Raw genomic sequence first — 57671 nt, 5'->3', positions numbered from 1 at the left:
AAATACTTCTCCGGGCTCCCCGCCCGCAGATGCACGCGCCGTATCGGCCTCTCCAACCCCACCTGCGGCGTCCCCCTCCCCGGTCACTCCCACCAAAGCGCCTGCTGCGCCGGTTGAACCGGCTCCGCAACCCCCTCGTGTGGTCTCGGCCAAACCTGACACAACGGCTCCCGCAGTTGGCCCGTACCAGACCGATTCGATCCCGCCCGCCGCTTCTGCTTCGGAGACATCCGCCTCGCCCTTCAGACCCAATTTTCAGCGGGTAAAACCGACCCAACCTGCTGCTATACCGGTGGGTCCCCAGGCAATCCCTCCCGAGCGTCACGAGGAAATGATGCGTTATTTGGAAGACAAACCGCTGTCCCCACCGGAGTCGGGATCGAAACGAAAACTTGTTGTTGCATTGGTCATCACCGCTGTGGTGTTGATAGCGTTGATTTTTGGGTTGGCAACCACCCTGCGTACCGGGGCCTCAACCGGTAACCTTGAATCGGGCTTGACCGTAGCGTCGGTTGCAGCCCCAGCCAGCTCGCCAGTAGAGGAGGAAAACCTTGAGTCAGTCTGACCGGATTATCGGCGGGCGCTACGAAATTAGCCAGCTCATCGGACGCGGCGGTATGGCTGAAGTCCATATCGGTACTGACACGCGCCTGAACCGGATTGTAGCGATTAAGATTTTGCGTCAGGACTTGGCGCGCGACCCCGTCTTTCAGGCCCGTTTCCGCCGCGAAGCCCAATCGGCGGCAAACCTGAACCATCCCTCCATCGTGGCTGTTTATGACACGGGTGAAGAAACCATCACCGCTTCTGACGGCGCCGAGATAAAGGTGCCCTACATCGTTATGGAGTACGTGGAAGGTCACACGGTACGGGAGCTGCTGACGGACGGGAATCCGGTTCCGCTGGAGGAAGCGGTAGAAATCGTTTCCGGTGTCCTGGACGCGTTGGAGTATGCTCACCATCAAAACTTGGTGCACCGCGACATTAAGCCCGGCAATGTGATGATTACCACGACCGGGAAAATCAAGGTGATGGACTTTGGGATTGCTCGCGCCCTGTCTGATTCCCAAGCCACGATGACGCAAACCGATGCGGTGGTGGGCACCGCGCAGTATCTTTCTCCCGAACAGGCTCGCGGCGAACAGGTTGATGCCCGTTCTGACCTGTATTCCGCGGGGTGTTTGCTGTTCGAGCTGCTGACTGGCCAGCCCCCGTTCAAGGGCGATTCGGCTGTGGCGGTCGCGTTCCAGCACGTTTCCCAGCTGCCACCGCTGCCTTCCTCGATTGCCCCGGATATTCCGGAATCTTTGGATCGCGTGGTGATGAAAGCGTTAGCGAAAGACCGTGAAGATCGCTATCCCGATGCCGCTCATATGCGAGCTGACCTGCAGGCTTCTTTGCGTGGAGGAAGCGTGGCAGCTCCCGCTACGTCAACCTGGACGGCTCCTTTGGTTGGTGATACCGCCGGTGGTGCGACCACTGTCTTGCCCCCTGTAAACCAGGGGTACGCCTCTAGCTACGGAACCGCTAGGTCTAACGCAATGTTTGCCGCGGGACAGACCACCCAGACTTTGGAAGCCACAGATCCGACCCAGAACCATCGCGGTAAACCCAATAAGAAACCGCTGATTATTGTCATTGTGCTGCTGGCAATTTTGGCGGTTTTAGGCCTCGGATATTGGCTGGTTTTCAGTGGAGACAAGCCGAGTGACGAGATGGTAGAGATTCCCTCTCTGGACGGCATGAGCCAGGAAGAAGCCTCCACCACGATTACCGATGCGGGGCTGGTGTTCCGCCTGGGCCGCGGGGTCAGTTCCGAGGACATTCCGGAGGGTATTTTTGTTAAATCCGATCCGGCGGTGGGGACGAAGGTTGCCAAAGGTTCCAAGGTGTTTGTCTCGCTTTCTACCGGCCCGGGCGACGCCAGTGTTCCCTCGCTGGCCGGTCTGACCCAGGAACAGGCTCGGAAGGCTTTGGAGGCAGAAGGCTTAGAGATTGGTAGCATCACGACTGCTGATTCGGGCACGATAGACAAAGACAAAGTCATTAAATCCAACCCCGCGGAGGGCGAAGCGGTTAAAAAGGGCGACTCGGTCGACCTGGAAGTGGCCTCCGGTAATTTCCGGATTCCCCAAGACCTGGTGGGAGGCACCAAGGAGGCTCTGCAACAGTTTGTGGATGCCAACCGGGTGCGTTTGACGATTACCGAAAAGGAAGATGCTACAGCTGCTCCGGGCACGGTGTTGTCTTTGGACAAGGCAGGTCAGTTGGTTGGGCTGGATACGTCTATGACCGCCGTGGTGGCGATTGCCCCGGAGGAACCCACGACTAAGCCGGAAGTTCCGACGGATACCCCGACCACACCTACGGAACCTTCACACGCTCCGGAATCGCCCGGCACGTGAGGCAGGTTGCCGCTGATGAGAACGGATTGCCGCACCCAGGGAGGGCGTGATTTCGCTAGCGTCGATTAGTTGCCGGGCTGCGGTTGTTCCGCTGGTTCCCCAACCCAAGTCGTTTGGCCGGTTCCGGTAGCAGGGTCCAAAACGGTGCGGCAATAGAATTTATTGCCGTTGGCGTCAACTATCGTCTGGCCGACCTCGCAGGTCGCGCCGCCTTGCTGGGCACGCCGTTCCTGCTCCATCTGCTGCTGCTGACGCAGCATCTGTTCTTCGGATTCTTTCCGAGCATTTTCCAAGCGTTTATCATCGATAGCTTTCGTAACCGCGGTGATGTCCTCCTCCAGACGATCCACGGAGGCACGCATCGATTCGTTGAGACCGTCGACTTTATCGTCCGGCACGGTTGAAAGGGAGTTGACCTGGTTCAAAAGGCGTTTCGCGTCCTCAATCTGAGCCGCTAGAGAAGCTCGGGGTTCGGTATTAGCTTCGATGTCCGCAGCGGTTTGCGCCAGCTTTTCCGCCTGGGCAATCTTATCTGCCAAGGCTTTCTGGGCTACCGTCAGACTGTTGAGATTTTCAGCTTCTTGAATTTGTCCCAGCGCCGCCTCCAGCTCAGTTTGCTGCTTTTTCAACGCTTCAGCCTGAGCCATCATGGTGGTGGTCTTTTTGGCGACATCCTGACCGGTACATTCCAGAGGTTTCACTTCTTTACTGGCTTGCCGAACTTTCGCCTGAATGTCATCAAGCATCGCGGGGTCTTTGACTTGAGAGGAATCAACCGCAGCCAAAGTACTTTCCGCGTCGGACACTACTTGCTGCAGCGAAGTGTACTGTTTGGTTAAATCCTGGCTAGCTTTCGCGCAAGCCGAACGCGCTCCTTGGGAATCACCACCCAGCACCCACATCACGACCAGGCCGATAAGGAGCGCCGCCAAAATGACAGAAGTCACGATGATAGCGATGGTCCAGCGGTGACGTGCTTTGGCGATTTGTTCCGCGGGCAGATTCTGAGGATTGGGGCGCGCCCGGTTGGGGGTACGACCCTGCTGCGCAACGGGTTTTTGGGTATTGCCCACCATCACTCACCTCTCGCCGCCAAAACTAACAACCCTAGTCTAACCCGGTGAGTGTCCGGAATAATATCCCGGCCCCGGAATCGGGCTCTAACGCCAAAAATTATCCGGTTACTAAGGCCGGGAAACCCGGCACAGGTCCGTCAAGTCGGGCGTTGCCAGTGTTCCGGGAGGGCTTTCCTGCCTTCGGGTGCAGGATTCACACCCTTTGCATGGACAAACCTTAAGATTACCTTGGAAAACGCTAGGAATATGGATATAATGGGAGGTAATTTCCATTTGAAACGTTGAAACTGGTGTGCTCATGGAAGATTTAACCAAGGAACAACTTGAAGCTATCAATCCAGATACCCCTCTGGCTCGTCTGCAGACTATCGCGCAAGATGCTCCCGAGCTGGGTCCCCTGCTGGCTTTGAACCCCTCAACCTATCCCGACCTATTGGATTGGTTAGGTGAACTGCAAGATACACAGATTAATGCGGCCTTAGCGAAACGCGCCAAACTGGTGCAGCGAGGCGAACTGGAAAACTACGTGACGGAGTACATGGCCTCAACCAAGCCCGTCTCAAAACCGCCAGTCCACTCAGAGCCCCAAGTATCTCCACCAAGTAAACCGGCGACAGACCCGCAGCCCCAAGTATCTCCACCGAGCAAGCCGGCGACAGACCCGCAGCCCCAGGTATCTCCACCGAGCAAGCCGGCGACAGACCCGCAGCCCCAGGTATCTCCACCGAGCAAGCCGGCGACAGACCCGCAGCCCCATACTTCCCAGCCGAAGGAACCGCCAGTTTCTGAGGAACCTCAGCCCTCCGAAAAGCCAGCTGCGCCCGTCGGTAAAGACCCTCAGCCTACTGCTAATGAGCTGGAGTTATACCAGGAAGGTTCAACTTCAGCCGCCACGGCCGCGGCCGAAATGGCAGCGATAAACCGGGCACGAACCGCCACTCCTCGAGATTACCTGGCCAGCTACCCCGCAGCTCCGGCTCTCTCTACTACCGAAAAGATTGGTGCCCAGCTTCCCAGTCCTGCGATGACCGCCAGACGCCGGTTCAACCGGTTTTGGCTGTGGATGATTTTCGGGTTATTGATTTGGCTGGTCGTGATTATGCTGGTTGTCTGGGGGCTCACCAGCCAAGCTGAAAAACCAGTTTCACTCAGTGCCAACGCGGCCGAACCCACCCCGAGTGTCAGCGCGACTCCCCAAGAGCTGGTACAAACTAGCTTGCCGGAAGGCTACACCGGCCCCACCAAGATTATTGAGGTTCCGGGACCCCACCCCGGCCAGACCATAAAACAGGTTGTCCCTGATGACAGCGCGAGCGCCAGCGCCTCGCCTACACCCACACCCACACCCACGAATCCGTTGGCTCCCCCCGCAAATGCCAAGAAACTCAACAGTTTTACCACTACTGATGGCAATGTTCGCTGCATTTTCGGCAAGTCACAAGTACAGTGTTTCGCTAACTCCACGGATCCTTACTATTGTTCTGCGCAAGCCCCGAATTCGGGATACAGCGATGCGCTTTACGCCTCGCACAGCCGCAACCACGAGTATGCGTGTATCGAACCTATCGACACCGCCACGGAAGGGACTTTGGCTGCCAACGAAACGGTGACCAACGGGATTTTTGCCTGCCACGCCAGTAATTCCGGCAACCGCGTGGTGTGCTGGAACACCACTGCAGGCGACGGCATCGTGGTGGGCAGCGACTTGGCGGCACGCTTCGGAAAAGGCAAGTACATTCCTCCGCAGTGGGATAAGTAAGCAGCGTCTTGCAGTATCGTCCCGGGTTCACCTCAGAGGGGAGATATGCTTTACCCCCGGCGGAACCGGGGGTGACGTGCAGGTTTTAGCGGGGTTAATGTACTGCCCCGTGTCCGGCTGCAACCTGAGCCATATCTAAGTTCCGAACCTGGTGAAGCAGTTCGTCCAGCTGAGTGCCTTGGAGCAAACCGGCCTCACGGAACACCAGAACTGACTGGCGGAAAATCATCAGCGTCGGGATGGAGACAATGCCCGCCGCACTCACCAACGGCTTTTGTTCCTCGGTGTTGACGGTGCCAAAGAAAACGTCCTGGTTACGCAGGGAAGCTTGTTCAAAAACCGGAGTAAATAGGCGGCATGGACTGCACCACGGAGCCCAGAATTCGAGCACCACAATATCGTTCTCACTCATGGCCTGAGCCATGTTCTCTTGAGTGACAATATTTACTGCCATGAGTCGGTGCTCCTTCCTGCAATGAGTTTAGCACAGAGAGATAGGACTCTAAGTTTATTGTCTTCAAATATTTAACTTTATTCTAGAGGTCAGCGGCGACCAGTTCAGCCAGCTGCACCGCGTTGAGCGCCGCCCCTTTGCGCAGGTTATCGCCGCAGACCACCATGATTAAGCCCCGGTTATCCGCAACCGCCTGGTCTTGACGGATGCGACCTACCAGGGAGGGATCAATCCCGGCAGCATCGAGCGGGGTCGGCACATCTTGCAGCACCACTCCAGGGGCACCGTCTAATGCCTGTTTGGCCTGTTCAACAGTAATGGGGTGGGCAAATTCGGCGTGAATGGTGAGGGTGTGGGAGGTCAGCACCGGAACCCGCACACAAGTGCCCGACACCCGCAGGTCAGGGATGCCCAGAATGCGGCGCGATTCATTGCGCAGCTTTTGTTCCTCATCGGTTTCCAGACTCCCGTCGTCTACGTATTTACCAGCAAAAGGCACCACGTTAAAGCCGATGGGAGCCACGTAGGTTTCCGGGGCCGGCCAGGCAATGGCTTTGCCGTCGAGAACGAGTTTGTCCAGGTTGGAGACGTCCCCCACGGCTTTTACCATGCGTTCCAGTTCGCGCACGCCTTTCAGTCCCGATCCGGACACCGCCTGATAGCTCGAAATTGTCAACCGGGTCAACCCCGCCAGGTTGTGCAGTACTTTCAAAGGCGGCATGGCCGCCATGGTGGTGCAGTTCGGGTTGGCGATAATGCCCTTTGGCCGTTTTTTCAAGTCTTGGGGGTTGACCTCGCTGACGACCAAAGGGCATTCCGGGTCTTTGCGCCAGGCGCTGGAATTGTCAACCACGACAGCTCCTGCCTGAACAAATTTCGGAGCAAATTCGCGCGAGGCGGCGGCACCGGCACTAAAGATAGCGAGATCCACCCCGGAAAAGTCCGCTGTCGCGGTGTCCTCCACCACGACCTTCTGACCCCGAAAGTCAACCACAGTACCCGCCGATCGGGCTGAGGAAAAGAAACGAAAACGGGAGGCGGGGAAGTTTCGTTCCGTGAGTAAAGTCCGCATGACCCGACCCACCTGGCCGGTGGCGCCCACCACGGCTACGCAAAGATTATCCTGGCTCATCGTCCCGTACCTCCATAAACTACGGCTTCAACCTGTTCAGCATCGAGGTCGAACGCGCTGTGAACCACACGCACGGCTTCGTCCAGCTGATCCTCGCTGACCAGGACGCTCAAGCGGATTTCCGAAGTGGAAATCATGTCAATGTTGATTCCCGCCTTGGAAAGAGTTCCAAAAAGTTTTGCAGAAACACCCGGATTGGTTCGCATTCCGGCGCCCACGAGCGACAACTTTCCAACGTTGCCGGTGTGGACGACCTTTAGAAAACCTCCTTCCGCCTTCGCACCTTCTAGCGCCTTTACTGTGTCCGCAGCATCGGCGTGGGGCAGAGTGATTGTCAAGTCGGTAGCGCCTGGCTGCACCGTCGACACGTTTTGCACAATCATGTCGATGTTGGCGCCGGCCCTCGCAATAATCTCAAAAATGTGGGCGGCTCGACCCGGTTCGTCGGGCACTCCCACCAAAGTAATCTTGTCCTCGCTGCGGTCGTGCGCGAGGCCGGAAATAATCGGTTCCTCCACGGGGGTCTCCTTCATGAGCTGGGCTTCAGGGTCAAATGTCAAAGCACTGTCGGGCACCAATCCCTTTAGCTCGGGATGAGCCGGGCCATCGGAAATCCAGGTGCCTAATTTGTCCGAAAAGGAAGAACGCACGTGGAGAGGCACGTGGTAGCGCCGCGCAAACTCAACAGCCCGAAGATGCAGGATTTTTGCGCCGTGGGCAGCCATTTCCAAGGTTTCTTCGAAAGTTGTGGACGAAATTTGTTTTGCCTTAGAGACGATACGGGGGTCTGCCGTGAACATACCGTCCACATCGGTATAGATTTCACACACATCGGCGTGAAGGGAAGCCGCTAACGCCACCGCGGTGGTGTCTGAACCGCCACGGCCCAGTGTAGTCACGTCTTTACGTTCGTTCACGCCCTGGAATCCCGCCACAATCGCGATGTTGCCATCATGAATAGAGCGGGCTACCCGTTCTGGAACAATCGAAACGATATGTGCCTTGCCATAGTGATTGTCGGTCAGTACCCCGGCTTGCTGGCCTGTATAGGATATGGCGGTTTCACCGAGTTCGTTCACGGCCATCGCCAACAGAGACATCGAAATCCGTTCCCCGGCAGACAGCAGCATATCCATTTCCCGCTGAGGGGCTTTCTGCGTGACGGAACCGGCCAAATCCAGCAGGTCGTCGGTGGTGTCTCCCATCGCGGAAACCACTACCACAACTTTGTGACCTGCTCGTTTGGTGGCAACAATACGCTTAGCGACACGCTTCATGGCCGCTGCGTCCGATACAGACGAGCCGCCGTACTTTTGCACAACCAGCGCCATGAAAACCTCCCTTAAGCCGACACGCGGCAGTGAGGGCCGCGGCACCTTTACTGCTGACGTCTTGATTATAGCGATTATGCCCGAAACTCGTGAATTCGCCGCCGGGAGGCGAATCGGGTTTTCCCGACAAGCGGTTTGGAGCGGGTGGTTTTGCGGCGGGAGATTGTGGGTGGGCAGTTTTTGGGCAGACAGCTTGAGCGAATCGAGGGTTCTATAGGCGGCGCCGGCCTTCCAGGGCGCGCCCCAGTGTCACTTCGTCAGCATATTCCAGGTCGCCTCCGACCGGCAGGCCGGAGGCCAAGCGCGAGGCTGGGATTCCGATGGTAGCGAGCATTCGCGCCAGGTAAGCCGCGGTTGCTTCGCCTTCCGTATTGGGGTCGGTGGCGATAATGACTTCCTTGATGGCGGAATCCTGCAGGCGCGTCATCAGCCCGGCAATCCGCAGCTGATCGGGACCGACCCCGTTGATGGGATCCAAGGCGCCGCCCAGAACGTGATAAAGCCCGCGATACATCCGGGTACGTTCCAGAGAAACAATGTCGGTGGCTTGTTCCACCACGCAGATAAGCGACTGATCCCGGCGGGAATCCTGGCAAATCGCGCATACCGGGTGTTCGGTGATATTGCCGCAAACCTCGCAAAAGTGGACCTTTTCCTTAACGCTGGTCAGCGCCTCGGTGAGTCTCTTAATGTCGGCCTCATCCGCACTGAGTACCCAAAATGCGATACGTTGGGCGGATTTTGGCCCCACTCCGGGCATTTTCCCCAGCGCGTCGATGAGGTCTTGCAGAGCATCGGTGAAAATTTGGCTCATCACCGACCTGCCTTTGCCAACGGGGAACCGGGCGGGGTTTTCGGATCAATGATAGTTCCACCCAACATGGCTTGCGCGGTCTGGATTCCCGCTTTCATTTCCCCAGAAACTTGCGGGTCAGGCTGTTTACGTGGTTCACCAGATTGGTTCGAGTCACGAGGTGTGGTCGCGGTTGCAGGTGTGGGTTCCTCCGGGGGAACCGCAGGGGTGGGTGCCTCCGGTGCGGAGGCGGGCGGTTCTGGCTCAGCAACTGGCACAGGTGCGGGCTCAGCGAGCTGACTTTGAGCAGGCGGTTCGGGCCAGTCCTGCGGTACCTCTGGTTCAAAATTGGCCGGATCAGGCGGCTCTGGCTCAGAAACGGGCGGCTCCGGTGTGGGGGCGGACGGCTCCGGTTCAGCAACACGCGACTCCGGGGTGGGGACGGACTCAGCAGCGGGCGCCCCGAAACCAGCCACCACTCCGCGCACTTCCACGTTGAGGCCGGTAAATCCCTGAATGACCCCGGCCAGGGCGGAAGTGTGGCGTTCCCCGAAGGCCCGCACCAATCCGGGGTTCGGGAAAGCGATTTCCACCGTAGAGCCGCGCATTCCTTGCAGCTGGCCATGGGATTCCAACAGGTTCCCGGTCGCGGCGTGATTTTGCTTTAAACGAGCCATAATTTTGCCCCAGTTGGAGCGGATTTTTTCATAGTCTCCGTCTGTACCAGTGCCGGACTGGGCCGGCTGTGCGTCCTGGGCAGGGGCAGAAGTCGCGGTGGGAGCGAGGGCCGGGACAGGAGCGGGTTGGTCTGCCGGGGTATCGCGTCGAGTAGGTTTTTGGCCAGGCTGAGCGCTTGGGACTGGATTATCTGGCTGATTCGTACCGCCGGTGTTACCACCGGGAATGTCCCACGGGGTGGGCTTGAACTCCCATTTCTCCTCTCGGGTTGCCACAGTTGGCTCGGGCTGGGAAACGGTGTCCTTTCCGCGCTGTGGTGCGGAAACCGGCGCTGATTGAGACGCAGATGCGCCTGACCTCGCGGCCGGACCAGCCGAGCCCACAACGGCGCTGGTGGAAGTCCCTTGTGAAGGAGTCTCAGTGGGCGCGGGCGCCACCAGAGGAACAGGACCACCACTGTCCCGGGAGCCCGACCCGGTAGCTTTCGTCGCCGCCGGTGGGGTCGACCCCGAACCCTCCGTGGAGGTTGCCAACAGCAGTTTCGCCACCAACAGCTCCAAGGCCAGACGCGGGGAAGTGGCCCCCACCATCTCGGTTAGCCCCTCATCAACAAGTTCGGCACAGCGCGTCAGGGTGCGCGGGCTGAGAGCCGCCACTTGGGGACGCATCGCCGCCAGTTCGGCCTCGGGCAAATCCCCCAACACGGCCCCGGCTCCCGCCCCAGCGAGCTTCATCACCACCAGGTCACGCAAATATTGCAGCAGGTCCTCAACAAAACGCCGTGGTTCATGCCCAGTTTGAATCATCCGATCCACCACCGTGTAGGCCTCAGCACCGGAGCCGGACACCAAAGCGTCCACCATCCCGCTCAACAGAGCGGAATCGGTGTAGCCCAGCAGGGAAACGGCTCGGTCATAGTGCAACTTCGGCTCGGCCTCGCCGGCAATAAGCTGATCGAGGATGGACAAAGAATCGCGCACGGACCCGCCTCCGGCCCGCACCACCAGCCCCAGCACCCCGTCCTCGGCCGTGACGCCCTCAGAACGGCACAAATCCGCCATATAGTCGCGCAATACCTCCGGAGCAACCAGCCGGAACGGATAGTGATGGGTGCGGGAGCGAATCGTGGAAATGACCTTTTCTGGGTTCGTGGTAGCGAAAATGAACTTAATATGTTCCGGAGGCTCCTCTACCAGCTTTAACAGGGCGTTGAAGCCTTCCTTAGACACGTTGTGTGCCTCATCAATGATGAAAATCTTAAATCGGTCACGCGCCGGAGCATAGGCCGCCCGATCGCGCAGCTCCCGAGTGTCGTCCACCCCGCCGTGAGAGGCCGCGTCAATCTCGATGACGTCCAGGGAACCCGGCCCGCCCGTCGCCAAATCCCGACAGGAATCACAAGTCCCGCACGGGGTAGCGGTCGGTCCTTGGGCACAGTTCAGGCAGCGTGCCAAAATCCGAGCGCTGGTCGTTTTGCCGCAGCCCCGCGGCCCCGAAAACAGGTAAGCATGGTTGACCCGCCCGTTCGCTAAAGCCGCCTGCAGCGCCTTAGTTACGTGTTCTTGACCGATTACGTCCTCGAAAGTGTCGGGACGGTAGCGGCGATACAGGGCAGTCATCATGTCTCTACTCTACCTGAGCCCCGGTGGCGAAAATTTTTCAGTTCCGCACAGTTATTTCGGCCGAATCAAACCCAGCGCCAAACCCGCCCCCGCGATGCTGGCCAAAAGCGCCCCCCAGAGGAAATCCAAAGGAGTAAAACCGCCGGATTGAATCGCCAATATCAGAATGTAGGCCTGTAAAACAGCCCACGGAATAATCGTGGTAAATACCGCCACCACCACGAAAGGCCGCTCGGAATCCGGGTTCATCCGAGCCCGCAACAGATACAACGCGTACGCGCACACCACCAGACAGCGCAACAGATCCAAGGCTCCGTAGGCCACGGAATATCCACCCCACCCGGTCATCAACATTTCCGCCATGGCCGGGGATTTCATCACCAGGTAGGTTTGTGCACCCAGGGTGACCGCCCCCAGGAACAGCCCAATCAGGGCGTTGCGGGTGGGAAATTCGTTCGATACGGCGGTTTCTTCATAACTAATTTCCACGGTATGACCTCACCTTTTACCCTCTGAGACAGGTTCGACTGTACCAACCCCCGTCGCTTTCGCAGCTCCGCTAAGCGCCGCTTTGCCTTGTTCAGATTCAGGTTCTCCCGCAGGCTTTGCCGCAAAAATCACTCCCGGTTTCAATCCGAGTTCTGCAAAAGTTCCGGGTTGTGCCTCCAGTACGGAACTGGCTCGAAATCGTGGCCGACCAATGCGCCCGGGCGGATAGGTCACGATTTCTAAAATCCGGTTGTGTCGATCCATGTAAGCCACGTCAATCGTGAAACGCATGGCTATTGTGTGAATTCCATTGCATTTTGTGATCCACACAATCCCGGGAGTGCTGGCAGAGTACAGCAGCCCCTGGTTTCTGTCGCGACGATTCTTGGTTACATAGACAGGCACGAAACGCTCGGATTCCACCATAAAATCCGGTTTTTCGAGGTCGGCCCAAATGGGTCCCGGTCGGTTCACCATTTTGTTTCCTCGCTATCGTCTCTCCAAGTTACGCTGTCGGAGATTCTGTGGAAGAGCCGCTGGGTTGTTTGGTGTGACCAGACTGGTTCTTATGGGGTGTGGGCTTGTTAGAACCCTGAGGAGAGCCGGACGCCTCACCAGCCTGTTTCACCGGGACGTCGTTAATCCGGTAGCCGTACTTGACATGGTTGTATTCCTTGGAGGCGTCGATGGTAATGGTCTTGGTGTTAACCGGCGGATAGAGAACCGGAACAGTCCACTTTTCACCTGGTTTCAACAGCGGAATGGCGCCTAGGCTTCCGCCCGTCACCACCCCGTGTATATTTTTCCCGTTAACACCGATACGCGGATATTCCAACGGCACGGTACGCGCCGAACCTAGCAAAATATCAGGCCCGTAGAAAACAGAGCTGATATTGGTAGTCGTCTCTTCTGGACGATGAAAGCCGCCTAGGTTCAACTGCATGGAACCCACCTGGTCAACGGCTTTTACCGTAAAAGTCACCAGGGTGTAGTTCGGGTAGGCCACGGCCTCGGAGGTCGAGATTTGCACATACTGGGGCTTACTGGCATCACTGCGGCTGACATTGTAAAGCACTGCCTGGGGCCAATCAGATTCCTGTGCATACGGGGCGGGCATTGGTGCGCTGGCCGCCTGCAGTTCGAGGATTTCCTTTTTAACCGGGGTGTTTATGGAAACCTGCACCCGTCGGTTCTTTGCCCGCGAAGCATCGTCGGTGTTCGGCACGGCCGGTTGCGTCTCGCCTTTGCCCGAAGCACTAAAGGTGAACCCGGACAACTCCGATTTCCCTTCCAGCACGGCTTTTACTGCGTTCGCTCGATTTTCGCTCAACAACTGGTTACCCACGTTCGCATCCGGCACGTTATCGGTGTGACCCACGATAGTTACCTCACCCGGCTCGTGAGTCGCTAGTGTTTTCGCCAAGTCGCCCAAAGTCGCTGAAGCATCGGGCTTAATGTCCCATTTGCCGGAATCAAAGAATACGTCGGCGGCCAAAGTCACGTCCAGGCTCTTTGAACTCGAAGCCACGTCCATGCCTGGGACTATGGTGAAAGCCGAGTACTCCCCGTGGTTGTCTTTCGCGGCCTGGTCGGGCAGGCTATCCAAAGCTTTTTGCAACGACTTCGGGGCTTTGGTCGCATCTTGGACCGGAACATCGTAGGCGAAACCGATGAGGCCCAAATCCACCCCGACCGTGCCCGGATCATCACCGATGTCCCCGAAAGGTACCAGGACGCTTTCGGAAATTGGATCCCCCTCCTTGCCGCTGAAACTGCTGCTCCCCTTCTGGGTCCCATCCTGTTTGACGTAGGGAACGCGTTCTTCGTCGTCACGCCAGGGTTCAAAAACCTCGGTGTCCGTCAACAGATACATCCCCGAATATTCCTTTTGCGCGGGGTAATCCGGGGTGGTGAGAGCAGTACCGACATTGCCTCTCACCATGGCAGAGTTCACGTCATCGATGCCCACCGTAAGCGCCAGCGCCGAATTGCCGTTATCCAGCCGATACAGCGGGCCTACCTGAGCCCACATAGAACCGGCTTCGAAGTCTGCTTTCAGGTCGATGGCACCTGGCAGGCTCTGCGGCGCCGCTTTGCTCGACGAAACGTCCGGTTTGGCTGTTTTTGGCGCGTCTTTCCCTGCGTGCACACATCCCGTCAACGCCAGTGCCGCCACGAAGGTCGCCGCCACCAGCATCCACAAACCACGTTTCACCATGAATCGCCAGCTTTCCGTAGTAATCACACTCAATATTTGCAGATTAACAAGCTAGAGTAAAACCCCAGTTTTATCCCTGTTAAATTCAGGTAAAAGTATCCCCACCGATTGCCTCCAGAAACCCGGTTTTCCGCTGGGATTGCATTCCTTCCCCGGCAGTTAGACAGAAAGTCCCAGGAGCCAGACCGTCCAAGCCCCGACAATCATGTAGGGACCGTAGGCAATCATGGTGTCACGTTTGGCACGGCGGGTGACCAGCAATGCGATTGCCACGATTCCAGCGAGTATCCATCCCAGAATTACCCCATAGAATAACGCCGTCCAACTTTGCGATGCCAACATCATCCCCAACGGAAAAGCCAACTTAACATCCCCCAAACCGAGCCCGGTCTTGAGCAAGGTGAGGAGGAACATCACCGCGGAAAAGGCCAGAGCCCCCAGTAAAGCACGAATCCCCACGGCCACGCCGGAGTCGGGCACCGGGGATATCTCAGGGACGAGGTTCGCGGCGATGATGCCGGCAATCAGCGCAGCCAGCTCTGTGACAGTCACAAAACCCAAAATCTGATTAGGCAACAGATGCTTTTGCGCATCCGTAACGATTAAGGTGGGGGTTACCACAGCGAACACCAAAGCGACTACCACAGTGGGACCCGCCTCGTTGAAAAAACGTAGGGCAACGAGAGAGGCAAGGCCGGAAACTATGGCAGTGGAAACAACCAGGAAAACCGGCGAAGAAGGTCCGGCAGACTCATGAAAATAGTCGGGGAGTTTTCTGCGGAAGAATAACGCGACCGCGCCCCCCAAGATTGCCCCCAAGGGCAAGACAATCCACGACGATAAATCCAGGGTCATTGATTAACAAGTCTGGTGTGAATCGTTGTCTCTGGAGGGAACCCAGGGGGCGGGGGAGCTTTCGGATCCAAACCCGGGGGCATACTCATCCAGCACACACCCGACCAAAACAAACCGATTTGGCCACCACGCAGGCAAACTCCCTTGTCCTTAACCTTCAACACCGCATACGATTCAGCCCGCATTTTAACAGTGTCGGACTTTTCAATCGTGTCAAAGTTACGAACCTTCGCATAAGTCTTTGCCGGAGCCATAGTCAGATAAGACAACAACTCATTATTATTGGCTGCTGCAAAAGCATCTGCCGAAGCCGCAGAACCAACAGCAAAAGATGTCGCCGAATGCCCAGCGAAAGCCCAGAACGTCGCATTGGTGGGAGAAGCCAAATTCGCCTGATAAGAAACATTAATCGTATCCGCCCAATGACGCGCCCCACCCAGAGCCGCCGCATCCGCCGCAGTCGAGGAATTACGCTGGTCAGTTGTAGCCGACCCCAACATCAGGAAGACGATTGAGAAAGCCGCCAACGCCCCCAGAATAGCCACTGTCCCCAACAAGGAAACCGCACCGTCCTCGCTTTTCAGTCGTTTCAATATCCAATTCATGGACTTTCCTATCTAAAGAATCTTGATAGATTCAGCGACTTTATCCAGATTTGCCTGGTTCTGTTTTTCGAACATGGCAGCAATGGAAACCACCGTATTGTCGTCAATCTTGATAAACCAGGCACGGCTCGCTAAGTTTTGATCACTAATCGTGAAGTCCAAGGTGCGCACGTCATGTCCCTGCATTTTGATGTTTTCCACCCGACCTGGCTGTAGGTTGTACTCAAACCCGGTCGCTTGGGAAACGAAGGTACCTTCTGCCTGTGGAATTTCAGTTACGGTAGCGTCCTGATTACCGACCACGTAGTTATACAAGTTTTTTGAAGCGTGGATATTGCTCCAGTTAAAGAATTCACCATCCGTATTGTCATAATCCTTTGGATAGGCAAACTCAACTTTGCCAGCAACTGTGTCAGTCACCCAGCCGTCGGGTACTTTCGGCGCTGCCTCGCCGCCTCCGGCGCAACCAGTTAGAGAAACTGCACAGACCGCAAACATGGCCCAAATCGCTTTGTGTTTCATTTACAACCCTTTCTATCAACACGAACAAAACACCACTACTTATCCTACGGTTTAGGATTGTAAGTTTCTACATGCCTCTTTCCCGCCGAATCCGGCTCTGACAGGTAGTGGGTGGAGAGAGTTTTACGGTTATCAGTGGACCACTCGTTGTTGCTGTGTACCAGGATTAAGTCCATACCGGATTCACCTGAATTTTTATCTGTAGCGAAAGTCTGAGTGGTGGACACCCCATGCTGATATAGGGCTTTCGCGACCGGGTTATCCGCTCCCGGATCTGATTCATATATGCCCCCGTTGGCGATAATTTGAGCCGCGTGCACCGGGTTGGAACTGAGGGTATCACTGTTGATCTGCGCCTTCACTTTGGCACGTAACGCTGGATCTTTGATGTCTTTGAGTTTCAACGTTGTGGTGGTCGTCGCGGCAGAAGAGACGAAGTCGTGCTTACCACTTAGATTCGGGCCAAATTTAGACCTGCTGGGATCCGTTGCCCCTGACCGCTTGGACTTAACAGTGCCGGCAGTCATTGAGATACCAGCATTGGCATTCATGTCTCTAGTAGTGATGAGTTTGATGCCGAGAGGTTCTCCCTTTGCGTCACGTTCGGTGACGATTTGGAAAGCTCCTTTATATCCAGCACCGGCATAAAGAGAGGGAGACTTAAGGTCAAAAGTATTTTCGGTACCATTTTCCGTGCCCCACTTTGCCTTGGACTTGGTGCCCAGAGACGCCGCAGCCTTGGCGTCAAAAGTACCGCTCACGGTGTGTTTCTTGTTGCCAGTGACCGAGTCCTCAGCCCATTGCGCGTTTCCACTCAGGGAAACGGCTGCGCTGGCGTCAACCGAGGTAGCCGTGGAATTATCCCCTATTTTATTTCCAAACTTTGCTTTGCCGCTGGCAGATGCGTCAACTTGCCAATACTTCCAGTCCTCAGCGACAGTGAGCTGATTACCATTCTTGTCGGTGAGATGTTCTAATCCTTTGGCTTCGTGGGTGCGTTGCGCTTCATCAGCAATTTTCTTAAGCGCTTCAATACAGCCGCTTTGACCGGCTTGGCAGCGGTAAACCTGCGTTTCGCCCTTGGATCCGCCCAGTTCAGCATTCGCACTAAGTTCCGCCGTTACGCCATAACCCTTAGTGTCCAGATCTTTCCCGACAGAGCCGTTCAATGAGAGCCCATCACTATTCTCAACTACCAGTTCGTAACTACCATCGGAGTATTGTTTCAGCTGCATCTTTTGTTTTCCCTGGTAGTCACCCCCCACGTTAAAAATTTGTATAGGAAAGGAGCCGCCGATTTTGTTTACCGAATTCATCGAATTTTCAGCAGCCAGGACTTTGTCTGGGATTGCGGAATTAGCCGAAACGCTAGCGGAACATCCGGCGTTGCCGCCGCTGATTGCGCCGGAAATTTTGCACACCAAGGTGTCGCCCCACCCTTGTGCGGCCCCAATGATGACCGCAATCAGAATGCCCGCGGCCGCAATCATGCCCGCGTATTCCAAACTGGCCTGACCACGTTCAGAACTTTTCAGATACCTCAACCATTTGATCAACACGTTCCCACCCCATCGAAAAAATTTTTACCAACAAAAGTTGTGCCCCGCGCCCAGTGATACGGGCACGGGGCACAACCGCAACACAGGCTCGATTAGCCGCCAATCTTGGCAATAGCAGCGCTAATCTTGGCAACGAGTTCACTGCCCCAGCCGGATGCCGCAGCCACAATCGCGGCGATGATGATACCGGCCACAGCAATCATGCCGGCGTATTCGATAGAGTTCTGGCCTTCTTCGGTTTCGGTCAGCTTGGTCAACTTAACCTGAGCCGCAATCAAAGCGTTATCAATCTTGGATTGAATAGACATTTTGTTTCTCCTTTTGGTACTAGCGAGTCAACGGTCGTCAACTTCGTTTGCACTTTTATTCTGGCTACGAACCCGCCCCACCTTCTTGGGGCATTCGCCCCTAAAGCGCCCCAACTTCCAAACACGCCAAGTCCACAGAAAAAGCCCGGTCACGCCACACTATGGCGGCTTGATTACGATCATTGACCCCGATTTTTTTGTACGAGGCGTTCAAGTAGTTCTTTACCGTGCGTTCGGAAAGGAACAGTTCCTTAGCGATTTCTTTGTTGGACATTCCTTGGACCACAAAATCCAAAATCTCGGCTTCCCGTTGGCTGACTTCATCGCGGATATCGAAGTGTTCGCTCGCCGCTGCTTTTAGCCCGCGTCCAGCAGTTTTGCTCATCACCATGCCCCCGTTCAGGCAGGTTTTAATAACCCCCCCGATTTCTTCAGGAGTGATATCGCCCAGCACGAGGTAACCTGAAGCTCCCCCGCGCATGGCAGCTTGGATAATGGCGGGTTCTTCGGAATGGGTCACCATGATGATGGGCACTTCGGTGTCATTTTGTTCTAAAACCCCAAGCCCTGATAGTTTCGGCATCCGCACATCCAACAGTGCCAAATCCAGATTCTCACCGCGCAAAATTTCGAGAGCTTGTTCACCGTCTCCAGCTTCCAAAATCTCTATCTGCTGGCAGTATTGACGCAAAATCGAGATAATGCCAAACCGCATAATGGGGGCATCATCAGCTACTAGTACTTTCATGAAATCCTCCTCAATTACTCGTCAAGTGGAATTGCCAAAGTGATTTTTGTGCCGCCCCCACTGTGGGACATGATGTTGACCGACCCTCCCAAGGCGCGGACTCGTTCTTGCATCCCCACCAGACCGAAGTGACCACGCAAGGCGAGGTTGGCTAGCTTGTCGGTGGGCAGCCCGATACCGTTGTCGATAATGGTCAGGAACAAGGAGTCCTGGTTCTTAACGACTTCGACTCTGACTTCGGTCGCGTGGGAGTGTCTGCGCACGTTCTCCAGCAGTTCCTGCAGAACTTTCACGACCGCCCACTGGGCATCAGGGTTGATGGGAGGGAGTTTCAGCGGAATCGCGGTTTCCACCGAGATGGCATTATCAGCCCGAAACTGCTCGACAGCCAGAACCAAAGTTTCCCGAAAATCCTGCTGCGAGAGGGTGCGCAGACCGGTGAGCACCTCCCTGGCTTCCCGTGAGGACTGCCGGCAGGCATCGCGAATTGCCTCCATTTGCGGCAAAGCCGCCGAGTTTTCGGCACGTAAAGTTTGCAGGGTCGCCGCCGCAATCATCTCGGTGCCGTGAACGGTTTTGGCCAAAGAGTCGTGCAGTTCACGAGACATTTCCAGACGTTCAGATTGGATTAGGTTGACTTCACGTTCATGGGCGGAGCGTTCCATGGCGGCCGACAAGGTCGCGAAGTTGTGGCGAATCACCATCCCCAGCACTTGCCCGAACAATATCAGGGCATACTGCACCAGGACTTCTAGGGACACGGTCGCCCCCAACTGGTTAGTGACCAGGAAAATCACTACGATGAACGCCGGTCCCATGAGAAAAGGCAGCAAACCATCCGAGATCAACATATACAAACTGGCGGACACTGCGGCGTAAATGACCAGGTAGGCGCTCCAACCATCGTTTCCTTGGATAATACTCAAACCCATCAGGGTCAAAATCGCGTCGCAAACCTGCCAACGGCGCAAAGACTGAACCATCAGCCGATTGCGTCGGCTGCGCCACAACAGCACAAAATTTAGCCCGGCCAAAGCCAGGAAAGCCGCCCACACCTGTAGCGGTTTCGGCTCCGGGTTCGCCACCAGACAAATCCCTAGCAGCACCACTCGCACATCCAATGCAATCAAGATGGGACCGCGCAGCATAAGATTGCGCAGCTGCTCCTGCAGGTTGCCGTTGGTGCTAACCCAAGAAGGCATTGAAAGCACCGCTTTGCAAAATCGGCAGGAACAGGGAGGCAAACATCAGCACGACCGCACCAGGAACCACCAGGACGGTAGCAATTAATGACACTTTTGCGGTAGCCCGCCCGGCTTGACGCCGTACCTGCGCCGCATGATCACGACGAACCTCTACCGCGATGGATGTCAAGGCATCCGACAGCTGTACTCCCAGTTCCTCAGCTTGCAGGATTGCGGTCACGAAGGAATCCATCGAGTCGGAAGGAACCCGCTCCCGCATGGAACTGAAGGCTTGCCGCCGCGGGATTCCCACCCCCATTTCATAGAGAACGGTGGAGAGTTCTTCGGCCAGCGGCCCGTCATAGAACTGAGTGACGGTCTGGATGGATTTACGGAAAGACATCCCCGAAGACACCGTTACCCCCAGCACATCTAGGAAATCCGGCAAACTGGATTCAACTTCGGCACGCCGGTCCTTTGCCGAGAGCAAAATCCAAATCCACATCCACTCCGCCAAACCAATCCCAAAAATGGCCGCCATCAAAACGTTACCTTGGATCAAGAAAGGCACGGCGACCAGCACAGCGACCACGATGAAACCGGAGTGGCGCTGAATAAACAGCGAGGGAGTCAAGCCTTCAGGATGCCCGGCCGCATCGAGAGTACGAATCAACAGGCGACGGCGCGACGGAGGATACAGGAACCCCAACCCCCCTTGTGCGACTTTCCCAATCCGGTCGATGACCGCTTCAAAAGCACGAAACGCTTTCTTTTGAGCTGTAGGAGCGGCCTCCACCGACTGATCGACCTTGGTGACGGTGATGATACGCAAAGACCATGCGGCCAGCAAGAACAGCATCGAGGCCAGGACTGGGGCGAGGATGGGAAAGAATGTGAGCATCAAACTTTCACCTTCGCTAACTTGGACATCAGCCAGATTCCGGCGGCAATCATGGTTCCTCCGACCGCCGCCGCGATACGTCCCGTATCCGTATGCAGCAACTCATCAATGGAAGAACCGGAGGCTGAGGCGATGGCGATGGGTGCCAGGATACCGATAGCAGCGACCATGTAGCCGGAGAACCTGGCCCCGGAAGTCGCGGTCAGGGCTTCTCGCGCCAACTCTTTGCGGTCCTCCAATGTGGCAGCAATATCGGTCAGGGCGGAAACCAGCTTGCCCCCGACTCTCGATTGAATCACCACGGTTTGAATCAGAACCGACACCTCCCGAGAGGGGTTGCGGTCGCGCAGTTCCGTCAAGGCTTGCTGCAGGGTCACGCCCATTTCTAAAGAATGCACGGCTTGGGCAAACTCCTCGGAAGCCGGCTTGGACATTTCGGTGGAAACCATCTGCATCCCCCGCTGAATGGACAACCCCGAAGACGTCGCATTCGCGAGGATCCGTGCCACCTGCGGAAGCTGGCCGATGAGGCGAGCCAGGCGTTTCTCGTGCTGATTGGACAGCCATGACTTGAACCCGAAAGGAATCAGGAACAGAACCACCGCCCCGGCCACCATTCCGGCCAGACGAAACGCCAGGTAAGATGCCAGTAATGTGACTGCTACCAGGGCGAGGACGACACTGAGCGCAGAAAGGCTGATGTTGGTGGCGCGAAGGTAAACCCCCAGTCGCGTTCCCGGGCGAGACGCCGCAAAACCTTTTTCCAGTCGAGTCCATAGGCCGTTGCGGGTTCCCCCCTTGTCGGCATTCAGCAGGTCGGTGAGTTCCGCGTTGCGCAGACGGTAGTTGCGCCAGTAGGTCAGTGTTAGTGTCAAGAGGATGCAAAAACACAGCGCGAACAGCTCAACTAGCGAAGAACTCGACATCACTTTTTCCTCTGCAAGAACTCTGTGGGGACGCTGAGGCCCTTGACACGGATGGCCTCCACGTAGCTTTCCGGGAGGGGGAAATATTCAAAGTGACCCGGTTCATCACCCACCGGATCGGCGTCATAGACGTATTTGGCGATGGTTGAAACCTGATAGTTTTCCCGGTGTTTTGACAACAGAGCGGAAATCTCGGCGACGTGACGGTAGCCCTGAACCGAGCGCGTCAACTGCACGATGATGTTCAGAGCCGTATTAATTTGGTCACGCAGGGTGTCAACCGGCAACTCCAGCTCGCTCATCGAGGCCAAAGTTTCCAGACGCACCAACGCATCCTCCGCACTGTTGGCGTGGACGGTGGTCAGGGAGCCTTCGTGGCCCGTGTTCATCGCCTGGAGCATATCCATCGCCTCGGCACCACGAACCTCACCTACGACAATTCGGTCGGGGCGCATCCGCAGGGCGTTTTTCACCAGGTCACGAATGGTGACCTCACCTTCCCCCTCGATGTTGGCGGGGCGGGACTCCAGCCGCACCACGTGGGCCTGCTGGAGGGATAGTTCCGCATCGTCCTCAATGGTGATGATGCGTTCAGTTTCGGGGATAGCCCCGGACAAGGCGTTGAGGAAGGTGGTTTTTCCCGTGCCGGTACCGCCGGACACCAGCACGGACAGGCGGGCTTCGACCAGTACTTTCAACAGTTCCATGATGGGCTTATTGATGGATTTTTTCGTCACTAAGTCCGGCAGTCGGAAGGGCCGGGGGAAACGCCGGATAGTCACCGTAGGTCCGTCCAAAGCCAAGGGGGGAATGATGATGTTGACACGTTCCCCACCTTCCAACCGGGCGTCGACCATTGGGGAAGATTCGTCGATACGACGGTTTACCGAAGACACAATCCGGTCGATGACCTGGTATAACTGGTCTTCGTTGCGGAACACAGAAGGGGCACGTTCCAGACGTCCTCGGCGTTCAACAAACACGTCGTTGATTCCGTTGACCATGATTTCGGTAATGCTTCCATCAGCCAGCAGGGGTTCCAATACCCCCAAACCCACCGCTTCATCGATGATGCGCCGAATCAGGCTGGCACGTTCCCGGCTGGAAATAACCGGACCTTCAGCCGTTATCAAACGCAGCAGGACTTTCTCAAGGCGGGCTCGACGCTTGGAGTTATCCAGCTTAAAAATCGTCTCCAAATCGATTTCTTCCAGCAGTCGCTGGCGAAAATGCTCCGCGAGCTGAGCGTCACGATCGAGACGCTTCTCATCACTGAAAACACGAGTTGTCAGGGGCATAGTTACCGGGGTTCTTTCGGGAAAATAGCTCGCTGGGTGATTTGGGTGTGGGCAAAAGTCAGGCTCGGTAACCCCACCGGCACCGATGTCGTGACTTCCGCGCAGGTGCCCAGACATCCCGGCACGGAACCCCCGGTAGATAGGTTCACGATACGCAACCAATCCGGTGTGGATTCTTGGGCTGCCATGCTGGCAGACTGGCCGAGCATCTGCGCCCGGGCAGCATCACGAGCGGCCTGCTGCGTGGCACCCACTGCGGAACCGATGTAGAGGCCTTCCGCCAACAGTGCCGTAAAGAAAATCACCACAATCGAAATGCCCACCAGCTCCACCGAGTTGGAGCCTCGTTCGTTTTTCATCCACTGCATCAGGGCTTTCATAGCGTGTCCTCCCCTACAACCTGGGCCGTGTAGCTCACGTCATCCAACAAGTTCGCAGCCGGGCCCGGGGTCCGCAGAGACACCGTCACCGTGTCCGAACCCCACGAGGCTCGCGGAGCAGCGTCCCAAAAGCTCGGCACCCACTGGTCAATCTTTGCGTTGACCTGGGCCACGCTGGCGCCGCGGGCATGCAACCGGGCGCCTTCTTCCGCAGCGGTATAAGCAATGTAGTGGGAAACTCCCCAGAGCAACATTTGTGCACACACCACCAGCAGTCCCAACAGGACCACGATGGCCATCGTGCCTTCCACGGTCGCTTGACCGCTTTCTTTCACGAGTTTTCTTTCCACAATCTCCCCCTTAATCATTGTTTTTTCTCTTTTTCTTTCGTGCCAAATTTCTTTAAAGCCCGCCTCCCGTGGCTTTTATTCGCCCCATCTTCCTTGACTTCCTGAGGATTCTTCGCGAGCCTCGTTTGCTTGCGTCGTTCCCTCCGGGAGCTCAGCTCGGTGAGAATTCGTTGGGATTCCCACATTCCGCGATAGATAGAGTCCCATCCGCTGGTTTTGGCTTCCAACAGGTTCGAGGTGTTGAGGTAAGTCTCAATGTTGCCCGACTCGTTGGTGACAGAAACCGTATTCAGGCCAGTCATTTTGCTGCCCAGTTCGGGCTGGATTTCCGCCTTCTTAGTAGCCCGGTTGAACAGCAGCCGGGGAGCCGCCGACCCCAAACTCAACTCCAGACGCTCAAAATCGTTGAGTGTATTGCGCACATTCCGCACCGCCGCCAGCTCCGGGCTGGTCACGAGGGTGACTTCATCAGCGGTTTCGATAGCTACCGCGACCAAATCCCACAACCGCGAGCCGCAATCCACCACCACCAGGTCATAGTTGAAACGCAGCGCAGAGAGAATCAGCTGCAAGTCACGTTCGTCAATGTTTTCGACTTGTTCGACATCCTTGGGAGCGGCAATCAGGTCAATGCCACATTCCAGTTTGTGCACCACTTCGGCAATGCTCCGTCCGGACAATTCTTCCGAAATTTCCGCCAAATCAACGATGCTGCGCCGGGGCAGAGCCGCGCAGTAGGCCGCCAAATCGCCCTTGTACAGGTCCAAATCCACCAGGCAAGTGCGCACGTGGGCGGCCCAAAACCGAGCGAACAACGTGGCGTGCAAACTGGTTCCCACCCCGCCTTTGGCTCCAAAGAACACTTCCAAATGTCCTGCCGTCTCGGTTTTCATTTCGGTGGGTTCCAGGCGCCGATTGAGGGTGTTGAGCCGACTGATGACCCGCTCCAGTTTGGCTACGTATTCTTCCAGGCTGGGGTTGGCCGAGACGACTTCCGACAACCCCGCGGTCATTGCATCGTTTACCGTGATGGATTCTTGGTCGTCAGTAATCAACACCACCGGGGAAAGCGCGTCCTCGTGGTGAACTTCCTTTACGCCTTCAATCCAGGTGAAGCCCTCCAATCGGGTGGAAACAAGTACGACCTTTACGCTGGAGTCGCGTTTACGTAATCGGCGATAGTCGCCCAGAGTCGTGCTGTAGCTCACCTCTTCAAACAATCCGGTTTCCACCAAAGTGGCCTGAATCTGGGTAATTTCCTCTAAATTTGAGCTGATAATGTGAGCGTCGCTCATTTTCCTTCTCCTGACTGCGCTGGAGCAGGTCCCCCAGAGGGTTTTCCAGCAGCGTTAGGGAACTGCAGCGGATTGGATTGGCCTTGGTCGCCGCGGCCGCGCAACGCTAACCGGACTTCTTCACCGAAACTTTCCGCATAAGCCAGAGCCAACGACTGGTCCACGGGAAGAGCGAACGTCACCGGGACTTTATCGTTTTTCGCGAAGCCTTGCTCGTCTTCTTTCTTTACCGTGGTGGGTACTCCCACCTCAACTACCAGCGCGTTTTCGACCCAAACTTTGGATTGGCGGTTCACCCCGTTCTGTTCTTGAGTGGTGGCGATGATGTCCACCCGGTCTCCGGAGCGAATCTTGCCGGCCACACCGGTTTCCGCATCCACCATCATGGCGATTTCGCGGTAATCCGGTTCTACCGTGGGGGCTTTGATGACCATGCCCTCCTGCAGGGTGGTTCCTTTCGCGTAGTCTCCGGAGGCAACCATGCCCTGTACTTGGCTTTTACTCAGCAGGGTACTGGCAGAAATCCATTTCTTCGGGCGTTTTTCGATTTTCACATCCCCCGGGGTGATGGGCGCCAGTTCTTTGATGTCTTTCGCCAGCACCACCACGTCCACTTCCGGCCCCACTCGGGAATCAATTTCTTTGACATACAGAAAGATGGACACGAAAAGCGCGATGGCCGCCACAATGGTGGCCAACAGCAGGATGACACCGCGTCTTTGTCTGGAATTCATAAAGCCTCCAAGCTTTGCTTCGTCTCATCGGGTTCAGGGCTGGATTCACCGGCAAATCCGCAGTTTGCACAGATGTTGCCCACCACGTATTGTTCGCAACGCTGGCATTGTCGGGGTTTGATGTTGTTTTTGAGGGCCTTGCGGATGGCGTCAACCGATTCGTTGGTCCAGCTCGCCTCCACCCAGTGTTTGCCTTGGCGTTGACCCCAGGCGGAATCCTTCGGTACGGCTTGTAAGGTGAAGTGGGTGTGTGCGGGGAACATTTCTAAGGGAACGTTATCTTCCGGGTTCCAGGTTCGCGCTTCTATGCTGATTCCGTCGGGGTGGGCGCTCCACTTGGCGGCAGTAATTTTTTCCACGCTCCCCGCATTCACGTCTGCCTCGAAAACGCTGCTTTTCGCGAGGGATTGCAGCATCTGCGACAGTGAGGGTCGAGGCTGGTTCAGGGAAAAAACCGAACTCAGGAGGAAACGAGTCTCGATAAATGGGTCAATTACGTCAACTATTGCTTGCCCTAAACCGTGAAAACGCAGCTCCACAAGTGAGTTAATCAGGTACATGGTCAGGGCGCGGCGCGTGGTGGGGCCGGTGAGGACCACAATCTCAAAAGGTACCTGCAGGACGGTACGCACCCAGGCGGCTTGCCGGGCAGCTTTGACATCAGGAACAAAAACGCTGCAAGGTTGCGGGTTTTGCGATAATGTTTCGAGGTTGTCGAACAGTTCCACCAGGCTATCAGTGTGTCGCACCCCCAGGGAAGGATTTTCGTTCCCCCAAGTCTCCAACACCTGCAGCATCGTCTCGACCTCACCCTTACCGAACTTCGTCACCGTTTCCGGCACACCTGCAACAGGGCAAAACGTAGCAAGCCTTCGAAAATTTATTGACAGCTACAGGTTAAAGAAAAGTAAGCAATATCAGACGAACCTCAAAACACGAGGTCAAATGCCTATTTGCGAGGAGGATTTGTTTCGAAGGGTGAACACTGACGGAGCCAGAGCTCCGGCCCGGTGCCGGGAAAATAAACGTTCCCCGCGCACCCGACAGGGAGCCCTTATCCTTGCTGTCTTCCGACCCTGGGGAGGTTCAGACTATGCCGTCACGCGGGGAACGAGACTATTCTACTTGGCGGCCGCCAGAATTAGGAATTCTCCAGCCACAATCATTCCGGGGCGGGGACGTCCCGCAATGTCGCCTTCAGCCACGCACACGCTGAGGGGGAATCCCGCCGCAACCTCCAACACCCAGAAGTTTTGTCCCGTCAGGGTGTTGGAATGCATCTCGGCGGCGGTAACTTTCGCAGCCAGCACGCCTCCGGCGTGTGCGCCCTGCTTTTGCAAAACGGAAACAGCTCCGGTCGAGATGAAGGTCGGCAGGGTTTCTTCCGGGGCGCGCTGCGGGCCGTCCAGAGCCGCGCCGAAAATTTTGGCGGTCTGGCTCGCCGCGTAACTTGCCACGTTTTCGTACAGTTCGACCCGCTGCGCTAGGGCGGAAATCCCCAGTTTACCGGCGTCGGCACGTCCGGGCTCGTGCCCCAGCCCGGCTCGCATCGCCACGCAAGCCTTACCTACGGAACGCTCCGTCCCCCCTTGTGCATCAACTATGTCAACCAAAGCAAAACGGTCTGCCATCTCCATCCAGCGGGCGTCAACCGCGGCGCTGGCGTTGAAATCCTGGTGAATATCCGTAATCTTTTCCGCAACGACATCAAACACGGCGACCGCGCCGGAACGATCCACGTACTGGAAAGTGCCGTTTTCCATGTCCCCCACCACCGGGGTGCATTGGTCAGCCGCCTGGGCCAAGATTTCGTCGGCTCGTTGCTCGGTGGTCATCTCAAAGCCCACAGCCCGCCAGGTCGGTCCGATGGTAAAGACTTTCGTGCCGCCCTCACCGCTGGACAGGCCCAAAGCGTTTTCACTCGCCACACTCATGGTTCGCTCCTCATCAGCTGCTCACGGTTTTCCCCGGTTTGCCCTTGGGATTCTCTAGATTTCAAGTCTAAACCACAAGCGGGGGCGAAGCCGGTAAATCCACACTGATTTTCAAGCTATAATAAGCCTTGGTCGCGCAGTGCCGGACGTCCCGTTCCGGCGCGGACTTACCGCCCGCCCAACGATTTTCTGCGACACTGCTGAGGGACCGCAACAGATTAAGGAAGTTGTTACTATGGCAAGAGTTGTCGTCTTGGGTGCGGGTATTTCCGGTCATACCGCCGCCATGCACCTGCGTCGCAAGTTGTCGCGGCGCAATCACGAGGTCGTGGTCATTTCCCCGCGTGCCAACTGGAACTGGGTTCCCTCCAACATTTGGGTAGGTACCGGAAAGATGCAGAAGAAGGAAGTGGTGTTCCCCCTCGCTCCTCTCTATAGGCGCAAGGGGGTCATTTTTCATCAGGCGGCCGCGAAAGTTATCTATCCCGAGGGTCGCGGCGATGATGCGCAGCCCCAGGTCGAGATGGAGTTTACGGGAGGCAAAAATAAAGGTAGGCGGGCTTTGGTGCATTATGACTACCTCATCAACGCGACCGGCCCGAAGCTGAACTTTGCCGCCACTCCGGGTTTGGGCCCGGATTGTGGCAACACGTATTCGGTTTGCACTCCTGACCACGCCGAACAGGCCGGGATCGAGTTTCAAAAAATCGTCCAAGAGATTAAAGAGACCGGGACGCCCAAGCGGTTCGTGATTGGGACCGGCAACGGCGGGTGTACCTGCCAAGGCGCCGCTTTTGAGTACTGTTTCAACACTGAATATGACCTGCGTCAAGCGGGGGTTCGGGACCAGACCGAGGTCGTTTACCTCACCAACGAGGAAAAGCTCGGCGACTTTGGGATGGCCGGCATGCGGTTTAAGGACAACGGCTACTCTACCGACTCCCAGTTGTGGACGGAATCGCTGTTTCGGGAACGCGGGGTGAAAGCCATCACCGGCGCGGGGGTTCGCGAAGTGCGCCCACACGCTCTGACTTACGAGGATTATGACGGCAATATGCACGAGTTGTCCTTTGATTTCGCCATGCTGCTCCCGCCGTTTACCGGGGTCGCGCTGGAGGCCAAGAAACCTGACGGGACGTTGATTCCCGAAATGTTCAACCCGGCTGGATTCATGAAGGTGGACGCGGACTATTCGAAGAAGAGCTCCGCGCAGTGGTCCCACGAGGATTGGCCCAAGACTTACCAGTCCCCGCTGTATAAAAACATTTTTGCCGCCGGGATTGCTTTTGCGCCCCCGCACGGGATTTCGAAACCGCACCAGACTCCCAACGGCACCAACATCACCCCGGCACCGCCACGTACCGGGATGCCTTCGGGCTCCATCGGCAAGGAAGTCGCCATGAGCATAGTTGACCTCATTAACCAAGGCCCCGAGGCGAAACTGCACGAAGCCTCGATGGCGGTGTTGGGGGCGGCTTGCGTAGCCTCAACCGGCACCGGCTTTAAGAAAGGCTCCGCGGCCGCGATGGTGATGTTCCCCATCGTGCCCAACTACGACAAGTACCCGGATAATGCTGGGCGCCACCCTAAACTGAGTTTCGGACGCATCGGCCTGTTCGGGCATTGGACCAAGTTCCTGCTCCACGTGGGCTTTATCTATAAAGCGAAGTGGAAGCCGTTTTGGTGGATTATCCCCGAGTAACCCCCAACCCACGTAGAGAGGATTTTCATAATGACTGACTTTAGCGCGTCTCCCACGATTGAGGAGCTCAGCCCGGCCACCGCCGAACGGATTGCGGCGGCCCCGAACCCCTCCCCGGCGACTTTGCGTCACCGCCAAAACCCGTTCCTCCAGCTGTTTTCCTTTACGAGCTTTAACTGGCGGATTTTGCGCCTGGTGACGATCGCCAAGTTCGGTCCCCAGGACTGAGGTCACCAGGCGTTCAAAAGGCTGGGGCGGTTCCGGCCGCTGTTCGGTGGGGTCCTCAGGTCTTCACAAGGCGTGGGGTCGGCATTGCGGTCGGGCTCGGCGTCGCGGTTTCCTGAGTTTTCCCTGGGCGCCGCCCAGCATTTTCCCAGGTTTTTTCGGCTTTTTTCCGCGAAATTCAGGGATTCATCCGTAATTGCGGAAAATATCGTGTGCTATGTTCTTGCATTTTGAGCAAACGTTCAGCTAATCTTAATACTGTCACAAGGTGGCACCAAAAATATCAACAAACGTTGTTGACCGATCCGAAAGGAATAAATTATGTGGAGCAACATTCTTCCTATCTTGCAGACTGTTGTCGAATGGTTGGCTAAGATTTTCAACTTCCTCGCCGGCCTGTTCTAAACAGACACTTTTGTAAAGAAAAGCCGCTGCCCCGTCGATGATTCGGCGGGGCATGCTTTTCGCCGGTGTTTTGGTTGACTGGCGCCGCTGTCTCCGTGGCGGTACAGCCTGAGTTTTCAAGATAAAATTCTTCCGTGTTGCAAAAACTTTCCCCCGTTAGCGCCCTAGACGACGCTATCGTTTCGGCGCGCGACTTGGTGCGCATCTATGGGAAGGGAGATGCGCAGGTCAGGGCGTTGGATCACGTGGACATTGACTTGGCCCGCGGCGAGTTCACGGCCATTATGGGACCTTCCGGTTCCGGTAAATCCACCCTGATGCACTGTTTGGCGGGTTTGGACACGGTGACTTCCGGCTCGATTTTGATTGGCGGCGTTGAGATAGCCGGCCTGAAGCAGCGCGAGATTACCGCGATTCGCCGGGATAAAATCGGTTTCATTTTCCAGGCTTTCAACCTGATTCCGGTCATGGATGCCCGGCAAAACATTGAACTGCCAGCGATTATTGCCGGGAAGCGGCTAAACCGGAAACAGGTCGAGGCCTTGGCCGCGCAAGTGGGGCTTTCCGAGCGGCTGCGCCACCGGCCGACTGAAATGTCTGGTGGCCAGCAGCAACGCTTGGCGGTGGCGCGAGCTTTGGCGAATAATCCGCAAATTATTTTCGCTGACGAGCCCACCGGGAACTTAGACTCCACCGCGACCCTGCAGGTCCTGCGTCTGCTGCGAGACACGGTTGATCGGGATAATCACACGATTTGTATGGTTACGCACGAGGCCGGGGCGGCGGCTTGGGCGGATCGTGTGCTGTTCTTGCGCGACGGCAAAATAATCGGCCAGCTGTTGCACCCTTCCGAGGCGGAAATTTTTGCCGCTATGACCGAGATTTCTGGCGATGGCGACGAGGCGAGCTCACCCCCGACCGTGCCCACACCCGCAATACCCCCGACCGTGCAGGTGCCCGATATGCCCCCGCCGCCTCCCGCGACACCACTGTTCCTCCCCGATTTAGCCCCGGTTACCCGGCCTGCCCCGGTGACAGTGAGCCGGCGGGAACGGCGCCAGCACCGGGAAAACCTCCCCACTTCCACACGGTCTGACCCGAACGCACTAACCAGTGACGCACTGGTGGTGCGACCCCAACCCGAACCAAACCCCTTCACCCGCACCGCACAGCCACAGCCGACCGCGACCAGCACCCTGAAAGTGCCCCCTCTCGAAGCCACACCCTGGGCCAGCCGCACGCCGAAATCCCTCGTGAGCCCCGCGCTTGAGACCACTGTCCCGCACCAGACACCGCGGTTACGCCACGCGGCACACCGGGCGGGCCCGCTTAAGGTGGATTGGAACTTCCCCGGCAGCTCAACCGCCACCACCCCATCCTTACCGCCACCTCCGACGGACGTACCCGCGTCACCGCACGTTTCTGGAAGCTAAGATGCGCAGATACGTCTGGCTGGATTTTAAGGCGCATTGGCGCAAGTACCTGATGACGCTGTTGGCGGTGGCGCTGGGCACGGCTTTTCTGTCCGGGACCCTGACTTTCAACCGGATTTTGTCCGACACCATGACGGCGCTGATTAACTCCGGCACCCACGGGGATGCTTTTGTCAGTGCCCCCAGCATTTCCGGCGATGATTCCGGACTGAAAAATGTGCCCCGCCCGGTCACCTGGGACGAACTCGACGCTATCAAAGCCATAGACGGGGTGAAATCGGCTGAACCGCAGCTCTATCTGGTGGCGACCCTGCTGGATCAGGATAATGAAACGATTGGGTCCAATCCGACGGTCGCAATTCAAAGCGCACGCCCGGACGCCAAGTATGTGACCGGCTCTGCCCCGAAGGCCCCCACCCAGCCCCTCACCGCGACAACCACGACAACCGAGTCAACCACTACAGACGGTGCCGCCAGTGAAAAGTCATCGACTATCGGTGAAATTTCGGCTGAAAAATCGTTTGCACAAACCAATGACTTGCACACCGGGGATCGAATCTATGCCATCATCGGTGGTCAAAAGTACGCCTACCGGCTCAGCGGCCTGTTTGATTACGGCGTGCCGCTGTTGGGAACGGGAATGCTGCAGCTTCCCGGGGAAGTCATGCGTCAGATGGCCACCACCCCCGAAGGTTTCACCGCAGAAATCGCGGTGAGCGCCAAACCCGGTGTGGAGCCAAACCGCCTGGTACAAAACCTAAAAACCGGTCTGAAAGGGGCTTTCCCGAACGATTACAAACGCTGGAAGGTCAAAAGCGCTGCGGACTACGCCGCGGAACAATCCGACCTGATGGCTCCCGTGTTGGGGTTCGTCTCGAATATCTTGCTGGTCTTTGTTTGTGTCGCCCTGTTCATCTCGACTTTCATCGTCTCTAACACGTTCACCGCCACGGTGCGCAGTCAAACACGTCAACTCGCGATGATGCGGGCGGTTGGGGCTAAGCCGCGCCAAATTTTTGCCATCATTCTGGGTGAGGGTTTCGTGGCGGGCCTGATTGGTTCCCTCCTCGGGGCTGTGCTGGGCTGGGGACTGGTGGCGCTGATTATGCGGATTTTGCGCCTGCGGGGCATGAACTTTTTGACCTCCGGGATTGTTTCCGGCTCGACCCTGGCGCTCACGGTTTTAGCCGGTTTGGCGGTCGTTCTGGTTTCCGTGCTACGCCCGGCCCGGCGTGCCGCGGCGACCCCACCCGTCCAAGCTATGTCCACGGCGCTAAGCGGTGGGGACCTGCGCTGGGGGTGGCGCCTGCTGGTGGTAATCATCACTATTTCCCTCGGCCTATCGGCCGCCATCTGTGCCGTTAATTCCGTCTTTACCACGACGCAAAAGGGCCGGTCCATCCTTTACGGTGGCGGCGTGTTTTTCGTGGTGGTAGGCATTTTGGCGGCGGCGCCGTTGCTGGTCAGCGCTTTTGCGGCGCTGCTGGGAAGGCTCGCTAAACATCTGTGGCGTCCGGTGGGTGAGTTGGCTGTCGGTAACCTTGGGCGCAACCCCAAACGCACCGCCACCACGGCGGGAGCCCTGTTGATTGGCGTCATGCTGGTCGCAGCCGGATCTTCGCTGGTGACCTCCCTGCAGGCCTCCTTTACCAGGACGGCCGGCGCGGAGCTGACCGCCAGTTTCCTGATTCAGCCCAGTCTCGCCATAGCCGGACACAGTATTCCGGACGAACTGGTTTCCAGCTGGGAAAACACCCCGGGAGTGACGGCGGTCCAGACTTTCGCGCAAGCCCCCCTGACCTTGCGAACTAACGACAAAACGACCGGAAGACCTGGTGATTCCCACAATGTCACCGTCACCGCCCTTCCCGACACCAAACCCGGAGTGACCCTGAAAACAGTGGCGGGCCGCGCTGTCAGCGCTCCGGGCAAACTGCTGGTTGAAGACAAAACCGCCCGCAAGTTGGGGTTGAAGCTCGGTGATTCCGCGACCTTAACCCCCCTGACGTCAACCACTTCGGAACAGGCAACCCTAAAGGTAGGCGGCTTATTCAGCGCCTCTAACTTGGTTGACGCGACCCTGGTGGTGCATCCTCGCGATTTGGAATCGCTGCACCCGGCAGGTCAGATTGCAAACACCGGCGTGATTTTTACAAACCGCACGGACCTGAAAGCTCTCGGCGACACACTAAAATCCCAGGTCGCCGCCATTGCTCCGGGTACGGTCACCGTGGCGTCCCGAGCTGATTTGAACACTCAGCTCAATAAGTCTTTTGACATGATTTTGGCGATTATTTACGGGCTGTTGGCGCTGTCGCTGATTATTGCGCTGGTGGGGATTATGAACACGCTGGCTATGTCGGTTGGAGAACGCTTGAGCGAAATCGGTATGTTGAAAGCGCTGGGGCTGTCGGGGCCGAAAATGGTCGCGATGATAGTCGGCGAAGCCCTGTTGACCGCCATTTTTGCGCTGGTGGTGGGGATCCTCACCGGCCTGGGCGCCACGTTTGGACTGCAACGCATCATGGCTGCTCGTGGTATCAGCAGTATGGTGGTCAGCTCTGAGCACTTGCTCATCTTGGTGGTATTGACCCTGGTCGCCACCGTTTTGGCCAGCCTCGGTCCGGCGCTGCGGGCGGTGCGTACCCCGACCCTTGCCGCCATCGCCACTACCGATTAGCGCAGGGGTTTACCGCCAGGTTCAACCGCGGTGCCTGGCTCCAGGCGAATCTCCGACTCGCACTCCTGGGCGGCACTTCGGGCGAGAGCACCCCAACTCTGGGCGGGCGCACCCCGCTCATCAGACACTCGGATAAGCAAACGCGCGAACGGCACTCCTGTGCGGCACTCTTGGCGGCACCCCGAGCCAACGGAGTCACCACGCCACCCAAGTCACCACGCCTTCCGCGCTACCCACGCCAGCGGGTCGCCGCCCACAAAAGCGCTTCAGCCGGCGTAGCCGTTCGGGTTCTGCGACTGCCAATTCCACGAATCTCGGCACATATCGTCCAAACCTAGGCGGGCCTCCCAGCCCAGCAGTTCCCGCGCCAAACTCGCGTCGGCGTAAACCGTGTCGATGTCTCCTGGCCGGCGTCCGTCGATAACGTAAGGAATGGGTTTGCCGCAGGCTCGCTCCATCGCGTGCAGCAACTCCAGCACTGAATACCCCTGCGAGGTACCCAGGTTTATCGCCTTCGCGCCCCGATGTTTCAGCCCGTAATCAATGGCGGCCACGTGCCCGCGCCCGAGGTCCATGACGTGAATGTAGTCGCGTACCCCGGTTCCGTCCGGGGTGTCGTAGTCGTCGCCAAAGACGTGCAGTTTTTCGAGCTTACCGACGGCGACCTGGGTGATGTAGGGCATGACATTGTTCGGGATGCCCTTGGGATCCTCGCCAATCCGGCCGGAGGGATGCGCCCCAATGGGGTTAAAATAGCGCAGCAGCACGGCGGAAAACTCGGGGTCGGCATGGCACACGTCGCGCAGCATGATTTCGTTCATCAGCTTGGACCAGCCGTAGGGGTTCGTAGCGGTGCCGGTCGGCAAGGTCTCTTTCAGCGGAGACACCCCATCGGCCCCGTACACGGTGGCGGAGGAGGAAAAAATCATCAGGTGACAGTCGTGATCCCGCATGGCTCGCACCAGGCACAGTGTCGCGTTGAGGTTGTTGTCGTAGTATTCCACCGGCTTGGCCACCGATTCCCCCACGGCCTTAAGCCCGGCAAAGTTAATGACCCCGTCAATCTGGTGAGCCGCAAAAATCCGTTGCAAAGCGTCAAGGTCACGCACGTCTTGCTGGTAGAACGGGATGGTCTCGCCCACGATTTCTGAGACGCGCGTCATGGCTTCCGCGCTGGAGTTATACAGGTTATCGACGCAGACCGCACGGTATCCCGCCTCGTAGAGGCAAATCAGCGTGTGTGTGCCGATATATCCGGCTCCCCCGGCCACCAGAATGGTTTTATTGCTCATTTTTTCCTTTCGTTTTTCACAAGGGTCCCCGCTGTGTTGGCGGGTTGAGGCCCTAGTTCACGGTGTTCGGGTTGAGGTTGAAAGTCTCTACCGCCCAGGGGAATCCCCACTGGAACAGCGCGGCCACCACCGCCAGCACCAAAATCGCCATCTCGATGCAGCGCAGCCACTTCGGGCCGGGCATCACGGCAAACAGCCATTTGTACATCCTGGTTTCCTCTCTGTCTACCCGGCCAAGCCCTCAGCCGGCGCGGGGCTGGCATCGCCGGGCTTGGCAGTCGCGTTCGGGTCGCTCGCCGGCGCGTTAGTTCCATCCTGCGGCCCCTCCGGAGCGGTGCCCTGACCGGCCTGTTTCATTGCATCCAACCCTTTGAGCGCGAAAGGCCGGCCTTGCGTGCGCGGCACCCAGTAGGAAAACTTGGAATACACGATGAATCGCTGGGTGTTGCCGTATTCGGGGTGGCAAGTCGTGAGGGTCATCAGCCGTTCATGCGGGACGGTGTCTTTCGCTTCGTGAGGTACCGGGTAAATCACGTCTCCTTGCGACGGCAGGACTATCTCGGTGGATCTGACCTGGTAAACCAGCCAGGCTTGGGAGGTTTCGACCACCAGCGGGTCGCCGATCTGCAGCTCGTGGACGCGGCGGAACGAGTTTCCGTACGAGCGCCGGTGGGCGGCCAAGGCGAAGTTGCCGAGCTCTCCCGGCCCTTGCGTGTCCGTGTAGTGTCCGGCATAGCCCGTGTCCAGCACGGCTTCGTTCGTGCCCTGCATGATGGGGATAACCATCGATTCCCAACGCGGCACGTGCAGGGTGGCGAAAGTTTGGCCCACCGCGGGAATGGTGACGCCAGGAGGCGGGTCGGTGCGCTGTACTTCGGTCGTAGCGGTCGCGTCGTTCGCGGTGGAGCTTTGGAAAGACTGCACCGCGGCCGCCGTAGCGCCCTGCACCTGCCAGGTCGTCACATAGAGCTGCCACACGACGAACAGTCCCAGGACGACCCCGACCGTCAGCATGGTTTGTCCAATCCCGCTCATGACCAGGACCGATACGGGGGTGCGCCGGCGTTTTGCCGGGGCGGTTGTTTCGTCTGACTCGGTGGGTTCGGCGGGCTCGGTTGTCGCGGTGCCCTGTTCCGGGGAGCGGGTCGAGGTTTGCAGCCGGGTTTGTGGTTTTGCAGGGGGTTCACCAGGGGTGAGCGCGGGGTTTGCGGGTCGTGTCGCGGCCGCCTGGGGGCGCGAAGGCGCGGGGGCAAAAGTGGGGACCGCCGGGTTTGCCGCGCCGGGAACCTGGTGATTTGCTAGGCCTGGAACCGGGGGATTCGCTAAGCCTGGAACCGGCGGGTTTGCCGCGTTGCGCGCCGGTACGCCGGGAGGAACCGGACGGTTAGGGTGGGGCAACGCGGGTCGAGCCGCGCCCGAAGTATCGGCCGGAGATTGGAAACCTGCAGGTGGAACCGCCCTTGTGACCCCTTGTACAGAAACCTGGGGCGGTCGGACAGACGGCTGCGAGGACGGCTGCGCCCCGTAAGGAGGGACCCCGGACGGCTGGGGAGGCTGAACCGCGGGAGGCTGGCCCGGAGCGGGCGACAGTGACTCAGGCGACAGTGGCGCGGGTGACAGCGGTGCGGCAGACGGTTCCTGAGACTCGCGGCGCTGACGGCGCGAGGGAAACCGCTGTGGTACGGGACGCTCTTCACTCATTCCAACCCCTTGACGCGCGAATAAACCAACGTCCAAATTTTACCAATTTCCAAAGGTTTTGGCTTACGGTTATCATTAACCTGTTAAGCAATCTTTTGTCACAAGGAGTCATTGTGCCCGAATCCAAAAAGCGCAAGCGCGCCTCGAAAGTAGTTAAGTCTGACAGCGAGTTGCGTCCCTCGTGGACTGAGGATATGAAACGCTCCCCCAGCTGGTACGCTCCGGCGGCCCTGATTATCATGGGCGTGGGTCTGCTGTGGATTGTGTTGCACTATATCCTGGCGCAAACTGCGGGGATTAACCTGTTGGGGCTGGGTAACTGGAACATCGCGGTGGGATTCGGCGTCATCATGGTCGGTTTCATCATGTTGATGTGGTGGAAATAGGGCTTTTTTCTGCTTAATTTTTTATTGCTCGCCAACTCGGGGAGACCCGCGCGAGACCTAGGGGGGTCACGAACCCCCCTCACTTTTCGTTGCGTTTGCAACGAAAAGCACACCCCCTAGTCTCGTGCTTGGGCTCCGCCCCTTCGTTTTCCGAGCAACAACAATAACAGCGAAAGCAAAGCCGGGGGGAATGCTAAAAAACCGACCGGCAGCGTCAGCCGGTCGGTTTTTTGAAGTTTGTTTTTACTTGTCGTCGGCGACAACGACCAAGTCATCGTCGTCGATGTCCTCCCAGGATTCCTCAGCCCAGGGATCCTCGACAGGACGGGTGCGACTGTACAAAATAAACCCAGCCACCGCGGCGGCTCCGGTCAACAGAATAGTCGCCAACCAGGGGTGACGAATCGGGCACTTCTTTTTGGGGTTCATAGCTGACTTGACTCCTTCACTCGCTTTGGAAACTTTTTCGGCAATAGTGCCGTCACCGGCAACTGCCTTCGACACTGCCTCGTTTACGGCTTGCGCCCGCGGCAGGAGGTCTGTTCTCACCTTAGTGCCGAAGTCCCCGACGGCTCCGCGAGCCTTCCCAGCAACCTCGGCAGCATTCAGTGCCATGTCTTCCCCGGCTCGCTTCATGCAGTCCATATCGATGCATTTCGACAAGTTATCCAGCATTGGATCCTTCTTTCACTCACACCGAGCCGAATGGACACGGTTGGTACTATTTTGCCTCTTATTTTGAATTTTTGCAGGAAATAGGCCTGTTCATTTTTCCTGACCGGCCCACAGCGGGGCCTCGCCGCTAGCGTTGAGGGTGCCTAAAATTGCTTTGCGCCCGGGCCGCGTGCATGAAAAGATAGAACTATGCAAGCAACAATTCACACTTCTGCAGGCGACATCAGCCTGGAACTTTATCCGCAATCCGCGCCGGTCACAGTAAAGAACTTTACCGACCTGGCGACCGGTGCGCGTCAATGGACTCACCCGATTACCGGGGAAACCTCCACGGACCCGCTTTACAACGGCACGGTGTTTCACCGGGTCATCTCTGGTTTCATGATTCAAGGAGGGGATCCCATCGGCACCGGCACCGGCGGCCCGGGCTACGTCTTTGACGACGAAATCGACCCGGCTTTGGGATTCACCGAACCTTACCTGCTGGCGATGGCCAACGCCGGCACGCGCGGCGGCCAGGGCACCAACGGTTCCCAGTTCTTTATCACGGTCGCCCCGACCACTTGGCTCAACGGCAAGCACACGATTTTTGGCCGCGTCCTGGACGATGCGTCCCGCGCTGTCGTGGACAAAATCGCCGCGACCCAAACGGACCGCTCGGATCGTCCCCTGGAGGACGTCATGATTGAGTCCATCGACATCACGGAGTAAACCCGTTTGACCCCGACACTCCGGCGGTTTTGAATGTACTGTTAAGTCATGAAAAACACCGCAACAGCCCCTAAGCCTTACGTGACTTGGGGGCTTTGTATTGCCTTAATCATCGTCTGGGTTGCCGAACTGTTTATCCCCGGAGTCATCCAGAACTTCGCTTTCCTGCCGCTCCTGGGCCTGTTTGAGCCGTGGCGTTTCATCACCGCGGCGTTCCTGCACGCGGTGCCGACACCGTTCCACCTGGCGTTTAACACCTGGGCTTTGCTGGTGGTCGGCAGGGCGCTAGAACCGGTCGTGGGCCACGTGAAACTGGCTCTAGCGTTTGTCATCAGCGCTTTCGGGGCGCTCATGGCGCAATGCCTGACCGTTTTTGTCGACCCGAACGCCTGGATTACCCCCACGGTGGGCGCGTCCGGGGCGGTCTTTGGGTTCTTTGGTATGGTCCTGGCGATTCAAAAGGTGCTGCGCCTGCCCTGGACGGAAATGGCGACCTTAATCGGGCTGAACTTTGTCATTGGGTTCATGGTTCCTAACGTCGCCTGGGTGGCCCATCTGGGGGGCTTAGCGGTGGGTCTGGTGCTGGGAGCCTACACCGGCTGGGTACTGCGTCACGCGACCTACGTAGCAGTTCCGGGCACGGGCTCGGACGACACTCACTTTGCGGCCAACGCGCCCGAGCCACTGCAGAATCCAGACCCCGCTACCTCGAACGCACCGGACACGCTGAATGCTTCGAAGGCGCCAGAAATTTCCGATGCAAGGGTTCCTGACGGGGCGGATTCCCCAGCCGCTTCGGCCACTCCCGTGGTTCGCCGAGTCACCAATACCACCACACGGCTGCGTGACCTCGCGGTTTACGGCGGAGTTTTTGCCGTGCTGCTAGTGAGTAACTGGGCTTTTTACCATTTCAACTACGAGACTATCTACAGTTTCTTTAAATAATTCCCCAGAAGCGGACTTATAAGGGGAGAATAGCCGGGTAGCTGCCATTATTGGCAGCTACCCGGCTATTCTCCACCTTTAGGAACACTCAAGCAGGTATGGTGCTGATTTAAAGGCGCGCATAAGCTGAAACGGCGAGGTCGTGAGACCTCGCCGTTTCAGTAGCCTAGGGCTTATGCCGCTTACTGCGCGTCAGACTGGCGCTTGCGCCGTGCCGCCAGCAGGCCAATCCCTGCACCTGCCGCAATCATCAGGATGGACAAGCCACCAAAGATTGCTGCTTGCGCACCGGTCCGAGCCAATGTTGGCGGAACCTTCGGGTGCATCGGAGGCAGGGTGGTTGCCGGGGCAACCGGGATGCTCGGCGGGTTACTCGGCGGGTTCGTCGTCTCGGACTTCACCGGAGGAGCCGGAGGAGTCGTGGTCTTAGACTCGACTGGAGGCGTTCCAGGCGTGTACGGAGTACCAGGCGTTCCAGGCGTGTGCGGCGGTTCAGTCGGCTTCACCACGTTCACGGTCTGCGAAGCATCCTCGAGATCTTCGTGAGCCAGAACCGGGGTGTAGGTGCCGGTCGGAGCCGTACCAGCCTTGGGCAGGTTACCAGCGTAGGCCTTCTCAAAGACGACCAGCTTCTCGCCATCAGCCAAGCCTGCCGTGTCCTTCGCGGTCAGCGGAATCGACATCTTCCAGCTGCCGGAGCCGTCAGCCTCGGCCTTCAAGCCGGCCACGGTCACAGGCGAACCAACGATGGAGCCGTCGGACTTCTTGACCAAGGTACCAACCAAGGTGTAGTCAGCACCAGCCTTCAAGCCGTTGTAGGTCACCGTATCGTTCACGGTCGCGCCCTCACCAGCGGTAATCGCCTTGCCGCCGGACAGGTCAGCCGTGGTCTGGAGGTCCAGAGCCGGACGACGAGTGATGATCTGTTTCGGATCAGCGTTGTCGCGGTGTTCCACAATCGGCTTGTCGTTGGCCTTGGGCTCTGCGCCGTCCTTCGTCATCTCGTAGAGAGATTCGAAGAATACCACGTCAGCATCCGGGTTAGCGTCGGCAGGAACCACCATCGGCTTGTCCTTGTCAACGACCCACTCGCTGTTGTCGGTTTCAGCCGTGACCTTCGTCCACTTCACCAGCGGGTTGCCATCGGCACCCAGCACCGGCTTGTTGTCGTTCGGGTCAGCCGTGTCATCGACGTAAACCAGTTCGGTCTTGAGCCAGTAGTCGCGTCCTTGCACCAGGTTGGTGTAGGTGACGGTATCGACCACAGCCGTGTCCTCGCTCGGCTTGAGCATCTTGCCATCGTCCGCGGTGCGAGCCACGGTCGCCAAGGTCGGCGTAACCAAGCTGAACTCGTTGAGAGCGGTGACGCTCACAGTGGCAGCCGGGGTGATGGTGAAGGTCTTGGTGGTACCTTCGGCACCATCAGTCCAGCCTTCAGACTTCCACGTAACCTTCCACTTTGCCTGAGTCGGAATCTGCGCCTTGGCGTCGGTTTCCGTAATGGTTATCTCAGTACCAGTCGGGAAGCCGTCGAACCGCGGACTGACAGCCTTGCTCGGATCCTTCGGGTCAACCGTCAGGTTGAAGCTACCCTTCAGAGCGGTTCCTTGCTTGGCGGTCTTACCATTCGGCACTTTAGCCTCGTAGGTAAAGCTCCAAGTCGTTGGAATCTTAGCCACCACGTCAGCGGGCAGATCCGCAGCCGTCTTGATTACCTTGGTGACCTGGAATCCACCGAAGTGGGTGGAAACTTCGAGCCACTGAGTGCCCTTACCCGAAGCGAGATTCTCTTCATGGTGGAAGGCAATCAAGCCTGCAGCAGTCTTGCCGGTCGGCAACTTGGACAACTGCGTCTCGAAAGCATCCCTATCCTTCGGCATCCGATACAGGTCTTCCCACAAGACGACCGTCTTATGTTCCTGAATCAGCTCGGTCGGAACCTTCACATCGATAGTCCAAGTACCGCTGTGACCACCCACAGCGTAGCCGTTCTCAACAGTGACTTCGCGCACCTCAGAGGGGACGTAGTCAATCTTTTGAGCCTGGCCCGCCTTGTCGTATTCGACGAAGTAGGTGTGCAGCAGGTACTTGCCGCCCTGCAAGTTCTGGTACTTCACCAGGTCGGTAATCGTGTCGCCATTGCTGGCCTTCTTATCGAACTTACCAGTGGTGTGCGTACCGATGGTGACTTCGTTGGTGAACACGTTTTCAGCAGTCACTGTCACGTTCGCAACGCGGTCTTTACCGTTCGGCGTGCCGCCGACGATCACTGTACCCTCGCCGTTCTTCGTGGACTCAACGGTGACGCCGTTGGCCTCGGTGAACTTCACGGTGTCCTTCAGTCCGGCTTGCTCTTCAGCATTCTGGACATTCTCGCTGATGGTGCACTTGTCACCCACGGGAATACCGTCGATGGTCGCGGATTGACCTTCGTGCAGGGTAATCGTGTCAGTCGAACCCTTTTCGGTACAGGTAACCGTGAACACGTACTTCGCGTTGGTGCGTTCGACATTCGCGGTGTTCTCATCCCATCCGGTGACAGCCTTGGTCAGGGTCAAGGACCCGAACTCAGGCCGGTTCACGGTGATGGACTGAGAGTCGGCAGTAATGTCGTTGTGCGTAGCCACCGGCTTGTTGTCACCCTTCGGTGTCACCTTGCCGCCGTCAGCATTTTCATACGTGCCTTCCGCCCACAGCTGCTCGAACACGACCAGGTTATCGCCATCGGACTTAATGTCCGCAGCCTTGACGGTGATGTCCATGGTCGTTTGGTAAACCTTGACATCCTTACCGTACTTGGCGATTTCCTCAGCGTTCGGATCCACAGCCATGCTCGCGGTGACCTTTACGGTCTTCGCGTTAGTAGCCAAGGAACCAGTGTTGCCCGCATCGTAGGCGGTCTTGCTGTAAACCTGACCGTCCAGAGCGTAGGTCTTGCCTTCCTCGACGTTCGCCATGCGGATTACGTCGTGAATCGTGTAGGTTTCGGGAGCCTTCTTGCCTTCCTTGTTGACGCCTTCCCAAACCGTCAGGTTTGACTTGTTGTCGTCAACACTGGCAAGGGTGCCCACGCCAGGATGCTTGACCTTCACAATCTGGTTCTCATCCTTCGGATCCTTGTGATCCGCGACGAGCTTGCCCTTCAGCTGCAGCGATTCGAAAGCCACCAACTTATCGTTAGCCTTCAAGACGCTCAACGGTACTGTGAACTCGACAGTAGCGGCTGTCTTGTTCTCGATAGTCCCGCTCACGCGAGTAGCGCCGTTCGTTGCCTTCGGGGTGTGGAACGTGCCCGTACCAACCACACCGGTGTCACTGACCGTACCGTCAGCCGCGATACCCTTGAGTTCACCGCTGAGGGTGTAATCGGTATCAGGCAGCAGGTTGAAGAACTCAACGTAGTCCGTCAGCTTGACGTTATCGCCTTCCCAAACAACCTTCTGGCCTTCGTATTCCAGCTTGGTGCCGATATGCGGCACGTCCACAACCGTCACGGTCTGGCGACCGTCATTCGGTTCTGCGTGCGTCTTATCCCACGTGATGGTGGCAACGTTAGCCTTGATGGTAGCGTCGTCGCCAGTCACAAGCGAGGCGCGCGTCAGGTATTCGTACGCCACCAGCTTCAACTCGGTGCCAGCATCCTTGGCCGCTTCCATCGGAGCCTTCAGCTTATCAGCCGTCACGTTGAACTTGATGTCCTTGGTCATGTCCACGCTATCCGCGGTGAACCTCTCTAGGCCATCTGCCAAAACTGTTTCGTTAGGCTGACCGGCGTTGTACACCAGGCGGGAAACCAGCACATACTTCTCACCCTTGATGAGACCCTTCATCTGCACCTTATCCTGCAGATCCAGCGCCGCATCGGTCGCGATGACCTGGGTGCCGTCCTGAGCCAAGTCGGTTTCAATACTCGGGTTGTAGGAGGTCTCTACCGTCTGGTCGGAATCCTTCGGATCCTCGTGCTTCAGCGGAGGTTCGTTCGGCTTGTCGGTGCGAATCAGCTGTTCGTAAGCCACGTACTTGTAACCGGGCTTCAGCGTACCCGCCGGGATGGCATTGTAGCTAACCTGCTGAGTGCCACTGGACGCGGTCGGGGTGAAGGTGGCGGTGCCGGTGATACCGGTGTCGCTGACCTTACCGTCCGGTCCGATTTCCATCAGGGTCGCATTCAAGGTGTACTTGACACTCGAAGTCAAACCAACGTAGCTGACCGTATCAACCAGCTGCTTCGAGTCGACCGGAATGGGGTCAATAGTCGTACCAGCCGCACGGTTACCATCCACGCTCAGCACCGTCTTAATGTCGGGCTTTACGCCGGAGCCAACAGTCTGTGCCGGGTCGTCCTTGTCTTGGTGAGTAGACTCAGCCGGACCGTCTGCCTTCTCGCCGAGGTACAGGGTCTCAAACACGACCAGCTCGTCGTTCTCGGCCACAGTACCGGCCGGAATCTCGAAGGTCATGAAGTCGTCCTTGGTAAAGGTCGCTTCGGTCGCCTTGAAGGATTTCGAGGTCACCTTGATACCGGTGGACTTGTTTTGAGTCTTGTTCCACAGTTCGCCAACGACCACGTAGGTTTCGTCAACCTTCATACCGGTGAAGGTCACGGTGTCCTTGACCGTCGACTTAGCGTCGGCAATGACCAGACCACGTTCGCCCTCAGCGCTGGCCTTAGTGGCGAGCTTCGGAGCCCAGACAGTCTGCGAGTCGTCGTTGATGTCGTGGTGGATCAGGTATTCCTTGCCCTCTTGGTACACGGTCTCGAAGACCACGACCGGCTTGCCCAGAATCAAGTTCGCCGGAACCTCGAACTCCAGGAGCTCAAAGCCAGTACCGGAGGTAATAACCTTCTCGACCGGACGGTCTGCCTGACCATCCGCACGGTAAACCGAGTTTGCCGGGCCGATGACTCGCTCCACCGGAGCCAATCCAGGCACAGGCTGCTTGGTTTCCTTATCCATCAACTGACCGGACAGCAGGTAGGCCTTGGGCGTGCCATCGGCGTACTTGGCATCCAGATCCAAACCGGAGTAGTCAACCTTGTCAACAATGGTGACTGCCTTGGTGTTGTCCGCGACTTGGTCGCCGTCAGCCTTATCGGTAGCGGTAGTCTCCAGAGAGCCAACCCTTACGGTCTGCTCAGAGGATGCCATCTCCTTGTGCTCCGCGACGACTTCGCCCTTGGCGTCCACGAGTTCCTCAAAGACCACGAACTTCGCGCCGGCCTTGACCTTGTCAGCCGGAATCGTGAAGGTCACATCCTTGTCAGTCGTGCCCTTAGTGACTTCGACGTTCGGGACATCGCTGGTCGCGATGACGGTCTTGCCGTCCTCAGCCATCAGCTTACCCTTCAGGGTGTAGGTACCCGGAGCGGCGTTCGTGATAGTCACCTTGTCGTCAACAGTAACGTCCTTCTGATCCTTCTGGAGTTGAACCAGCTTGGCACCATTCACGGTTGCGACGGTAGCCAAGGACGGGTTGTAAACGACCTGTGAGTCATCGTTGATTTCATGGTGGGTAGCAACAACGGCGTCACCATCCATGAGGTCTTCGAACACAACCACCGGGGCGGTCGCCAGAGCGGCCTTATCCACCTCGAACTTCACGATGGCCTTCACAGCATCCTTGTCCTTCGAGGACGGAGTCTTAGCCACGAACTTCGCGGGCGTGACCGTGACGAACTGGTCGGCAATCGGGTCTCCAGCGTGAACCACAGTTCCGCCGGCCAAAGTGGCGTCAGCCTGGTAGTGCAGGGTACCGGTAACGGTGTATTCCTTGCCTACCTGCAGACCCTCGTAATCCACCAGGTCGTAAATCACGACCTTGGCATGGGAATTGTCGAGGTTCTTATCGCTCTTATCCGAACCCTTACCATCCTTGCCGCCATCATAAGCGGTGGTGGTAATGGAGTTCTTCACCACGTTGACGGTCTGCGCCGGGTCGTTCGGGTTGGTGTGCTTGACCACAACCTTGCCAGTGGCGTCGCCATCGTGCAAGGTCTCAAAGACCACCAGGTCCTTGCCCTCTACGATGCTGTCAGCAGGAACCGTGAACTTCATGGTCTGCTCGCCAATGACGCCCTTCGCGTCAGAGGTAACCTTCACCGGCTGCACAGTCACACCCGGCACCTTGCCGGCGTCAGACTTGGCACCCTTGTCGGTGGTGACGTAGTGCAACTCACCAACCAGGGTGTAGTTGTGGTTCGGCTCGAACTTGCCGGTGAACGTCACGGTATCGGTGATGACCGCGTTCTTTTGACCAGGAATCATAGTCTGGTTCCCGTCGGAGTCCTTCGCGGAAGTTTGCATCCCGCCGGAGTGAACCGTCTGAGCCTCATCGGTGATGTCGTGGTGGATAGCCACGGGCTTGCCGTTCAGCTTCAGGTTTTCAAAGACCACCAGATCCTTGCCCGTCGGGGTGGGCTGGCCGTTTTCGTCAACCCACAGACCCAGCTCCTTGGCCTTGTCCACGCTCATCTCGAAAGTGAGGTCCTTCTGGAACTTGCCATTCGCGTCGGCAACAACCTTGACGTCTCCGTCATTGTTGAACACACCGGTGTGAACCGGATTGCCGTCCGCGTCGGCCATCATCAACTCGCCGTCAATGGTGTATTCCTTGCCCGGAATCAGGCCGGAACCGGTGACGGTATCAATGATCTTGATGGGTTGGGTCGGATCGACGTACTTGTCGCCGTCGCCGTCCTTCGCGTCAGTAGTGACGCCGGGGACGTAAACGGTCTGAGCTTCGTCCTTCGGGTTAGCGTGTTCAGCAACGGTAGCCTCCGGGTTGGTGGGCTTTCCGGCCGTCTGGTCGAAGTCGCTCGCCTTGTAGAGTTTCTCGAACACTACGTACTTCTCACCACTCACGACCTTCACACCTGGGAAGGTGAGTTTCATCGTGCCGTTGGCGGGAGCATCCTTGGCGATGTTCAGCGGCTCAAACGTGGTCTGAACCTGCGTGGTGTTATTGCCGTTAATCTTCATCAGCTGGCCGTACATGATGTACTCGCCCGGAGCGATGGAGTTGTAGGCAACCTTATCGTTCACGACTACGCCGGAGAGTTCCTTAGTCTTGGAATCCTTTACCGGCTTGGCGTTAGTCATGTCAACGGTTGCGGCACGAGCACCCTCAGCCTCAGCAGCACCGCCCTCGACGCTCGCGGTTGTGCCGATTGACGGGCTGTAAACCGTCTGATCCTCATCGGTGATATCGGAGTGAGTCGCTACGACTACATCGCCATCCTTGACTTCCTCAAAGGCCACAACTGTTTGGGTCTTTAGGGACTTAGCCTTGACGGTAAAGGTCAGTTCGACCTCACCCTCTTTGACAAGGGCATCGCGCGGACCGTCGACCGTGAAGGTCTTGGTTGCGGTTGCGCCCGGATCGTTGAGCGCACCAGCATCGTTTCCGTAAGCATCCTTGACATGCAAGGTACCGGTCAGGGTGTAGGTCCGACCTCCGGCGAGGTTGGTCCACTTGACCACATCCTTGACAGTAACCGTCGCGTCGTCCGCAACGGCCGGCGTCACAGGCTTGTCAATCGAAGCGGTCGTCTTTAACTTCGGCGTGTACAGCTTCTGGCAGATGTCCTTTACATCCGCGTGGAAGGGCAGGTTTGCTGCCTTAGACATATCCTGCAGTTCAGCCGGGGTCTTGCCCGCGAGGCTGTTAGTATCCGTATCCTTCGGCAACATATATTCGAACATCACATATGTGGCACCGGGAGTCAGGTTAGCGGTCTGCAGGGTGAACTCGTTATCTACACGATTCTTGCCAAAGAATTTCTGTCCACCCGGAACAGTAATCGTCTTGGCATTGTCCACTACAGACTTGCTGGTATCATCCGTCTGCACCAAGCGGCCATACAGGACGTAATCACCTGCAGGAACCCTGGTGTACGTGAGATTATCAGTCAGATTCTGTTTCTGTGTCGGTACAGTCTCTTTGTTCGTAGACAAGACGCGCGAATTGGTCGTCCTGTCGAAGGCGATAGTCCACATATCCGGTGACCACCGCGGGATGATGGATTGAGCCTTCGGTAGCGTCAGCTCAGAACCATAGGCCAAGCACCTTGTGCACTGATTCAGCTGCATCGGGTTTCCACCGTTGAACACCATAATGCCAGCGGCGATACCTTCGGGGTGTTCCTTCAGTAATTCAACCGGAATCGTGAAGGAAATTTCCTTAGTGAAATCAGTTGCCCCTGAGGGAACAGTCACTTCCTCAGCGTAATAATCCCAATTGGCTCCATTTTCGCTCTTCCAAGGGAGGTACCCGTCATAGAAGAGACCCGTTTGTCCGGCCTGGCTGGTGGAGTACAAACGCTCCACAATCGTGTAAGTCTTGCCCGGAGTGACATTCTTCAAGGTAACTTTATCGGTCAGTTTAACCCGATCTTGACCAGGCTTAACATCGATTACCTTGATGCCGTCTTGGAAGATGCGGTGACCGTCAGCAGTAGCCTGTTGGTCAGGAGCATCCAAGTCAGTTTCAATGCTGGCGTAGCAATCCCACCGGTTGAGCATCTTCACGGAGACGTTGGCTTCGGAAGTGACATCGAAGGTGATAGCGGCCTTTTCTCCATCAGGCTGCAACATATCAAAGGCGTACTTAACCGGGGTGGCCAGAGCCTTGCCGTTGGCATCAGTGGCTGAAATTTCAGCCTTGTGACGCCAGCCGCCGTACTGGAGAGCGTTCTTATCGTTAAAGCTCTCATCGTCCAGCTCCGCTACCGTACACTTCGAGTTGTAAGGCACCGTGCCAAAGTCGAGAACGTTGCCGTTGACATCAACCTTGACTGTCTTATCGACAACCGTGTTATCGCCACTCTTGCAGGTGACGTGCATATTCACGAAGTCGCGGTTCATGTAGCGGTAGTACTCGTTGTAATTCTGCCTCATGTTGAAGTTATCCACGGAGTAGTCGAGTCTGCCGTGTGCCGAAGTGGCTTCCGCCACCTTCTGCAGCGACAGCTTGACTTCCTTGTAGGTCAACTTGTTCGTAGCAGTCAGGTTGGTTACGGAACCGTCCTTGCCGATAGTGAACTTGCCGGCGGTAGTACCTTCGGCACCGAACACAAAGTTACCCTTAGCGCCGACTGCAGTGTAAGGAGTCGGCTCTACGCCCTTCGTGGTCGTAGATTCATTCAAGGACCAGGACACTTCGGCAGCTATGCCAGCGGTATTACCACTCGGGGTGACCTCGCGGATGGAACACTTGGAACCGGTCGGAATATCCCCGGAAGTCCAGGTCTTGCCCGCCTCAACGTTGAACTTGATGGGGGCATCCTGGGTACCAATCTTGGATTCGTCCGGGGTCACACACCAGTACTCGAAGTTGTATGAGCCGTTGGTAATCGAGGCGGTGGAGTCAGCGGCAATCGCTTTCGTGACGCTGAACTTGCCGTTCGCCTTGGAGTAGGTGTTGGTCACGTTGACCTCAACGACGTTGTCCTTGTCTACTACGAAGTCGTTCTTCGACAGAGTAGCCGACAGGGTCGAGCCTTCCTCAGTCTTTGCACCGGCCTGATCCTCGGTGATGTGGCACTTGTAACCGACAGGGATGTTCTCTGCGAACTTGTAGCCCTTATCGGTGACTTCCTTTACCTTGCCTTCCACCTTTTGGGTGTCATCGTTCGGGTCAGCACAGGTGTAGGTAAAGTCATAAGACTCCTTCACCGTGATGTTCTTGGCGGCAGTAACCGCCTTGATAATCTTGAACTTGCCCAGCTCGCGCGTGTAAGTGTTGATGACCTCAACAGTCTTACCGTCGGTGGTGCCCAGGGTCACGGAACCGGTGGCGGTCTTGGAAATGCTGTTTTCGCCTTCCTTCATCTCCACGGTCCAGATGTGTCCGGCCACCTTCGCGCTGTCTGCAGATTCGGTGATGGTACAGGTCGCACCGACCGGAATCTTCACGCCGTTCACATCAGTGGTGAACTCGGCCTTGTCAGTATTCTTAAAGGTCTTGCCGTCCATGATGACGTGGTCGGCGTTATCAGTCGGGTACTTACAAGTAGCCGAGAGCTTGACCTCCTTAGAGCCAACGTTGGTGTTCTTACCAGCCACGACGGTCTTGCTGACCACCAGCTTGGTGTCGGGCACCGTGAAGTCGTTGGTGGCGCCAATCATCAGCGCTTCGTCTTCCTTATCCACGGTGAAGGCCACGCCGTTGGGTTGGGCACTCGCATTGGTATCGAAAGGCTTGACTTCCTTGCCGTCAACCGGGTCAGCGGAGCCAACGGTCCACTTGGTTGTGGGCTTTTCGTTAGCCTTTGCCACTACCGGTTTCTCCCACACGACACACTTGGTGCCTACGGGGAGTTTCTCGACCGTGACCGGGTCGCTGCCGACGCTCAGGTCGTAACCGACACCGTTCTTAACCGCTCCGGCCGGGGTCTGGCAGGAGTAGTTGAAGTAGAACTGTTCAGTGTGGTTACCAGCGTTGTTACCGGTGAGGGCGGCCTTGTAGAACTTAAAGCCGGTCATCTTTTCGGTGTAAACGTTGGTAGCGGCGAACTGGAAGACGTTGCCTTGAGTCACAGTCTGTTCACCGGACGCCAGGTCCTTACCTGCCGGAACGAACGAGGTCGACACATACTTCAACGGGTTCGCGTTCAGATCATTCACCAGCTGTTTGTTGGTGGCGTCCAGTTGAGTCTTCGGCTCAGCCACGGAACACTTGGAGTCCTTCGGCACCACAATCGCTGCCGATTCCTGACCGGGGGCTACTTCGATGAAGTCAGCCTTGGCCTGGGAGCCAAACGGAGTGGCCTGAGTGTAGGTCTTACCGTTCGGGGCCTTACAAGAATAAGTGAACTTAAAGGTGGCATCGGGCTTGAAGGTGGCTCCGCCCTGGACGACCTTCTTAATGGTGAAGCTCGCCTTGTCGTAATCCAAGGTGTTCTTAGCTTCCAGCTTCAACACCTGAGCCTTGCCATCCTTTTGTTCGGGAATGGTGAACTGCTTGAAGCCAGCGTTAGTGCCGGTGGCGTTGGCGAGGTCCGTCACCCAAGACGGGGTGACGGTGACGCCGTCAATCTCTACCGGCTTTTCCTTGATGTAGCAGGTGGTGCCGACCAAGATGTTGTCAACGGTCTTGGTTTCCCCAGCCTTCAAGTCCAGGGTGCCGTTGGTCTTAGCATCATCGTTACACTTGTAATCAAAAGCAAAACTGGTGGCTTCGGCCTTGGCGTCGCCGTCAACACTCTTGGTGACAGAGAACTTGCCGTAGTTTGCTTTCACCGTGTTCTCGGCGGTAACGCTCACCGCGGGCTTTTCGCCTTCCTTGATGACTACCTTGGCGTCGTCTCCACCGAGCGACTGAGCATTGGTGTACTCAACCGTGCTGGTAGCAGCCGGGGTGGACGGGTTGTCCTCGTGAATCATGCACTCGGTATCTGCCAAGTAGGACTTCGAAGTCCAGGTCTCGCCGTTCTTCAGGCTAAAGGTAATCGGATCCTCATCACCGCAGGTGACACGGAACGCGAAAGCCTTGTCCTTCAGCGGGTTCGCACCGTCAGCCTTAACCGTCTTGGTCAGCTTGAACGAACCCATCTTGTGTTCGTAGAGGTTCGTCGCCGTCACCACAACAGTTGCGCCGTTGGTCGGAACCTTGAACTTGAATCCAGCAGCGGAGTTTTCCAAGATGTCGGCTGGCAACAATCCGGTTTGCCCAAAGGTCAAGGACTTAAAGTTAGCCCCAGTCACCTTGGTGCTGTTCGTATCTTCTTTAATGGTGCAGGTCATGCCGGCTTTAATGCCAGACTTGACGGCCACCGGAGCGCCATTAGCAGGGACAATCTCATTGCCACTGACTGGTTTCCCGGTCGTGCCTTCGCACACATAGCTCAGCGAGAAGTTACCGTCAACATTGCCCTTATCCCCATTGACGTACTTGGCCACCTTTTGCAGGCTGAAGGCCGCGTCGGCGGGCTGGTAGTAGTTGGTAAAGGCAACCCCGTGGGTGGAGCCATCCTGAATCGGTTTCACCGCAACCGTGTCCGACTCAGTGGTCGTACCCGCAGCATTCGTGTTCTTGACGACTACGTTGTAGCCTTCCGGAGCGGTCGGCTTGGTTTCGGTAACGGTACACTTGGTGCCGACCGGCAGACCCTTGACTTCATAAGTCCACGGGTTGCTATCCGTGTCGGTAGCGGCATCCTCGGGAAGCGAGAAACTTCCGCCAGCCACACCGTTATCACAGGTGTAGGTGAACTCGAACTTGCCGCCTTTGTTGGCATTCGCCGCCGCGGCATCCTTGTCGTAACCCTGGACAATCTTCGTAACCTTGAAGTTGCCAGTCTTTTCCTGATAGGTGTTGGTCGCAATGACACTGATGTCACCAGCTTGACCCATCACGAACGTGGCCTTATAACCATCAGTAGTCGCTACAGCATCGCCGTCCTGAGTGGCGTTGGTGGCAGACCAACTGGGAGCGACGGACATATTGACCGGAGCGGACCGGTAGGTTTCCTCGATAGTGCACTTGTCTCCGGGGGTCACCTCAATGATGCTAGGCGTTCCCGCCTTGGTGCTATCCGTGTTGGCCGCGCCACCCTTAGCCGGAGCGTAGAGGGTCTGATCCGTTCCATCATCACAAGTGACGTGGAAGGTCACGTTGCCGCTAGCTTTATCAGCAGCGCCGTCAGCAGCCTTGGTCAGGGTCAGCTGAGCCTTGTTCTTAACGATGTTAACGGTCTGATCCGCGGTCTCGCCGGTGTGCTGGGCGATGATGTTGAGCTTGCCGTAGTCAGAATCGATCTGTCCGCCGCCAACGTACTTCGGGTCGGAAGTCGCCAGGATTTCTTCGTAATAGAACTTGTCGCCGTCCTTAACCTCGGAGGCCTTCACCGGATACGGGAACAGACCTTTCAAGGTGTCGCTACCGCTAATAGTGACTTCCTGACTGAACACCTTGGTGGTGACTTTGTCACTAACCTTTGTAAGTTTGCCAATCAGATACATCTTACCGGTGACGGTAGGAATGTTCTCATACTTCACATCATCGGTAAGGGTGATGACCTCATCCGCGCGGGAGAACGTGGCGGTTTCCGCGCCGGGCAGCGAGTCAGCGCCGTTCACCTTCGCGGTGGTGGAAATGAAAGGCTTCGGTTCGGGAACATGAGTCCAAGATACTTCCAGTAGCCCGGAGACATCGAGGTTCTTCTTTAACACCACGACCTGACCTTGGGTAGGCCCATCCGGGTTATCAATGAAGTAAGGATTCTCGACATCCTTTACCGAACCCGTAAAGTAAATCTTAAACGCGTTCTGATTGGCAATCTTCAGGGTCACCCCATTGACCGCATCCTTCAAGCTAATCTTTTCGATGGGTTTACCATTTTGATCAGTGGCACCCTCCACCTTGAGGTAAACCTGGTCGCCAATGTACTGGCCTTCAGGTGAGTTCGGGTCGTAATCGTTCAACTGCACGGTCAACAGAGACGTGCCGTCTTTAGCCGGTTCCAGGGACACCTGGTCGAGGTGCATGGTTTCCAGAGCTTTAATGACATTGCCATCCGGGCGATTCTGGTATGCAGTACGAGCTTGCTCAATGAGGGATTTGACATCGGTAACTCCCGCATCACCCCATGACATCTTGTCAAGGTTCCAGGCACGCCCATTATCGGTAATGCCAAAAATGACCATCCAGATTGCGTTCTGGTAATGACCCCAGTTGGCGCCATTACTATTCTTGGCGAAATGCCAAGCCAGGGCCTTAACGGTTTCTGCCTTCTCAGGGTTATCTTTAGCCCAGTAGATTGTGGATTTGGAAGGGTCAGTGTAAATCTTGTGTCCGCCAGTTTGGAAACCATAGAAAGGCTCCACGCAGAAACTCGCCTGTCCGTCTACTTTGAAAGAGTTCGTATTATCGCTGGGATACAGAGCCAGGAAATCAATTGCGGGATGATTTGCCGTACCTTCATTTCGATGCTTTTTCCCCCATTGCCAGACATTCGATTGGCCTTTCTTGTCGGCTGTCCAGTTCTTAACCAAGATAAATGAACCCACGGGAACGATAGGTCCGTTTTCTTCACAAGCCTTAATGCCGGGGAACTTAGAGGCGCTGGGAGCTTTGCTGTACTGTTGCTCATACCAGTCCAGGCCCTGTTTGCGCAGTTTATCGAACTGGGCGTTGATGTTATCCACCATTTTTTCCTTGGTGGCATCATCAAAAGGCTTACCACTCATAAACTCTTTCAGCTGATTCAACACATCTGTCTTAGCGTCATCGACCTGTTTATTAAAGGCGGCAATCGCGGTGTCTTTGTCCACGCTGGGATCAAACTTGAGCTTGATTTCTTTCATCCTGGGCTCAAATTTGTAAGCGAAAGGAACCGCGCCGGAAGTAACCGTTGCGGACGGGGTGGCGGACGGCGCCTTATTTGGACCAGCCACCGGAGTTGATGGCTCCGCTGAGGGTTCCGAAGTTTGAGGAGCAGGCTCAACCGATTCCTGCGGGCTGGCAGGCAACTGCGGAGCAGTGGTGGAACCGGTGGACGCGGTGGAGGTACCCGGGTCGCTGGAGGGGTCGGAAGTCTGAGCAAAAATACGCGCCTGAGTCGCACCCGTATCTGCAGGAGCGCCAGCCGCTGCCATCGCTTCGCCTTCGATGGGTTCTAAGTTCAGGGTGAAAGTATCCTCATCTTCCTCAGGGTCAACAGCGGAAACAGCAGAACGGCTGGAGGAAGCCGCCTGGCTGGAAGATCCTGAGGGGTTAAAAGGTAGCGTAGTGGAGGAACTACCGGGGAAGATTACCCACGCGCCAAAACCTTTCTCAGTGGTAGAAGCAATTTTAGTTTTTGCAATAATGCCACGGTCAGGCGCGACTTGATCCAGGGCATCATAACCATCCCAGAATGGGGTGCCGTTCCTGTCGACTTTTGTGGCCTTGGTAATACACTCTTTGGGCAGGTAGTGAGCTGTGAAATCCCCGACCTGGGCTGTCTCGCCGTAGTGCGCCGCAGCTTCCTGCGGGTCTTTAGTCGAGAACAACTGTCCGGTATATGCCAACCTGTAGCGCACATTACCGTTGGAACCGACATTAAAGTTTGCATCGGGCGAAACGTTCACCGTTGGATGAACCGAAGCCATGGCGTTCGGAGTCGCCGCCAAGGAAGGCATCACCAAGCCGCCAACGGCCCACGCCACGGCGATTGCTGAAGCAATCAACCCCGCGGTCCAGTTTCGGCTCTTTTTATTCTGTTGCTTAAAGCTCACTAAAGTGGGCTTTCCGGGCTGGTTTTGCCGCGGTTTCTTGGCTATAGCACTCATGCTCAAATACCTCCATTTGTTAGCCATTTCTTCGGTTTTAGCCCTTTTGGGGACACTTCACCTGCTTATATACAGTGATAAGAATACCAGGTTTCCCAGCTATCTCCAAGAGTCTTTCCAGGATTGTGCTGACAATCTAACTATCACTCCAGGGGCGTTCGGCAAACCCCCGTTTTCCTTTAGGAAAACTCAGCTTAACAGGGCAAATTTCGCGAAAATTAGCGGCAGTTTTCAGCGCTCTCTAAGAATACAAAGCTGAGTTTGTCACCTCAACCCGAGCTAGCAAAACGGCAAATAAACAGTAAAAACGGCGGTTTTCTGCAAATCTCCACAGTTTTTGTCGCGAACCTGAAAATAACCTTAAAAATCGAATTCGAACCTGAGAGTAGCACCCTCCAACGGCGCTTTTGCCCGCAAAAACAGACCAAGAGCACCGGCGCTGCCGCACCGACCTTGTGAAAACACCTCTAACACCTGAACCCAGAAACTCGCCGCCGCGACCACCAAAACCGACCAAACATTTTCAGGATTCCTTAAGCCTCAGGGTGTCGAGTTTCACATAGTGAAACGGAGAGACCATATGTTTTGAATGGAAACCCCCGGAAAACCGCGAAAAAACTCGGTGAAAGAATTTGAAAAAAGCACTTGTAATTTCCTGAAAATAGGGTATAGTTAACTGTATAGCGGCGTTGATGCTGGACTTGTCCGTAATCAACTGACCGCGAGGATTGAATCTGGAGGAACCATGCAGACACAAAAGAAGGGCATGATGGCCGCCGTGGCGCTCGCCCTGGTGGTGGCTTTGAGCACCCTGTTGCCTGCTCAGGCTGCCGACCACGAATCCAGCACGACCGGAAACACTCAAGTACAGCCCGTAGAAATCTCCTACGGCGACTACGAACAGGTCATGGTAGAGGTCAGCGCTGATTAGAACAGTGAGCAAAAGCCTTTAGACCCGCCGCAAACCGGTGGGTCTTTTTTTCACCCTCACACCGGGCATCACACCAGACCGAGGAACCTATGGAACGCAGCAAGATACTGGAAACCCTGCAGGAACACGGCGTCGAATACAAGCTGGTGGAACACCCGCCGGCCACGACCATCGAGCTGGCGGACGAATATATCGAGGGCCACGAGGGTGTGCGCACCAAGAGCCTGTTCCTGACCAACCGCAAAAAGACCCGCACATACCTTTTAATTACAGACGAGTATAAACAGATTGACCTGAAAGGTTTTGCCGGCGAAGTCGGGGAAAGCCGCCTCTCGTTCGGGTCCGGAGAGCTGCTGGCTCAGACCCTCGGCCTGGAACCGGGAGTCGTCTCGCCCCTCGGCATGATTGACCCCGGCCACCGTTCGGTCGCGCTCTACCTGGACAAAGCCATGATGCAGGAGGAAATTTTCACCTTCCATCCGGGCGACAACCGCGCCACCCTGTTCCTGGGGACCCAGGATTTCCTGCGGCTCTATGACGAGCTGGGGATTGCATACCATCTGGTGGAAGTGTAATTCCGCCCTCCGGCTTCGCAGCTTGGTTTAGTCGGCTGACGGACTTTATTGGCCGAGCCGGAACGGTTGGCCGAGCGGTCCACACCGGGTGACGCAGATCCACGCTAGTTGGCGGACTTTATTTGCCGAGTCAGGTCGCCAACGCGGACGCCCAGCCCGTTGTTACGTCACCAGCCCAGGCGGAGACACCCACGCTGTAACCACCCCGCTTGTGAGAACCGCAACACATGCCGGGCCCGCCGCGCCTGTGAGAACCCCAACGCAACCCACCGCGCTTGTGACATCGTCAGCACACCCCAGCGCGAGGTAGCTCCGGTTACATAGCGTCGATGAGGTCGCGCACCAGACCGCTGGGAGTGGTGTTCATTTTTTTGGCCAAGGCGGTTATTTTGTTTCTCCGGGCTTCGTCCAACCGAATCGTGAAAGGTTGGGCGTTTTTTCCGATGGTAACGGGCCTACCGGGCTTGGAGGGGGCGAGATGCGAGCCCGTGTACTCGGGTTCGGTCTCTTGGGCGGTGGCCCATTGCTCGATTTGTTCATCGCTGTAGGTCGTGCCGTTTGCCGCAGTCCAATTCATTTTTCCAGCCCTACCTCTCTCAATGTTTTCCTGGTTGCCATTACGTATGACATATATTGTATTACTAAAGCGTGCAAGGCATTTTCACAGTGAGACGTGGCTTGTGACACCACCAGCCCTGGCGGAGACACCCACGCTGTAACCACCCCGCTTGTGAGAACCGCAACTCATGCCGGGCCCGCCGCGCTTGTGAAAACCCAATGCAACCCACCGCGCTTGTGACATCGTCAGCACATACCGGTGCGTACCCCCGCATACCCCGCGAATTTGCGCAAGATAGCGGGTTCGGGTAGTATCTTCTGGTGCCCAAAGGGCCTATAGCTCAGTTGGTTAGAGCGCAGTCCTGATAAGACTGAGGTCGCTGGTTCGAGCCCAGCTAGGCCCACCAACCCCGAACAGTCGGGGTTTTTTCATAACAAACGGGGCTATAGCGCAGCTGGTAGCGTATCTGCTTTGCAAGCAGAGGGTCGGGGGTTCGAGTCCCCCTAGCTCCACTGAAGGGACGCTCATTTTGATACAAAGTGGGCGTCCTTTTGTATGCCCGAAATCTGGGTTAAGTAACATTTTGTGTGTCTTTATTTCGGGTTTTTCTTTGCGGTGTAAGG

Annotated in this window: 44 protein-coding genes, 2 tRNA genes and 1 other RNA gene (1 of these 47 running past the window's edge); 14 read left to right on the top strand and 33 right to left on the bottom strand. The window is 56.8% G+C overall.

Features of this window, described 5'->3' with window-relative positions; all coding sequences use genetic code 11:
• Both RQ935_RS05870 and pknB read left to right on the top strand, forming a co-directional pair.
• Positions 1–565, top strand: partial view of a serine/threonine-protein kinase gene (locus RQ935_RS05870; RefSeq protein WP_311497569.1) — the 3' portion only. The gene continues 917 nt to the left of window position 1, outside the view; only the last 565 of its 1482 coding nucleotides appear in the window; the start codon falls outside the window, past its left edge; it ends in the stop codon at positions 563–565.
• Positions 552–2405 (top strand): Stk1 family PASTA domain-containing Ser/Thr kinase, encoded by a 1854-nt coding sequence (gene pknB, locus RQ935_RS05865; protein WP_311497568.1) that lies wholly within the window; start codon positions 552–554, stop codon positions 2403–2405. The genes RQ935_RS05870 and pknB overlap by 14 nt, the downstream gene beginning before the upstream one ends.
• Positions 2406–2470: 65 nt before the next feature.
• Here the strand turns inward: pknB and RQ935_RS05860 are convergent, their stop codons facing one another.
• Complete coding sequence (locus tag RQ935_RS05860; RefSeq protein WP_311497567.1) at positions 2471–3481, bottom strand: hypothetical protein; 1011 nt, start codon at positions 3479–3481, stop codon at positions 2471–2473.
• A 298-nt stretch (positions 3482–3779) separates the two neighbouring features.
• On the opposite strand from RQ935_RS05860, the gene RQ935_RS05855 reads away from it, so the two are divergent.
• Positions 3780–5240 carry a hypothetical protein gene (locus RQ935_RS05855; RefSeq protein WP_311497566.1) on the top strand — a complete coding sequence of 487 codons (1461 nt, stop codon included), beginning with the start codon at positions 3780–3782 and terminating at the stop codon, positions 5238–5240.
• Between the two features lie 94 nt (positions 5241–5334).
• Here the strand turns inward: RQ935_RS05855 and RQ935_RS05850 are convergent, their stop codons facing one another.
• The 25 genes from RQ935_RS05850 to RQ935_RS05730 form a co-directional block, all read right to left on the bottom strand.
• A complete protein-coding gene (locus tag RQ935_RS05850; protein WP_311497565.1) occupies positions 5335–5694 on the bottom strand; it encodes a thioredoxin domain-containing protein in 360 nt (119 codons plus the stop codon).
• Between the two features lie 82 nt (positions 5695–5776).
• On the bottom strand, positions 5777–6826 hold the full coding sequence (locus RQ935_RS05845) for an aspartate-semialdehyde dehydrogenase (RefSeq protein ID WP_311497564.1): 1050 nt from the start codon (positions 6824–6826) through the stop codon (positions 5777–5779).
• Positions 6823–8157, bottom strand: coding sequence for an aspartate kinase (locus RQ935_RS05840; protein WP_311497563.1), 1335 nt, complete (start codon positions 8155–8157; stop codon positions 6823–6825). Before RQ935_RS05840 ends, RQ935_RS05845 begins: the two co-directional genes overlap by 4 nt.
• 211 nt (positions 8158–8368) lie before the next feature.
• Positions 8369–8971, bottom strand: a complete 603-nt coding sequence (recR, locus tag RQ935_RS05835) for a recombination mediator RecR (RefSeq protein ID WP_282922401.1) — start codon at positions 8969–8971, stop codon at positions 8369–8371.
• Positions 8971–11250, bottom strand: coding sequence for a DNA polymerase III subunit gamma and tau (locus RQ935_RS05830; RefSeq protein ID WP_311497562.1), 2280 nt, complete (start codon positions 11248–11250; stop codon positions 8971–8973). Before RQ935_RS05830 ends, recR begins: the two co-directional genes overlap by 1 nt.
• A gap of 51 nt (positions 11251–11301) precedes the next feature.
• Entirely contained in the window at positions 11302–11739 is a 438-nt protein-coding gene (locus tag RQ935_RS05825; protein ID WP_311497561.1) for a hypothetical protein, read from the bottom strand.
• Positions 11740–11748: 9 nt separating this feature from the next.
• Positions 11749–12216 carry a DUF192 domain-containing protein gene (locus RQ935_RS05820; protein ID WP_311497560.1) on the bottom strand — a complete coding sequence of 156 codons (468 nt, stop codon included), beginning with the start codon at positions 12214–12216 and terminating at the stop codon, positions 11749–11751.
• 28 nt (positions 12217–12244) lie between these two features.
• Positions 12245–13984 (bottom strand): OmpA family protein, encoded by a 1740-nt coding sequence (locus tag RQ935_RS05815; RefSeq protein ID WP_311497634.1) that lies wholly within the window; start codon positions 13982–13984, stop codon positions 12245–12247.
• 132 nt (positions 13985–14116) lie between these two features.
• On the bottom strand, positions 14117–14812 hold the full coding sequence (locus RQ935_RS05810) for a prepilin peptidase (RefSeq protein WP_311497559.1): 696 nt from the start codon (positions 14810–14812) through the stop codon (positions 14117–14119).
• Positions 14809–15417 carry a hypothetical protein gene (locus RQ935_RS05805; RefSeq protein ID WP_311497558.1) on the bottom strand — a complete coding sequence of 203 codons (609 nt, stop codon included), beginning with the start codon at positions 15415–15417 and terminating at the stop codon, positions 14809–14811. The genes RQ935_RS05810 and RQ935_RS05805 overlap by 4 nt, the downstream gene beginning before the upstream one ends.
• A gap of 12 nt (positions 15418–15429) precedes the next feature.
• A complete protein-coding gene (locus tag RQ935_RS05800; protein WP_299294965.1) occupies positions 15430–15939 on the bottom strand; it encodes a hypothetical protein in 510 nt (169 codons plus the stop codon).
• A 44-nt stretch (positions 15940–15983) separates the two neighbouring features.
• Entirely contained in the window at positions 15984–17498 is a 1515-nt protein-coding gene (locus RQ935_RS05795) for a hypothetical protein (RefSeq protein ID WP_311497557.1), read from the bottom strand.
• 92 nt (positions 17499–17590) lie between these two features.
• Positions 17591–17806, bottom strand: a complete 216-nt coding sequence (locus RQ935_RS05790) for a hypothetical protein (protein WP_282922410.1) — start codon at positions 17804–17806, stop codon at positions 17591–17593.
• A 100-nt stretch (positions 17807–17906) separates the two neighbouring features.
• On the bottom strand, positions 17907–18554 hold the full coding sequence (locus RQ935_RS05785; protein WP_311497556.1) for a response regulator transcription factor: 648 nt from the start codon (positions 18552–18554) through the stop codon (positions 17907–17909).
• 14 nt (positions 18555–18568) lie between these two features.
• Positions 18569–19756 carry a sensor histidine kinase gene (locus tag RQ935_RS05780; RefSeq protein ID WP_308534489.1) on the bottom strand — a complete coding sequence of 396 codons (1188 nt, stop codon included), beginning with the start codon at positions 19754–19756 and terminating at the stop codon, positions 18569–18571.
• Entirely contained in the window at positions 19740–20639 is a 900-nt protein-coding gene (locus RQ935_RS05775; RefSeq protein WP_308534490.1) for a type II secretion system F family protein, read from the bottom strand. The genes RQ935_RS05780 and RQ935_RS05775 overlap by 17 nt, the downstream gene beginning before the upstream one ends.
• Positions 20639–21565 (bottom strand): type II secretion system F family protein, encoded by a 927-nt coding sequence (locus RQ935_RS05770; protein ID WP_311497555.1) that lies wholly within the window; start codon positions 21563–21565, stop codon positions 20639–20641. The genes RQ935_RS05775 and RQ935_RS05770 overlap by 1 nt, the downstream gene beginning before the upstream one ends.
• Positions 21565–22863, bottom strand: a complete 1299-nt coding sequence (locus RQ935_RS05765; protein WP_311497554.1) for a CpaF family protein — start codon at positions 22861–22863, stop codon at positions 21565–21567. The genes RQ935_RS05770 and RQ935_RS05765 overlap by 1 nt, the downstream gene beginning before the upstream one ends.
• Before the next feature lie 2 nt (positions 22864–22865).
• Entirely contained in the window at positions 22866–23243 is a 378-nt protein-coding gene (locus RQ935_RS05760) for a pilus assembly protein (RefSeq protein WP_299294949.1), read from the bottom strand.
• Positions 23240–23593: a hypothetical protein gene (locus tag RQ935_RS05755; protein ID WP_311497553.1), complete on the bottom strand. Its 354-nt coding sequence runs from the start codon at positions 23591–23593 to the stop codon at positions 23240–23242. Before RQ935_RS05755 ends, RQ935_RS05760 begins: the two co-directional genes overlap by 4 nt.
• A 14-nt stretch (positions 23594–23607) precedes the next feature.
• Positions 23608–24888: an AAA family ATPase gene (locus tag RQ935_RS05750; RefSeq protein WP_311497552.1), complete on the bottom strand. Its 1281-nt coding sequence runs from the start codon at positions 24886–24888 to the stop codon at positions 23608–23610.
• Complete coding sequence (gene cpaB, locus RQ935_RS05745) at positions 24885–25622, bottom strand: Flp pilus assembly protein CpaB (RefSeq protein ID WP_298634371.1); 738 nt, start codon at positions 25620–25622, stop codon at positions 24885–24887. The genes RQ935_RS05750 and cpaB overlap by 4 nt, the downstream gene beginning before the upstream one ends.
• Entirely contained in the window at positions 25619–26452 is an 834-nt protein-coding gene (locus RQ935_RS05740; RefSeq protein WP_311497551.1) for a hypothetical protein, read from the bottom strand. The genes cpaB and RQ935_RS05740 overlap by 4 nt, the downstream gene beginning before the upstream one ends.
• Positions 26453–26642: 190 nt before the next feature.
• Positions 26643–26738, bottom strand: an RNA gene (gene ffs / locus RQ935_RS05735) — signal recognition particle sRNA small type.
• Positions 26739–26743: 5 nt separating this feature from the next.
• Positions 26744–27556: a hypothetical protein gene (locus RQ935_RS05730; RefSeq protein ID WP_311497550.1), complete on the bottom strand. Its 813-nt coding sequence runs from the start codon at positions 27554–27556 to the stop codon at positions 26744–26746.
• A 235-nt stretch (positions 27557–27791) separates the two neighbouring features.
• On the opposite strand from RQ935_RS05730, the gene RQ935_RS05725 reads away from it, so the two are divergent.
• Positions 27792–29258: an FAD-dependent oxidoreductase gene (locus RQ935_RS05725; RefSeq protein WP_311497549.1), complete on the top strand. Its 1467-nt coding sequence runs from the start codon at positions 27792–27794 to the stop codon at positions 29256–29258.
• Between the two features lie 30 nt (positions 29259–29288).
• A complete protein-coding gene (locus RQ935_RS05720; protein WP_311497548.1) occupies positions 29289–29486 on the top strand; it encodes a hypothetical protein in 198 nt (65 codons plus the stop codon).
• 258 nt (positions 29487–29744) lie between these two features.
• Here the strand turns inward: RQ935_RS05720 and RQ935_RS05715 are convergent, their stop codons facing one another.
• On the bottom strand, positions 29745–30008 hold the full coding sequence (locus tag RQ935_RS05715) for a hypothetical protein (RefSeq protein WP_311497547.1): 264 nt from the start codon (positions 30006–30008) through the stop codon (positions 29745–29747).
• Between the two features lie 14 nt (positions 30009–30022).
• Here RQ935_RS05715 and RQ935_RS05710 point away from each other — a divergent pair, with 14 nt between their 5' ends.
• Both RQ935_RS05710 and RQ935_RS05705 read left to right on the top strand, forming a co-directional pair.
• Positions 30023–31321: an ATP-binding cassette domain-containing protein gene (locus RQ935_RS05710; RefSeq protein WP_311497546.1), complete on the top strand. Its 1299-nt coding sequence runs from the start codon at positions 30023–30025 to the stop codon at positions 31319–31321.
• A gap of 1 nt (position 31322) precedes the next feature.
• Entirely contained in the window at positions 31323–34001 is a 2679-nt protein-coding gene (locus RQ935_RS05705) for an FtsX-like permease family protein (protein ID WP_311497545.1), read from the top strand.
• Positions 34002–34267: 266 nt separating this feature from the next.
• Here the strand turns inward: RQ935_RS05705 and galE are convergent, their stop codons facing one another.
• From galE to RQ935_RS05690, 3 genes are read right to left on the bottom strand one after another with little or no spacing between them, the layout of a single operon-like run.
• Positions 34268–35293, bottom strand: a complete 1026-nt coding sequence (galE, locus tag RQ935_RS05700) for a UDP-glucose 4-epimerase GalE (RefSeq protein ID WP_311497544.1) — start codon at positions 35291–35293, stop codon at positions 34268–34270.
• Between the two features lie 52 nt (positions 35294–35345).
• A complete protein-coding gene (locus tag RQ935_RS05695; protein WP_282922427.1) occupies positions 35346–35501 on the bottom strand; it encodes a hypothetical protein in 156 nt (51 codons plus the stop codon).
• A 17-nt stretch (positions 35502–35518) separates the two neighbouring features.
• On the bottom strand, positions 35519–36994 hold the full coding sequence (locus RQ935_RS05690; protein ID WP_311497543.1) for a class E sortase: 1476 nt from the start codon (positions 36992–36994) through the stop codon (positions 35519–35521).
• Positions 36995–37107: 113 nt separating this feature from the next.
• Here RQ935_RS05690 and RQ935_RS05685 point away from each other — a divergent pair, with 113 nt between their 5' ends.
• Entirely contained in the window at positions 37108–37380 is a 273-nt protein-coding gene (locus tag RQ935_RS05685) for a cell division protein CrgA (protein ID WP_299294914.1), read from the top strand.
• Positions 37381–37623: 243 nt separating this feature from the next.
• Here RQ935_RS05685 and RQ935_RS05680 read toward each other — a convergent pair whose 3' ends face one another.
• Positions 37624–38055 carry an acyltransferase gene (locus tag RQ935_RS05680; protein ID WP_311497542.1) on the bottom strand — a complete coding sequence of 144 codons (432 nt, stop codon included), beginning with the start codon at positions 38053–38055 and terminating at the stop codon, positions 37624–37626.
• A gap of 189 nt (positions 38056–38244) precedes the next feature.
• Here RQ935_RS05680 and RQ935_RS05675 point away from each other — a divergent pair, with 189 nt between their 5' ends.
• Both RQ935_RS05675 and RQ935_RS05670 read left to right on the top strand, forming a co-directional pair.
• Positions 38245–38766, top strand: a complete 522-nt coding sequence (locus RQ935_RS05675) for a peptidylprolyl isomerase (protein ID WP_296180250.1) — start codon at positions 38245–38247, stop codon at positions 38764–38766.
• Positions 38767–38814: 48 nt separating this feature from the next.
• Positions 38815–39711: a rhomboid family intramembrane serine protease gene (locus RQ935_RS05670; protein WP_311497541.1), complete on the top strand. Its 897-nt coding sequence runs from the start codon at positions 38815–38817 to the stop codon at positions 39709–39711.
• Positions 39712–39893: 182 nt separating this feature from the next.
• Here RQ935_RS05670 and RQ935_RS05665 read toward each other — a convergent pair whose 3' ends face one another.
• Positions 39894–54983, bottom strand: coding sequence for a VaFE repeat-containing surface-anchored protein (locus tag RQ935_RS05665; protein WP_311497540.1), 15090 nt, complete (start codon positions 54981–54983; stop codon positions 39894–39896).
• Positions 54984–55728: 745 nt separating this feature from the next.
• Here RQ935_RS05665 and RQ935_RS05660 point away from each other — a divergent pair.
• A complete protein-coding gene (locus tag RQ935_RS05660; protein WP_311497539.1) occupies positions 55729–55914 on the top strand; it encodes a hydrolase in 186 nt (61 codons plus the stop codon).
• A gap of 89 nt (positions 55915–56003) precedes the next feature.
• Entirely contained in the window at positions 56004–56489 is a 486-nt protein-coding gene (locus RQ935_RS05655) for a prolyl-tRNA synthetase associated domain-containing protein (RefSeq protein WP_298633830.1), read from the top strand.
• A gap of 316 nt (positions 56490–56805) precedes the next feature.
• Here RQ935_RS05655 and RQ935_RS05650 read toward each other — a convergent pair whose 3' ends face one another.
• Positions 56806–57066 (bottom strand): CopG family transcriptional regulator, encoded by a 261-nt coding sequence (locus RQ935_RS05650; protein ID WP_311497538.1) that lies wholly within the window; start codon positions 57064–57066, stop codon positions 56806–56808.
• A gap of 311 nt (positions 57067–57377) precedes the next feature.
• Here RQ935_RS05650 and RQ935_RS05645 point away from each other — a divergent pair.
• Positions 57378–57454: transfer RNA gene (locus RQ935_RS05645), tRNA-Ile, on the top strand.
• Positions 57455–57487: 33 nt separating this feature from the next.
• Positions 57488–57560, top strand: a tRNA-Ala gene (locus RQ935_RS05640).
• The last annotated feature ends 111 nt before the right edge of the window (positions 57561–57671 follow it).

This window comes from uncultured Mobiluncus sp., assembly GCF_963511525.1.
GTDB lineage: Bacteria > Actinomycetota > Actinomycetes > Actinomycetales > Actinomycetaceae > Mobiluncus.
Note: the sequence above shows the minus strand (reverse complement) of the source record. Positions and strands in the feature narration are given on the sequence as shown.

Coding starts and splice junctions, on each gene's coding strand:
- RQ935_RS05790 (WP_282922410.1), bottom strand. CDS start 17,806: ATGTCTATTCAATCCAAGATTGATAACGCTTTGATTGCGGCTCAGGTT.
- RQ935_RS05805 (WP_311497558.1), bottom strand. CDS start 15,417: ATGAATTGGATATTGAAACGACTGAAAAGCGAGGACGGTGCGGTTTCC.
- RQ935_RS05785 (WP_311497556.1), bottom strand. CDS start 18,554: ATGAAAGTACTAGTAGCTGATGATGCCCCCATTATGCGGTTTGGCATT.
- RQ935_RS05850 (WP_311497565.1), bottom strand. CDS start 5,694: ATGGCAGTAAATATTGTCACTCAAGAGAACATGGCTCAGGCCATGAGT.
- recR (WP_282922401.1), bottom strand. CDS start 8,971: ATGAGCCAAATTTTCACCGATGCTCTGCAAGACCTCATCGACGCGCTG.
- RQ935_RS05725 (WP_311497549.1), top strand. CDS start 27,792: ATGGCAAGAGTTGTCGTCTTGGGTGCGGGTATTTCCGGTCATACCGCC.
- RQ935_RS05830 (WP_311497562.1), bottom strand. CDS start 11,250: ATGATGACTGCCCTGTATCGCCGCTACCGTCCCGACACTTTCGAGGAC.
- RQ935_RS05680 (WP_311497542.1), bottom strand. CDS start 38,055: ATGCTGGATAACTTGTCGAAATGCATCGATATGGACTGCATGAAGCGA.
- RQ935_RS05750 (WP_311497552.1), bottom strand. CDS start 24,888: ATGAGCGACGCTCACATTATCAGCTCAAATTTAGAGGAAATTACCCAG.
- RQ935_RS05675 (WP_296180250.1), top strand. CDS start 38,245: ATGCAAGCAACAATTCACACTTCTGCAGGCGACATCAGCCTGGAACTT.
- RQ935_RS05660 (WP_311497539.1), top strand. CDS start 55,729: ATGCAGACACAAAAGAAGGGCATGATGGCCGCCGTGGCGCTCGCCCTG.
- RQ935_RS05730 (WP_311497550.1), bottom strand. CDS start 27,556: ATGAGTGTGGCGAGTGAAAACGCTTTGGGCCTGTCCAGCGGTGAGGGC.
- RQ935_RS05765 (WP_311497554.1), bottom strand. CDS start 22,863: ATGCCCCTGACAACTCGTGTTTTCAGTGATGAGAAGCGTCTCGATCGT.
- RQ935_RS05665 (WP_311497540.1), bottom strand. CDS start 54,983: ATGAGTGCTATAGCCAAGAAACCGCGGCAAAACCAGCCCGGAAAGCCC.
- RQ935_RS05860 (WP_311497567.1), bottom strand. CDS start 3,481: ATGGTGGGCAATACCCAAAAACCCGTTGCGCAGCAGGGTCGTACCCCC.
- RQ935_RS05690 (WP_311497543.1), bottom strand. CDS start 36,994: ATGAGTGAAGAGCGTCCCGTACCACAGCGGTTTCCCTCGCGCCGTCAG.
- RQ935_RS05695 (WP_282922427.1), bottom strand. CDS start 35,501: ATGTACAAATGGCTGTTTGCCGTGATGCCCGGCCCGAAGTGGCTGCGC.
- RQ935_RS05780 (WP_308534489.1), bottom strand. CDS start 19,756: ATGCCTTCTTGGGTTAGCACCAACGGCAACCTGCAGGAGCAGCTGCGC.
- RQ935_RS05800 (WP_299294965.1), bottom strand. CDS start 15,939: ATGAAACACAAAGCGATTTGGGCCATGTTTGCGGTCTGTGCAGTTTCT.
- RQ935_RS05770 (WP_311497555.1), bottom strand. CDS start 21,565: ATGTCGAGTTCTTCGCTAGTTGAGCTGTTCGCGCTGTGTTTTTGCATC.
- RQ935_RS05845 (WP_311497564.1), bottom strand. CDS start 6,826: ATGAGCCAGGATAATCTTTGCGTAGCCGTGGTGGGCGCCACCGGCCAG.
- RQ935_RS05650 (WP_311497538.1), bottom strand. CDS start 57,066: ATGAATTGGACTGCGGCAAACGGCACGACCTACAGCGATGAACAAATC.
- RQ935_RS05655 (WP_298633830.1), top strand. CDS start 56,004: ATGGAACGCAGCAAGATACTGGAAACCCTGCAGGAACACGGCGTCGAA.
- RQ935_RS05720 (WP_311497548.1), top strand. CDS start 29,289: ATGACTGACTTTAGCGCGTCTCCCACGATTGAGGAGCTCAGCCCGGCC.
- RQ935_RS05705 (WP_311497545.1), top strand. CDS start 31,323: ATGCGCAGATACGTCTGGCTGGATTTTAAGGCGCATTGGCGCAAGTAC.
- RQ935_RS05840 (WP_311497563.1), bottom strand. CDS start 8,157: ATGGCGCTGGTTGTGCAAAAGTACGGCGGCTCGTCTGTATCGGACGCA.
- RQ935_RS05810 (WP_311497559.1), bottom strand. CDS start 14,812: ATGACCCTGGATTTATCGTCGTGGATTGTCTTGCCCTTGGGGGCAATC.
- RQ935_RS05670 (WP_311497541.1), top strand. CDS start 38,815: ATGAAAAACACCGCAACAGCCCCTAAGCCTTACGTGACTTGGGGGCTT.
- RQ935_RS05855 (WP_311497566.1), top strand. CDS start 3,780: ATGGAAGATTTAACCAAGGAACAACTTGAAGCTATCAATCCAGATACC.
- RQ935_RS05775 (WP_308534490.1), bottom strand. CDS start 20,639: ATGCTCACATTCTTTCCCATCCTCGCCCCAGTCCTGGCCTCGATGCTG.
- RQ935_RS05760 (WP_299294949.1), bottom strand. CDS start 23,243: ATGAAAGCCCTGATGCAGTGGATGAAAAACGAACGAGGCTCCAACTCG.
- cpaB (WP_298634371.1), bottom strand. CDS start 25,622: ATGAATTCCAGACAAAGACGCGGTGTCATCCTGCTGTTGGCCACCATT.
- RQ935_RS05820 (WP_311497560.1), bottom strand. CDS start 12,216: ATGGTGAACCGACCGGGACCCATTTGGGCCGACCTCGAAAAACCGGAT.
- galE (WP_311497544.1), bottom strand. CDS start 35,293: ATGAGCAATAAAACCATTCTGGTGGCCGGGGGAGCCGGATATATCGGC.